General features: G+C 61.2%; 55 protein-coding genes (2 of these 55 only partly in view). 21 read left to right on the top strand and 34 right to left on the bottom strand.

Features of this window, described 5'->3' with window-relative positions; genetic code table 11:
- Both FFM81_RS04695 and ftrA read right to left on the bottom strand, forming a co-directional pair.
- A protein-coding gene (locus FFM81_RS04695) for an RNA ligase RtcB family protein (protein ID WP_003565936.1) crosses the window boundary here: on the bottom strand, positions 1-761 show its 5' portion. Its footprint begins 430 nt before the window's first position; only the first 761 of its 1,191 coding nucleotides appear in the window; it begins with the start codon at positions 759-761; its stop codon lies off the left edge, out of view.
- 115 nt (positions 762-876) lie between these two features.
- Positions 877-1,998, bottom strand: a complete 1,122-nt coding sequence (gene ftrA, locus FFM81_RS04690) for a transcriptional regulator FtrA (protein WP_003565938.1) — start codon at positions 1,996-1,998, stop codon at positions 877-879.
- Positions 1,999-2,068: 70 nt separating this feature from the next.
- Here ftrA and FFM81_RS04685 point away from each other — a divergent pair, with 70 nt between their 5' ends.
- On the top strand, positions 2,069-2,479 hold the full coding sequence (locus FFM81_RS04685; RefSeq protein WP_003565940.1) for a rhodanese-like domain-containing protein: 411 nt from the start codon (positions 2,069-2,071) through the stop codon (positions 2,477-2,479).
- A gap of 68 nt (positions 2,480-2,547) precedes the next feature.
- Here FFM81_RS04685 and FFM81_RS04680 read toward each other — a convergent pair whose 3' ends face one another.
- Positions 2,548-3,570 (bottom strand): zinc-dependent alcohol dehydrogenase family protein, encoded by a 1,023-nt coding sequence (locus FFM81_RS04680; RefSeq protein WP_138384915.1) that lies wholly within the window; start codon positions 3,568-3,570, stop codon positions 2,548-2,550.
- 101 nt (positions 3,571-3,671) lie between these two features.
- Between FFM81_RS04680 and FFM81_RS04675 the strand changes: the two genes are divergently transcribed.
- From FFM81_RS04675 to FFM81_RS04665, 3 genes are all read left to right on the top strand, one after another.
- Positions 3,672-4,571 (top strand): LysR family transcriptional regulator, encoded by a 900-nt coding sequence (locus tag FFM81_RS04675; RefSeq protein WP_138384914.1) that lies wholly within the window; start codon positions 3,672-3,674, stop codon positions 4,569-4,571.
- Between the two features lie 155 nt (positions 4,572-4,726).
- Complete coding sequence (locus tag FFM81_RS04670; protein ID WP_003565946.1) at positions 4,727-5,263, top strand: biliverdin-producing heme oxygenase; 537 nt, start codon at positions 4,727-4,729, stop codon at positions 5,261-5,263.
- Positions 5,260-7,830, top strand: coding sequence for an HWE histidine kinase domain-containing protein (locus tag FFM81_RS04665; protein WP_003565948.1), 2,571 nt, complete (start codon positions 5,260-5,262; stop codon positions 7,828-7,830). Before FFM81_RS04670 ends, FFM81_RS04665 begins: the two co-directional genes overlap by 4 nt.
- Before the next feature lie 3 nt (positions 7,831-7,833).
- On the opposite strand, the gene FFM81_RS04660 is transcribed toward FFM81_RS04665, so the two are convergent.
- Positions 7,834-8,484 carry a TetR family transcriptional regulator C-terminal domain-containing protein gene (locus FFM81_RS04660; RefSeq protein WP_003565950.1) on the bottom strand — a complete coding sequence of 217 codons (651 nt, stop codon included), beginning with the start codon at positions 8,482-8,484 and terminating at the stop codon, positions 7,834-7,836.
- Between the two features lie 298 nt (positions 8,485-8,782).
- On the opposite strand from FFM81_RS04660, the gene FFM81_RS04655 reads away from it, so the two are divergent.
- Genes FFM81_RS04655 through hydA form a run of 3 tightly spaced genes read left to right on the top strand, consistent with a single transcriptional unit; the run spans position 8,783 to position 11,765 of the window.
- Positions 8,783-10,036, top strand: a complete 1,254-nt coding sequence (locus FFM81_RS04655) for a Zn-dependent hydrolase (RefSeq protein ID WP_003565953.1) — start codon at positions 8,783-8,785, stop codon at positions 10,034-10,036.
- Complete coding sequence (locus tag FFM81_RS04650; protein ID WP_003565955.1) at positions 10,033-10,314, top strand: hypothetical protein; 282 nt, start codon at positions 10,033-10,035, stop codon at positions 10,312-10,314. Before FFM81_RS04655 ends, FFM81_RS04650 begins: the two co-directional genes overlap by 4 nt.
- Complete coding sequence (hydA, locus tag FFM81_RS04645) at positions 10,311-11,765, top strand: dihydropyrimidinase (RefSeq protein WP_003565957.1); 1,455 nt, start codon at positions 10,311-10,313, stop codon at positions 11,763-11,765. The genes FFM81_RS04650 and hydA overlap by 4 nt, the downstream gene beginning before the upstream one ends.
- Before the next feature lie 58 nt (positions 11,766-11,823).
- Here hydA and FFM81_RS04640 read toward each other — a convergent pair whose 3' ends face one another.
- Positions 11,824-12,237 carry a cupin domain-containing protein gene (locus FFM81_RS04640; protein WP_003565959.1) on the bottom strand — a complete coding sequence of 138 codons (414 nt, stop codon included), beginning with the start codon at positions 12,235-12,237 and terminating at the stop codon, positions 11,824-11,826.
- 94 nt (positions 12,238-12,331) lie between these two features.
- Here FFM81_RS04640 and FFM81_RS04635 point away from each other — a divergent pair, with 94 nt between their 5' ends.
- From FFM81_RS04635 to FFM81_RS04610, 6 genes are all read left to right on the top strand, one after another.
- On the top strand, positions 12,332-13,117 hold the full coding sequence (locus FFM81_RS04635) for an ABC transporter ATP-binding protein (RefSeq protein WP_003565961.1): 786 nt from the start codon (positions 12,332-12,334) through the stop codon (positions 13,115-13,117).
- Between the two features lie 234 nt (positions 13,118-13,351).
- Positions 13,352-14,281 carry an ABC transporter permease gene (locus tag FFM81_RS04630; protein WP_003565963.1) on the top strand — a complete coding sequence of 310 codons (930 nt, stop codon included), beginning with the start codon at positions 13,352-13,354 and terminating at the stop codon, positions 14,279-14,281.
- On the top strand, positions 14,278-15,405 hold the full coding sequence (locus FFM81_RS04625) for an ABC transporter permease (protein ID WP_003565965.1): 1,128 nt from the start codon (positions 14,278-14,280) through the stop codon (positions 15,403-15,405). Before FFM81_RS04630 ends, FFM81_RS04625 begins: the two co-directional genes overlap by 4 nt.
- Before the next feature lie 58 nt (positions 15,406-15,463).
- Entirely contained in the window at positions 15,464-16,435 is a 972-nt protein-coding gene (locus FFM81_RS04620) for an ABC transporter substrate-binding protein (protein WP_003565968.1), read from the top strand.
- Positions 16,436-16,829: 394 nt separating this feature from the next.
- Positions 16,830-18,020, top strand: a complete 1,191-nt coding sequence (locus FFM81_RS04615; RefSeq protein ID WP_003565969.1) for an efflux RND transporter periplasmic adaptor subunit — start codon at positions 16,830-16,832, stop codon at positions 18,018-18,020.
- Positions 18,021-18,032: 12 nt separating this feature from the next.
- Entirely contained in the window at positions 18,033-21,353 is a 3,321-nt protein-coding gene (locus FFM81_RS04610; RefSeq protein ID WP_025416890.1) for an efflux RND transporter permease subunit, read from the top strand.
- Positions 21,354-21,458: 105 nt separating this feature from the next.
- Here FFM81_RS04610 and ureG read toward each other — a convergent pair whose 3' ends face one another.
- The 19 genes from ureG to FFM81_RS04515 form a co-directional block, all read right to left on the bottom strand.
- Positions 21,459-22,070, bottom strand: a complete 612-nt coding sequence (gene ureG / locus FFM81_RS04605) for an urease accessory protein UreG (RefSeq protein WP_003565974.1) — start codon at positions 22,068-22,070, stop codon at positions 21,459-21,461.
- Between the two features lie 85 nt (positions 22,071-22,155).
- Complete coding sequence (locus FFM81_RS04600; protein WP_003565976.1) at positions 22,156-22,827, bottom strand: urease accessory protein UreF; 672 nt, start codon at positions 22,825-22,827, stop codon at positions 22,156-22,158.
- Positions 22,828-22,833: 6 nt separating this feature from the next.
- A complete protein-coding gene (gene ureE, locus FFM81_RS04595) occupies positions 22,834-23,448 on the bottom strand; it encodes an urease accessory protein UreE (protein WP_003565979.1) in 615 nt (204 codons plus the stop codon).
- Between the two features lie 87 nt (positions 23,449-23,535).
- Positions 23,536-24,399 (bottom strand): GGDEF domain-containing protein, encoded by an 864-nt coding sequence (locus FFM81_RS04590; RefSeq protein ID WP_003565980.1) that lies wholly within the window; start codon positions 24,397-24,399, stop codon positions 23,536-23,538.
- 329 nt (positions 24,400-24,728) lie between these two features.
- A complete protein-coding gene (locus tag FFM81_RS04585; RefSeq protein WP_003565982.1) occupies positions 24,729-25,400 on the bottom strand; it encodes a TIGR02117 family protein in 672 nt (223 codons plus the stop codon).
- A gap of 34 nt (positions 25,401-25,434) precedes the next feature.
- On the bottom strand, positions 25,435-27,147 hold the full coding sequence (ureC, locus tag FFM81_RS04580; protein ID WP_003565983.1) for an urease subunit alpha: 1,713 nt from the start codon (positions 27,145-27,147) through the stop codon (positions 25,435-25,437).
- A gap of 3 nt (positions 27,148-27,150) precedes the next feature.
- Entirely contained in the window at positions 27,151-27,774 is a 624-nt protein-coding gene (locus FFM81_RS04575) for a glycosyltransferase family 29 protein (protein WP_003565985.1), read from the bottom strand.
- Between the two features lie 10 nt (positions 27,775-27,784).
- Positions 27,785-28,192 carry a lysozyme inhibitor LprI family protein gene (locus tag FFM81_RS04570; RefSeq protein ID WP_003565987.1) on the bottom strand — a complete coding sequence of 136 codons (408 nt, stop codon included), beginning with the start codon at positions 28,190-28,192 and terminating at the stop codon, positions 27,785-27,787.
- A 17-nt stretch (positions 28,193-28,209) separates the two neighbouring features.
- A complete protein-coding gene (locus FFM81_RS04565; RefSeq protein ID WP_138384913.1) occupies positions 28,210-28,515 on the bottom strand; it encodes an urease subunit beta in 306 nt (101 codons plus the stop codon).
- A 10-nt stretch (positions 28,516-28,525) separates the two neighbouring features.
- Positions 28,526-28,777: a DUF1272 domain-containing protein gene (locus FFM81_RS04560; RefSeq protein ID WP_003565989.1), complete on the bottom strand. Its 252-nt coding sequence runs from the start codon at positions 28,775-28,777 to the stop codon at positions 28,526-28,528.
- Positions 28,778-28,786: 9 nt separating this feature from the next.
- Positions 28,787-29,089, bottom strand: a complete 303-nt coding sequence (locus FFM81_RS04555) for an urease subunit gamma (RefSeq protein ID WP_003561955.1) — start codon at positions 29,087-29,089, stop codon at positions 28,787-28,789.
- A gap of 20 nt (positions 29,090-29,109) precedes the next feature.
- Positions 29,110-29,931: an urease accessory protein UreD gene (locus tag FFM81_RS04550; RefSeq protein WP_003565991.1), complete on the bottom strand. Its 822-nt coding sequence runs from the start codon at positions 29,929-29,931 to the stop codon at positions 29,110-29,112.
- Between the two features lie 152 nt (positions 29,932-30,083).
- Positions 30,084-30,779: an urea ABC transporter ATP-binding subunit UrtE gene (gene urtE / locus FFM81_RS04545; protein WP_025416896.1), complete on the bottom strand. Its 696-nt coding sequence runs from the start codon at positions 30,777-30,779 to the stop codon at positions 30,084-30,086.
- A 17-nt stretch (positions 30,780-30,796) separates the two neighbouring features.
- A complete protein-coding gene (locus tag FFM81_RS04540; RefSeq protein WP_003565994.1) occupies positions 30,797-31,315 on the bottom strand; it encodes a hypothetical protein in 519 nt (172 codons plus the stop codon).
- Positions 31,316-31,391: 76 nt separating this feature from the next.
- Positions 31,392-32,147 (bottom strand): urea ABC transporter ATP-binding protein UrtD, encoded by a 756-nt coding sequence (gene urtD / locus FFM81_RS04535; RefSeq protein WP_003565995.1) that lies wholly within the window; start codon positions 32,145-32,147, stop codon positions 31,392-31,394.
- A gap of 5 nt (positions 32,148-32,152) precedes the next feature.
- Positions 32,153-33,316, bottom strand: coding sequence for an urea ABC transporter permease subunit UrtC (urtC, locus tag FFM81_RS04530; RefSeq protein WP_003565996.1), 1,164 nt, complete (start codon positions 33,314-33,316; stop codon positions 32,153-32,155).
- On the bottom strand, positions 33,313-34,950 hold the full coding sequence (gene urtB / locus FFM81_RS04525) for an urea ABC transporter permease subunit UrtB (protein WP_003565998.1): 1,638 nt from the start codon (positions 34,948-34,950) through the stop codon (positions 33,313-33,315). Before urtB ends, urtC begins: the two co-directional genes overlap by 4 nt.
- Positions 34,951-35,064: 114 nt before the next feature.
- Entirely contained in the window at positions 35,065-36,357 is a 1,293-nt protein-coding gene (urtA, locus tag FFM81_RS04520; protein WP_003566000.1) for an urea ABC transporter substrate-binding protein, read from the bottom strand.
- A gap of 184 nt (positions 36,358-36,541) precedes the next feature.
- Positions 36,542-38,446, bottom strand: coding sequence for an acid phosphatase (locus tag FFM81_RS04515; protein ID WP_003566001.1), 1,905 nt, complete (start codon positions 38,444-38,446; stop codon positions 36,542-36,544).
- Positions 38,447-38,623: 177 nt separating this feature from the next.
- Between FFM81_RS04515 and FFM81_RS04510 the strand changes: the two genes are divergently transcribed.
- Both FFM81_RS04510 and FFM81_RS04505 read left to right on the top strand, forming a co-directional pair.
- On the top strand, positions 38,624-42,010 hold the full coding sequence (locus FFM81_RS04510; RefSeq protein WP_003566002.1) for a hybrid sensor histidine kinase/response regulator: 3,387 nt from the start codon (positions 38,624-38,626) through the stop codon (positions 42,008-42,010).
- A complete protein-coding gene (locus FFM81_RS04505; protein ID WP_003566003.1) occupies positions 42,003-42,920 on the top strand; it encodes a response regulator transcription factor in 918 nt (305 codons plus the stop codon). The genes FFM81_RS04510 and FFM81_RS04505 overlap by 8 nt, the downstream gene beginning before the upstream one ends.
- A 183-nt stretch (positions 42,921-43,103) precedes the next feature.
- Here the strand turns inward: FFM81_RS04505 and FFM81_RS04500 are convergent, their stop codons facing one another.
- From FFM81_RS04500 to FFM81_RS04475, 6 genes are all read right to left on the bottom strand, one after another.
- Entirely contained in the window at positions 43,104-44,228 is a 1,125-nt protein-coding gene (locus FFM81_RS04500) for a branched-chain amino acid ABC transporter substrate-binding protein (RefSeq protein ID WP_003566004.1), read from the bottom strand.
- 120 nt (positions 44,229-44,348) lie between these two features.
- Positions 44,349-44,702, bottom strand: coding sequence for a DUF6867 family protein (locus tag FFM81_RS04495; RefSeq protein WP_003566005.1), 354 nt, complete (start codon positions 44,700-44,702; stop codon positions 44,349-44,351).
- Between the two features lie 18 nt (positions 44,703-44,720).
- On the bottom strand, positions 44,721-45,464 hold the full coding sequence (locus FFM81_RS04490) for an ABC transporter ATP-binding protein (protein ID WP_003566006.1): 744 nt from the start codon (positions 45,462-45,464) through the stop codon (positions 44,721-44,723).
- Entirely contained in the window at positions 45,464-46,339 is an 876-nt protein-coding gene (locus tag FFM81_RS04485) for an ABC transporter ATP-binding protein (RefSeq protein WP_003566009.1), read from the bottom strand. Before FFM81_RS04485 ends, FFM81_RS04490 begins: the two co-directional genes overlap by 1 nt.
- On the bottom strand, positions 46,339-47,730 hold the full coding sequence (gene livM / locus FFM81_RS04480; RefSeq protein ID WP_003566011.1) for a high-affinity branched-chain amino acid ABC transporter permease LivM: 1,392 nt from the start codon (positions 47,728-47,730) through the stop codon (positions 46,339-46,341). Before livM ends, FFM81_RS04485 begins: the two co-directional genes overlap by 1 nt.
- Positions 47,731-47,734: 4 nt before the next feature.
- Positions 47,735-48,637: a branched-chain amino acid ABC transporter permease gene (locus FFM81_RS04475; RefSeq protein ID WP_003566013.1), complete on the bottom strand. Its 903-nt coding sequence runs from the start codon at positions 48,635-48,637 to the stop codon at positions 47,735-47,737.
- Between the two features lie 537 nt (positions 48,638-49,174).
- On the opposite strand from FFM81_RS04475, the gene cysQ reads away from it, so the two are divergent.
- The 3 genes from cysQ (at position 49,175) to sciP (ending at position 52,546) form a co-directional block, all read left to right on the top strand.
- Positions 49,175-49,972, top strand: coding sequence for a 3'(2'),5'-bisphosphate nucleotidase CysQ (gene cysQ / locus FFM81_RS04470; RefSeq protein ID WP_025416899.1), 798 nt, complete (start codon positions 49,175-49,177; stop codon positions 49,970-49,972).
- A gap of 533 nt (positions 49,973-50,505) precedes the next feature.
- The gene (locus FFM81_RS04465; protein ID WP_003566017.1) at positions 50,506-51,231 is read left to right on the top strand and encodes a sugar transferase; all 726 of its coding nucleotides are present in this window, start codon (positions 50,506-50,508) and stop codon (positions 51,229-51,231) included.
- Positions 51,232-52,270: 1,039 nt separating this feature from the next.
- Positions 52,271-52,546 (top strand): CtrA inhibitor SciP, encoded by a 276-nt coding sequence (gene sciP / locus FFM81_RS04460; RefSeq protein ID WP_007533628.1) that lies wholly within the window; start codon positions 52,271-52,273, stop codon positions 52,544-52,546.
- A gap of 20 nt (positions 52,547-52,566) precedes the next feature.
- On the opposite strand, the gene FFM81_RS04455 is transcribed toward sciP, so the two are convergent.
- Positions 52,567-53,034: a paraquat-inducible protein A gene (locus FFM81_RS04455; RefSeq protein ID WP_003566020.1), complete on the bottom strand. Its 468-nt coding sequence runs from the start codon at positions 53,032-53,034 to the stop codon at positions 52,567-52,569.
- Between the two features lie 139 nt (positions 53,035-53,173).
- Between FFM81_RS04455 and FFM81_RS04450 the strand changes: the two genes are divergently transcribed.
- Positions 53,174-53,452, top strand: coding sequence for a GNAT family N-acetyltransferase (locus FFM81_RS04450; RefSeq protein ID WP_003566022.1), 279 nt, complete (start codon positions 53,174-53,176; stop codon positions 53,450-53,452).
- 142 nt (positions 53,453-53,594) lie between these two features.
- Here FFM81_RS04450 and FFM81_RS04445 read toward each other — a convergent pair whose 3' ends face one another.
- On the bottom strand, positions 53,595-53,945 hold the full coding sequence (locus FFM81_RS04445) for a hypothetical protein (RefSeq protein WP_003566024.1): 351 nt from the start codon (positions 53,943-53,945) through the stop codon (positions 53,595-53,597).
- Between the two features lie 436 nt (positions 53,946-54,381).
- Between FFM81_RS04445 and ctrA the strand changes: the two genes are divergently transcribed.
- The gene (gene ctrA, locus FFM81_RS04440; protein ID WP_003542362.1) at positions 54,382-55,083 is read left to right on the top strand and encodes a response regulator transcription factor CtrA; all 702 of its coding nucleotides are present in this window, start codon (positions 54,382-54,384) and stop codon (positions 55,081-55,083) included.
- 207 nt (positions 55,084-55,290) lie between these two features.
- On the opposite strand, the gene FFM81_RS04435 is transcribed toward ctrA, so the two are convergent.
- Both FFM81_RS04435 and chpT read right to left on the bottom strand, forming a co-directional pair.
- Positions 55,291-55,653, bottom strand: a complete 363-nt coding sequence (locus FFM81_RS04435) for a response regulator (RefSeq protein WP_003566026.1) — start codon at positions 55,651-55,653, stop codon at positions 55,291-55,293.
- 119 nt (positions 55,654-55,772) lie between these two features.
- Positions 55,773-56,420, bottom strand: a complete 648-nt coding sequence (gene chpT / locus FFM81_RS04430) for a histidine phosphotransferase ChpT (RefSeq protein ID WP_003566028.1) — start codon at positions 56,418-56,420, stop codon at positions 55,773-55,775.
- Positions 56,421-56,615: 195 nt separating this feature from the next.
- On the opposite strand from chpT, the gene FFM81_RS04425 reads away from it, so the two are divergent.
- Positions 56,616-56,653, top strand: partial view of a DUF1134 domain-containing protein gene (locus tag FFM81_RS04425; RefSeq protein WP_003566030.1) — the start only. It continues 550 nt past the right edge of the window; the window shows 38 of its 588 coding nt (coding positions 1-38); its start codon is at positions 56,616-56,618; the stop codon falls past the right edge of the window.

Below are 56,653 nucleotides of genomic sequence, written 5' to 3'. Positions count from 1 at the left end.
GCCGCAGCGCCCTTATAATGCACAAACCCGCGATCTGAGCGACGAACGAGATTGTGCGGTATGTCGGCGATGAGGCGTAGATCGGCACGAAGCGCCGCAGCGGCCCGCACTGCGATCAGCCGCCGGTTCAGCGATGCCCAGGCGACACAGTGATCATGGCTCCCGAGCCAGGCGGCCCCCGCCTCCGAACCGGGATCGAGGCCGGCGGCAAGTCCCGAATGAGCGGCCAGGCTCTGCGAGAAGACTGTGGCGCCAAGGGCGCGTGAGCCGGAATGAACGAGCAGGTAAAGACCCTGATCGTCAAGACCGGCAACGTGTCCGCCCTCGGCAACATCTTCAACCGCCTGCAGCTCGCAGAAATGGTTGCCGCCGCCGATCGTGCCCAAGGCATCGGGGGCGAGGTCGGCGGGCAGTCCGGTTTCGGCCAGCCATTCGCGCGCCTCTCCGATTGCCTGCGTTTCAAGCCGGCGAAGCCGCTCCGCCGCCTTATCGATCTTCAGCTTGCGCAGTGGCAGATCGAGACCGAAGAGCGACATTCCGCAGCCGATATCGTTGCCGATCAGCAGCGGGTGCAGCCGCGACGACAGCAGGGCGACGCCAGTCGCACCATATTTTCCGGGGTGCAGATCCGGAAAGGCAGCGATTTCCAGGACGCCCGGCAGGCGCGACATCTCGTCGAGCTGGTCCAAGGCAGCGCCTTCGATCCAGGCGGAACCGGAAAAGAAACGGTTGATGACCGCCGGATCTGATGCCGACGTCATCGGGGAGCTCCCGCTCCCGATAGAATTGCCCATGATAATGAACTCTGGATATGAGTGGCCTTTCATCGCTGCATATGGCGATGTTCAACCGGCATTCATCAGCTCATTGGCCGAGTTAAGCCGAAACCCTCTCGGGGCGTGCGGAGATAGTCGTCATCGTGGCGCTCCCTTTATCCAGAACAATAGAGAGCGCCCCTTTAGGTGAAGTCGGACATAAATGCAAGCACGACGCGCCCCAGCCTCCGAATGACTTCCGATAGGCATGCGGGCTCGTTCCCAGCCGCCGGCGGAAATGGTGGCGCATCGTTGCCAGAGTGCCGAAGCCGCTTGATACCGCGATGTCCTCGAGCGAGACGGCAAGTTCCTTTTCGAGGAGGTCGCGGGCATGGCGCAGCCGCTCCTTCAGCAGCCATTCGCCGACACTGAGACCCGTCGTCGCTTCGAAGCGGCGCTGGAAGGTGCGCATGCTCATGCCCGCCCTCTTGGCGAGCCGGCTGATCGGTTGCTCCTCGGCAAGGCTTTCGCGCATCCATTCGATCAGCGGCCCGAGGCGGATGCCCTCACGCTCTTCAGGAACCGGCGCGCTGATGAACTGCGCCTGTCCGCCTTCGCGGTGCGGCGGCACGACAAGGCGGCGGGCGACGCTGTTGGCCGCCTCCGAACCGAAATCGCCCCGCACCACATGCAGGCAGAGATCGATGCCGGCGGCACTGCCGGCCGCCGTCAGCAGGCTGCCCTCATCGATATAGAGAACGCCGGCATCGAGCGCGATATCGGGATAACGGGCGGCAATCGAGGCGACGTAACGCCAATGCGTCGTCGCTCTGCGGTTGGCAAGCAGTCCGCACCCGGCCAGAACCGCGACACCGGAACAGAGCGACATGATGCGCGCGCCGCGCTGATGCGCTGCTCTCAGCGCTTGGGCGAGCGGCTCGGGCACCGGCGCATCGATCGCCCGCCAGCCGGGTACGACGATCAGATCCGCCTCATCAAGGATCTCCAGTCCCTTGTCGACCCCGACCGTCAGCCCTCCCGCGGCGCGAAGCGGCCCCGGCTCGATGCCGCAGACCGAGAAGCGATACCAGTCCTCGCCCATTTCCGGACGCGACAGACCGAAGACCTCGTAGGCGATGCCGAATTCGAAGGTGCAGAGCCCGTCATAGGCAAGGGCTGCGACCAACGGTCCCTTCGTCTGCTGTGGGAAGTGATTTGGCATGATCTTTACGCTGTCAGTCACGATGGCCAATTTCGCAAAGCTGTAGCATCGGCAATACCAGACGGCAATTACAACATGAAAGGAAAGACCGATGCCAAGCCCCGCCTCCGAAATCCCTGCCGCCGCGCCCGATCTCGCCGTCGCCCATTATGCCGCCAAGCTCGCCTTCGAAACCGACTGCTCGGATGTCCATGCCGCCTTTGCTGGCGCCAAGGTCGATTTCGTACTCCTCGACGTGCGCACGCCGGCGCTATTTGCGCAGTCCCACGTGCCGGGCGCGATCAACCTGCCACACGGCAAAATGACCGCGCACCGTATGTCGGAATGGTCAAAGGACACCCTCTTCGTCGTCTATTGCGCCGGTCCCCACTGCAACGGCGCCGACAAGGCCGCCTTCCGCCTGGCCAAGCTCGGCCTCACGGCCAAGCTGATGATCGGTGGCATGACCGGCTGGGCCGACGAGGGCTTGGCCTTCGAAAGCGCAGCCGTTGCCGCCAAATAAAGCATGTCGCTCGATGCGACACGCTTTGGCAGAATGCTCCCCTCAGCAGTGCGAGGGGAGCGTATGTTTCAGAACTCGACGACCACCTTGCCGAACGGGCCGCGATAGAGATGATCGAGCGCTTGCGGCAATTCCTCGAAAGCATAACGCTTGTCGATTACCGGCTTCAGCCCGGTCTGGTCGACGGCGCGCACCAGGTCCTCAAGCGCTCGGCGATGGCCGACCGAGATGCCCTGCACCACCGGCGCCTTGAGCAGGAGCAGGCCGGCCGGGCCGGAGACTTCGAACCCTTCGAGCACGCCGATGACGGAAATTCGGCCGTTGACCGCGACCGCCTTTAGTGCCTGACCGAAATGCGGGCCGCCGACGATTTCGAGCACGTGATCGGCGCCGTAGCCGCCGGTCAACTGATAGAGCTGCTCAACCCAGTCGCCGTCATGGCGGTTGATCGCATGATCCGCCCCGAGGGCAACGGCGCGCTCGAGCTTCCCGGTGCTGCCCGAGGTGATGAAGACCTCCGCACCATGCGCCTTGGCGATCTGCAAGCCGAAGAGTGCCACGCCGCCGGTGCCTTGCACCAGCACCTTGTCGCCGGCCTTCAGGCAGCCGCGTTCGATCAGCGCGAACCAGGCCGTCAGCCCGGCGCAGGACAAGGTGCTCGCCTCACCCGCATCCAGCGTGTCAGGCGCGCGCACATACCATTCCTCGGAAAGCACGGCGTACTGGGAAAGGACGCCCGGATAAAAGCCGCCGCGTGTCTTGTAAGGCGGGGTGCGCGCATCGCCTAGACCGCGCCCGTCGACCCAGTCCGGCGAAAAGGTCGAGATGACGCGGTCGCCCGGCCTGAAACGGGTGACATCAGGTCCGACCGCCTCCACGATCCCCGCCATATCCGAAGCCGGTACGAAGGGGAATTGCAGCGGCAACCCCATGCCGCTTTCCAGCACCAGCCGGTCGCGGAAATTGAGGGAGACGGCTTCTGTCCGGACCAGAACCTTGTTTCCCGAAAGCGGTTCGAGTGTCCGCTCGCCGATCGTGAGGCGGCGGTCGGGGCCGATCGCGTCAATCTGCCATTGCCGTGTTGTCTGCACTGTCTTGCTCCTTGTCCATTGCAGGGAGCAAAAACATATCGTTGAATATTTCGCGCCAGTTGCGATATTAATTCGCCTGAATGGTTCCATGGAGGAAACAAATGGAGCAGCTGAAGGGTATCTCGATCTTCGTGGAAGCCGTCGAGGCCGGCGGCTTTTCGGCTGCCGCCGACCGGCTCCACCTCACCCGCTCGGCCGTCGCCAAGACCATCGCGCGCCTCGAACAGCGCCTCGGCGTCCGCCTTTTCAACCGTACGACACGCATGCAGAGCCTCACCGAGGAAGGCCGCTTCTTCTACGAGCGTTGCCTGCGGGCGGTCGAGGAAATTCGCCTCGGCGAAGCCATGCTGGAATCCGGCCGGCGTGAGGTTCGGGGAGGGCTGCGCATCTCCATGCCCGTGCTCTTCGGCCGCCACTGCATCGCGCCGATCCTCGCAAGCCTGCTCGATGAACATCCCGATCTGGAACTCGACCTTTCCTTCAACGACCGGATCGTCGATCTGCTCGAGGATGGCTTCGACCTTGCCATTCGCAACGGCCCGCTGAAGGACAATCCCGATCTGATGGCTCGGACGATTGCCCGCCAGCGCATGACCGTCTGCGCGTCACCCACCTATCTGGACAGACATGGCGCCCCGCAAACGATCTGCGATATTCAGCTGCATGAAGGCATCGTCTACAGGCGGGGCGATTATGACAGAGGCTGGATCTTTCCCACGTCGGCCGATCCCTGGCGACGGATAGCGCCCAAGGCGCGACTGCGGCTCGACGATCTGGCTTCGATTTCCGATGCGGCCGTCGCGGGGCGCGGTCTTGCCTGGCTGCCTTGCTGGCTGGTGCGCGTGGAGGTGCTGGCCGGCCGGCTCGTTCAGGTACTCAAGCACGAACCCGCCAATGTCTTCGATGCCCATGCCATCTGGCTGCGCTCCCCCGTCATGCTGCCGAAGGTGAGGCTTGCGATCGATACGCTCGCCGCCAGATTGCCGGCGGTGATGGGCTGAGCGGCCAGCGCTGGTCACCGTTGGCGGGCTGCCGCCGCAAGGTGATGAGAAACGCATGTAATTCCCAGGCGTTTCTCTGGAAATAACCCGATGCCGCAGTATATCCGCTAGTTCGTCATCCCGACGGCAGCCATATCACTCGGAACAAGCTCAGCATGTCACTTCGCAGCGCCCTCCGCGCACAAACTGCAGATTGCCACGCCGCGGTCGACGCTCTCTTCGGCAGTTTCAACCTCTCACGCACACAGGATTACAAGGCGTTCCTGCGCGCGCATGCCCGGGTCGTGCCATCAATCGAACATGCCCTCGAGGAGGCCGGCATAGCTCGGCTGCTGCCCGACTGGCCGGAACGAGGGCGCGCGCAGCTGATATCGGCCGACATCAGGGAACTCGGCGATCAATTGCCCGATTTGCTTCCGCCACCGGCATTGCGTGGCGAAGCGGCAATCTGGGGCGCCGCCTATGTGCTGGAAGGCTCCAAGCTCGGCGGCGCCATGCTCGCCAGATCCGTGCCCGATCACCTGCCCTGCCGATATCTGACGCCGCAGGGCCCCAAGGCCGCCATGCGAACCTTCATGGAGAGCCTCGACGCCAGCGATCCAAAGGATCCCGAGGCCGCCGTCTTGGCAGCCCGCAGCATCTTCGATCTTTTCCTCGAGGCCGGACAGCTCGAACTGGAAGCCGTCGCATGAGCGGCGCACGCGAACCCATCGATCTCACCAATTGCGACCGCGAGCCGATCCACCAGCTCGGAGCGATCCAGCCCTTCGGCTTCCTGCTGGCCATATCTTCGGACTGGATCGTCACCCGCGCCTCGGCCAACCTCGCGGAGTTTCTCGGGGTGGAACAGCCCGACGCGCTGGGCCGTCCCGTTTCCTCCGTGATCACGCCGGAGGCGCTCCACACGATCCGCAACAAGCTGACCACGCTGCGCGGTCCCGATGTCGGCGAACGCATTTTCGACATTGCTCTGATGCCCGATCAGTCGCGCTTCGACCTTGCCGTGCATTTCAATGAAAATCAGGTCATCCTCGAAGGCGAACCCGGCCAGGAAGTCAGGCGCAACGCCCCCTCGCTCTCCATGCGCGGCATGATGTCCCGCCTCGACCAGACGGAAACGATAGAGGCTTTCTTCCGCGAGGGCGCGCGGCAGGCGCGCGCACTCACCGGCTTCGACCGGGTGATGGTCTATCGTTTCGATGAAGGCGGTTCCGGCGAGGTCGTGGCGGAAGCCGCCCGCAGCGGCATTGGCTCGTTCCTCGGTCTGCACTATCCGGCCTCCGACATTCCGGTGCAAGCGCGGGCGCTCTATCTGCGCAACCTGTTCCGCATCATCGCCGATATCGAGGCGGTGCCCGTGCCGGTCCTCCCGCAGCTCGACGAGCACGGACAGCCGCTCGACCTCTCCATGTCGGTTTTACGTTCGGTCTCGCCGATCCACATCGAATATCTGAAAAACATGGGCGTCGGCGCCTCGCTCTCCATATCGATCGTCGTCGACGGCAAGCTCTGGGGTCTGTTTGCCTGCCATCATTACGGCCCCCACCTGCCTTCGGCGCAAAACCGCTCCACCGCCGAACTGTTCGGCCAGATGTTTGCCTCGCGCCTCGAAAGCCGCGAACGGCGGCTGGCGCTCGATTACGAGACCAAGGCCCGCCGCATCGCCGACCGGCTTCTCACATCCGTCGCCGACAATGCCAGCCTGCTCGACGATCCGGCCTGGCTGATCGAGGCGCTTGCCGACGTCATTCCTGCCGACGGCATCGGCGTCTGGATCAACGGCCGGCTGGCGCTTGCCGGCATCGGGCCGGATGAGACAAGCTTCGCGGCCCTTGTCCGCCATCTCAACCGCAATGCCGCCGGCCGCATCTATGCCGTCGACAGGCTCGCCGACACCTATCCGGATCTTGCCGTCGACGACGGCGTCGCAGGCATGCTCGCCATCCCGATCTCGCGTTCGCCGCGCGATTATGTCGTGCTTTTCCGCCAGGAACTGGTGCGCACTGTCCGCTGGGGCGGCGACCCGCACAAGCCGGTGGAATACGGCCCCAATGGTCCCCGGCTAACGCCGCGCAAGAGTTTCGAGGCCTGGTCGGAACTGGTGCGCGGCCGCTCCCGGCCCTTTACTGAGGCTGAGCGCCATGTCGCCGAAACGATCCGGGTCACGCTGATCGAGGTGGTCTTGCGTCTCACCGACGAGGCCAGCATGGCGCGCCAGGCCGCCAACGAGCGCCAGGAACTGCTGATCGCCGAACTGAACCACCGTGTCCGCAACATATTGAGCCTCATCACCGGCATCATTCGGCAATCGCAGACGACGTCGGTCAGCGTTGGCGACTACATCCGCCAGATCGAGGGCCGCGTCCAGTCGCTCGCTCGCGCCCACGACCAGATCACCAGGGATCATTGGGCGCCGGCTTCGCTGCGGCAATTGCTGCTGGCTGAGACGGCCGCCTATTTCGGGAAAAATGCGCAGCGCATCCAAATGCACGGCGAAGACGTGCTCCTGGAACCGCAGGCCTTTTCCACCGCCGCCCTTGTGTTCCACGAGCTGATGACCAATAGCGCCAAATATGGCAGCCTTTCGGCAGCCGGCAGCGGCACCGTCCAGCTCGGCTGGCACCGCGATGACGAAGGCAATCTGCACATCGGCTGGCGCGAAAAGGATGGCCCGCCCGTCGTCGAGCCCATACGTCACGGCTTCGGCTCGACGATTATCCGGCGCTCCATCCCCTATGATCTCGGCGGCAAGGCGGAGATCCGCTACGTCAGGGACGGGCTCGAGGCGGATTTCAATATTCCGGCGCGCTATGTCGTCGAGCCGACAAGCGAACCGCCAAATTCAGCTCCGGTCGGCGCGACTGAGCGCAGGACGATCGCCGACGATCACCAGCCGCTCTCCGGCCTGAACGTTCTGCTGGTCGAAAACAACCTGATCATCGCCATGGATGGAGAGGACATCCTGCGCCGCCTTGGCGGCAAAGTGACAACGGCGCCAAGTGTTGCCGAAACAATGGAGACCCTGGCCAGCCAGTCCTTCGATCTGGCGCTTCTCGATGTCAACCTTGGCGATGAGACGAGTTTCGGCATTGCCGACCGGCTCGCAGCCGAGGGCGTGCCCTTCCTCTTTGCCACAGGTTATGGGGAAGGCATCGCCCAGGCGAATAGCCACTCGGACGCGCCGGTCTTGCAGAAGCCTTATACGATGGAAGGCGTGACGAACATCCTGGGCCGCGTGCCGCTCCCTAAAAGGCAATAGACCTCAGCTCTCGGAGCGATCCAGCCGCAGCCCGCCGATGAAGAGCTGTTCCAGAAACCGCGCCGCATCCTCGAAACGCCCCTCGCCGGCATGCTCCTGCCCCAGCACGGCACGCACCTGGACGTCGAAATCCGCGTAATGCTGCGTCGTCGACCAGATGGAGAAGATAAGATGGTAGGGGTCGCACTCGGCGATCTTGCCTGATTTCGTCCAGGCGCGGATGACCTCCGCCTTCTCGTCGACCAGTTCCTTCAGCGGCCCCTTCAGCTCGTCCTCGATATGCGGCGCGCCTTGCAGCACCTCGTTGGCGAAAAGCCGGCTCTCGCGCGGAAAATCGCGCGCCATCTCCAGCTTGCGCCGGATGTAGCTGCGGATTTCCTCTTCCGGATTGCCGTCGGCATCGAAGGCGCGCAGCGGCTCCAGCCAAGTGTAGAGCACCCGGTCGATCAACGCCCGGTGCATGGCTTCCTTTGTGCGGAAATAATAGAGCAGATTGGGCTTCGACATGCCGGCCACTTCCGCGATCTGATCGATCGTCGAGCCGCGAAAACCGCGTGCCGAAAACACGTCCAGCGCCGCCTCCAGAATTTGCTCTTCCTTCTCCTCCTGGATTCGCGTTCGCCTCAGGGTCTTCGCTGCTCTCGGAATAGCCATCGGCTATTGTTTCCCCTTGAAATTCAACTTCTTCCCTCAAGTTTCAGCAGAGACACCCCTGCCGTTTTCCTGAGCAACTGCCCGCATTTTTATCGGCAATTTTCGTGATTTTCGTCTTGAGCCCGGCGGTGGAAGTTGTAATGTTTACCAATCGGTCAAATATCCGCCAGATGAAAAACAAAGGCAACTGGCGATTTTCCGGCGCTCGACAAAACCAATAAGAGGCGCGGGAACAGACCACGGGAACAGGCGGGCATGCCCCTTGCATGACTGCCGCAAACAGGTGAGGGTTTGAAGAATGGTGGCAGCACCAGGCGAGAACATGCGCGTCAATGGCGACCGTCTTTGGGACAGTCTCATGGACATGGCGAAAATCGGCCCCGGCATTGCAGGCGGCAACAATCGCCAGACGCTGACGGATTCGGATGCCGAGGGCCGCAGCCTTTTCAAGATATGGTGCGACGAAGCCGGCCTCACCATGGGTGTCGATCGCATGGGTACGATGTTCGCCACTCGCCCCGGAACCGATCCCGATGCCCTTCCGGTCTACGTCGGCTCGCATCTCGACACCCAGCCGACCGGCGGCAAATATGACGGCGTGCTCGGCGTGCTTGCGGCGCTTGAAGTCGTGCGCACCATGAACGACCTCGGCATCAAGACCAAGCATCCAATTGTGGTCACCAACTGGACGAACGAGGAAGGCGCACGTTTTGCCCCTGCCATGCTGGCTTCAGGCGTCTTCGCCGGCGTGCACAGCCTGGACTTCGCCTATAACCGCAGGGATCCCGACGGCAATCTCTTCGGCGACGAATTAAAACGCATCGGATGGGTCGGTGAAGAAGAGGTCGGCGCTCGCAAGATGCACGCCTATTTCGAATATCACATCGAACAAGGCCCGATCCTCGAAGCCGAAGACAAGCAGATCGGCGTCGTCACCCACTGTCAAGGCCTGTGGTGGCTGGAATTCACGCTGACCGGCAAGGAGGCCCATACCGGCTCGACGCCGATGAACATGCGCGTCAATGCGGGTCTCGCCATGTCGCGCATCCTGGAAATGGTTCAGGGTGTGGCGATGGGCGAACAGCCGGGCGCCGTCGGCGGCGTCGGCCAGGTCTTCTTCTCGCCGAATTCCCGTAACGTCCTGCCGGGCAAAGTGGTCTTCACCGTCGATATCCGCTCGCCCGACAAGGCCAAGCTCGATCGCATGCGGGCAAAGATCGAGGCCGCAGCGCCTGGCATCTGTGACGCGCTTGGTGTCGGCTGTTCGGTCGAGGCAATCGGCCATTTCGCACCGGTCACCTTCGACGAAAAGCTCGTCACCTCGGTTCGCTCAGCCGCCGAACGGCTCGGCTACAGCCACATGAACCTCATCTCCGGCGCCGGCCACGACGCCTGCTGGGCCGCCAAGGTGGCGCCTGCAACGATGGTCATGTGCCCCTGCGTCGGCGGCCTCAGCCACAACGAGGCAGAAGACATTTCCAAGGAATGGGCGACGGCGGGCGCCGATGTGCTGTTCCATGCGGTGGTTGAGACGGCGGAGATCGTTCCGTGAGCCCTGATCCGGATGCAGATCTGAACAGCATGAGCCATGCCGAGCTGTTGTCGGCAGCACGCGCCATGCGTGATGCGATCCGCAGCCATCGGGACACGTCCGGCCACGGACTCTGTTGGCATCACCCCGATCTTTGGGCACTTCTGCCCGACGCCCCGATCGGCGGTCAAATCGTGCCCGATTGGCCTCAATTCATGCGCGGCTGCATCCGCTACCGCCAGTCATTGGATAACCAGCTCGCGCAGGCACCGCGCAGCGATAGGGAGTTCGGAGAATGAGCACAGTCATCAAGAACGGCACCATCGTCACGGCCGACCTCACCTACAAGGCCGACGTCAAGATTGACGGCGGCAAGATCATCGAGATCGGCCCGAACCTCTCGGGCGACGAAACGCTGGACGCCTCCGGTTGTTACATCATGCCTGGAGGCATCGATCCGCACACCCATCTCGAAATGCCCTTCATGGGCACCTATTCCTCCGACGATTTCGAGAGCGGCACGCGTGCGGCGCTTTCCGGCGGCACGACGATGGTCGTCGACTTCGCCCTTCCTGCCCCCGGCCAGTCGCTGCTCGAAGCGCTGACCATGTGGGACAACAAGTCGACGCGGGCCAATTGCGACTATTCCTTCCACATGGCGGTTACCTGGTGGAGTGAGCAGGTCTTCAAGGAGATGGAGACCATCGTCCGCGACAAGGGTATCAACACCTTCAAACACTTCATGGCTTACAAGGGCGCGCTGATGGTCGATGACGACGAGATGTTCGCATCCTTCCAGCGCTGCGCCGAACTCGGCGCGCTGCCGCTGGTGCATGCCGAAAACGGCGACGTCGTTGCCTCCATGTCGGCAAAGCTGCTGGCTGAGGGAAATAACGGCCCCGAGGCGCATGCCTACTCCCGCCCCGCCGAAGTGGAGGGCGAGGCCACCAACCGCGCCATCATGATCGCCGACATGGCCGGCTGCCCGGTCTATATCGTCCACACCTCCTGCGAGCAGGCACACGAAGCGATCCGCCGCGCCCGCGCCAAGGGCATGCGCGTCTATGGCGAGCCGCTGATCCAGCACCTGACGCTCGACGAGAGCGAATATTCCAACCCAGACTGGGATCACGCCGCCCGCCGCGTCATGTCACCGCCCTTCCGCAACAAGCAGCATCAGGATAGCCTCTGGGCCGGCCTTGCCTCCGGCTCGCTGCAGGTGGTCGCGACCGACCATTGCGCCTTCACGACGGCGCAGAAACGTTCTGGCGTAGGCGACTTCACCAAGATCCCGAATGGCACCGGCGGCCTCGAAGACCGCATGCCGATGCTCTGGACGCATGGCGTCAATACCGGCCGGCTGACGATGAACGAATTCGTCGCGGTCACCTCGACCAACATCGCCAAGATTCTCAACATCTACCCGAAGAAGGGCGCGATCCTGGTCGGCGCCGATGCGGATATCGTCGTCTGGGATCCGAAGCGTTCCAAGATCATCTCGTCCAAGGCACAGCAGTCGGCGATCGACTACAACGTCTTCGAAGGCAAGGAAGTTACCGGCCTGCCGCGCTACACGCTGACGCGCGGTGTGGTCGCAATCGAGGAAAGCACGGTCAAGACCCGCGAGGGCCATGGTGAATTCGTCCGGCGCGAACCGGTGACGGCCGTCAGCAAGGCGCTGTCCACCTGGAAGGAGATTACCTCTCCGCGCAGGGTGGAACGCACGGGCATCCCGGCAAGCGGCGTGTGACGATGGCTCCTGACGATACGGCCATCAACTACGGACCGATGCCCCCATGCGGATGACGTCACGCAGGCACCAGCGCGTCCAAATCAGGCAGAAGCACGACGCTTTCCTGCTCGTGCGGATCGGTGCGGGCGATGACCGCCGTGCATGGAGTGCTGCTGAGGTTCGCCGGCATATGCGGCACGCCGGCCGGGATATAGAACAGTTCGCCGGCATGAGTGATGGCGTGATGCTCCAGCCGGTCGCCATACCATGTATGGGCCTCGCCGGAGAGCACGTAGATCGCCGTTTCGTGCGCCTCGTGCAAATGCGCCTTCGCGCGCACGCCGGGCGGGATCGTCAGGAGGTGCATGCAGATGCCCTTGGCGCCGACCGTCTCGGCCGCGATCCCTTCGAAATAGCTGAGCCCCTGCTTGCCGTTATAGGCGTGATTGGGGCGAACGATGTGGCAGGTGGGCTGTGATGTCGCGTCCATTCTTTTCCTCCATGAATTGTGCCGCCGGCAGGGCCTGCGGCGATGGTAGCACGCAAACCGCCTTCCGGCGGCGAAAACAAGATCGGTCGCATTGATGCAAGCACCCTCCGTCGTATCCGCCAAGGAACTCTGTCTTACCTACCAGGCGAATGACGCCCCGGTGCGTGCACTGAGCGATGTCAATCTCGATGTTCGCAAGGGCGATTTCGTCTCTTTCATCGGCCCGTCCGGCTGCGGCAAGACGACCTTCCTGCGCGTCATCGCCGATCTCGAAAAGAGCACCTCGGGCGAGATCCTGATCAACGGTATGACGCCAGAAGAAGCCCGCAAGGCCCGCGCCTACGGCTATGTCTTCCAGGCGCCGGCGCTCTATCCCTGGCGCACCATCGAAAACAATATCGCCCTGCCGCTGGAGATCATGGGCTATTCCAGCGCCGACCGCACGAGGCGTATCGCCGAAGCCCTCGATCTCGTCAGCCTTTCCGGTTTCGAGAAGAAATTTCCCTGGCAGCTTTCCGGCGGCATGCAGCAGCGCGCCTCGATCGCCCGCGCGCTTGCCTTCGACGCCGACCTGCTGCTGATGGACGAGCCCTTCGGCGCGCTCGACGAGATCGTCCGCGACCATCTGAACGAAGAACTGCTGAAGCTCTGGGCGCGCACCAACAAGACGATCTGTTTCGTCACTCATTCCATCCCGGAAGCGGTCTATCTCTCCACCAAGATCGTGGTCATGTCGCCGCGCCCGGGCCGCGTCACCGACGTGATCGACTCGCCCCTGCCGGCCGAACGCCCGCTCGACATCCGGGACACCCCAGAATTCCTGGAAATCGCCCATCGCGTCCGCGAGGGGCTGAGGACGGGGCATAGTCATGAGGTTTAGGCGGTTGAGTTCCAAGGCCACCCCCCTCTGCGCTGCCGGGCATCTCCCCCACAAAGGGGGAGATCAGCAGGTGGCGAAGGCTCCTGCAAACAAGATCAAGGGAGCAACTCCCTACAGAGACAACTGGGAACGACCCGCCATCCTCTTGCCGATCTCCCCCCTTGTGGGGGAGATGCCCGGCAGGGCAGAGGGGGGTAACCGCCCACTCGGCGCCGATACATGGGAGCAATCCCTTTGAAACCAGACACCTTCAAAGGCAAGATCATCCCCGTTACCACGATCCTGCTGGCCCTTATCGCCATCTGGTATGCCGCCGCCGTCCTGATGAACGCGCCGTTTCAGCGTGACATGGACAGCCGCGCCGGCGTCGCGCCGACAACGATGGAATTCATCGGCAAAACGCTCGCGCAGCCGAAGCCGATCCTGCCGGCGCCGCATCAGGTGGCGCAGAACGTCTATGAGAACACATTTCTGCGCAGCCTTTCGAGCAATCGCAGCCTCGTCTATCACAGCTGGGTGACGCTCTCCTCGACCCTGCTCGGCTTTGGCTTCGGCATGCTGCTCGGCATCCTTCTTGCGGTGCTGATCGTGCACAACCGTGCCATGGACCGCTCGCTGATGCCCTGGCTCGTGGCGAGCCAGACCATACCGATCCTCGCCATCGCCCCGATGATCGTCATTATCTCCTACAATGTGCTGACCGGCGACAATGCGATCGCCCATTTGCTGAACCTCGATTCCGACGCTTCCCGTCTCGTCTCCAAGGCACTGATCTCCACCTACCTCTCCTTCTTTCCCGTTGCCGTCGGCATGGTGAAGGGATTGCGGTCGCCTGAGATCATGCATCTCGACCTGATGCGCACATACTATGCAAGCCCGACGCAGACTTTCTGGAAGCTGCGTGTTCCGGCCTCGATCCCCTTTCTCTTCACCTCGATGAAGGTCGCGATCGCCGCCAGCCTCGTCGGCGCCATCGTTGGCGAGTTGCCGACAGGCGCCGTTGCCGGCATCGGCTCGAAGCTGCTTGCCGGCTCCTATTACAGCCAGACCATCGATATCTGGGCAGCCCTCGTCGCCGGATCGTTGCTGGCGGGCATCCTGGTTGCGATTGTCGGCATTGCCGCAAAGATCGTCGACCGTGCCATGGGCGGGAGGCCGGCATGAGACATCTGAGCTCTTCCTGGCAGGGCCTGACCGCTCTCCTCCTCTGCCTGGCGGCGCGGATCAGCCTGCCGCTGCTGGCCGAGGGGGCTTCACGGCCGCTCACCGACGGCACGGCCAGCCTCGTCTTCATCATCGTCATCGCGGCCGCCCTGCTGTCTTTCGCGCCGCAACCGCCGGCCTACCGCGCCACCGTGCTGTTCATCGGCGCGCATGGCGCCGCTTGGATGCTGCTTTCCGCTCTCTCCGGCAACGAGGGCATGGCGACACGGGCTTTCTTCCTGCTGCTCTTTGCCTGCTGGCTGCTGGCCTGGCGATGCGTGACGGAGCTCTCAAAACTGCAGCCCGTCACTACCTTCGGCAAATCGATACTCCAGCTGCTGATCCCGGCAATCTTCGGTGCCTGGATCCTCATCCTTTGGGAAGCGGTCACGCGCGGCGGCGGCATCCCGTTCATCATCTTGCCGCCGCCGAGCGCCATCGGCACCCGCATCATGGCCTCCCTGCCGATCCTCGGCGCGGACGTCAGGCAGACGATCTTCAAGGCGGTGCTGATCGGTTACATCGTCGGCTGCCTCAGCGGCTTTGTCGTCGCGGTGCTGGCCGACCGCGTCGTCTTCCTGCGCCGAGGCCTGCTGCCGATCGGCAACATGGTGTCGGCCCTGCCGATCATCGGTGTCGCCCCCGTGATGGTCATGTGGTTCGGCTTCGACTGGCCGTCCAAGGCCGCCGTCGTCATCATCATGACCTTCTTCCCGATGCTGGTGAACACCGTCGCCGGCCTTGCCGCCTCCGGCAGCATGGAGCGCGATCTGATGCGCACCTATGCCTCAAGCGACTGGCAGACGCTGCTGAAGCTCAAGCTTCCGGCAGCCATGCCCTTCATCTTCAACGCACTGAAGATCAACTCGACGCTGGCGCTGATTGGTGCCATCGTTGCCGAATTCTTCGGAACGCCGATCGTCGGCATGGGCTTCCGCATCTCTACCGAGATCGGCCGCATGAATGTCGACATGGTCTGGGCGGAAATTGCCGTCGCGGCGCTGGCCGGCTCGATTTTTTATGGCATCATCGCCCTGACCGAACGGGCGGTGACGTTCTGGCATCCGTCTATCCGTGGTGGCTAGGCGCGCACGGGGTTCGGAAATGAGCCCGGGCATAACTTCAGAGGGTAAGGATAAGAAAATGAGAAAGTTGATGGTTGCAATGATGGCAAGCGCGATGTCGCTTGCAGCAGCCCATGCGATGGCCGCCGATAAGGTCGTGCTGCAGCTGAAATGGGTCACGCAGGGCCAGTTCGGCGGTTATTACGTCGCCAAGGACAAGGGCTTCTACAAGGAAGAAGGCCTCGACGTCGACATCAAGCCGGGCGGCCCCGATATCGCTCCCGAGCAGGTGATCGCCGGCGGCGGCGCCGATGTCATCGTCGACTGGATGGGCGGCGCGCTGGTTGCCCGGGAAAAGGGCGTTCCGCTCGTCAACATCGCCCAGCCCTACCAGAAGTCGGGCCTGGAAATGATTTGCCGCAAGGATGGCCCGGTCAAGACCGAAGCCGACTTCAAGGGTCACACGCTCGGCGTCTGGTTCTTCGGCAACGAATATCCTTTCTTCGCCTGGATGAACAAGCTGGGCCTGTCCACTGAAGGCGGCGCCAACGGCGTCACCGTGCTGAAGCAGAGCTTCGACGTGCAGCCGCTCGTTCAGAAGCAGGCCGACTGCATCTCGGTGATGACCTACAATGAATACTGGCAGGCGATCGATGCCGGCTTCAAGCCGGAAGAACTGACGGTCTTCAACTACACCGAGATGGGCAATGACCTTCTCGAAGACGGCCTCTATGCGATGCAAGACAAGCTGAAGGATCCGGCCTTCAAGGAGAAGATGGTCAAATTCGTCCGCGCTTCGATGAAGGGCTGGAAATATGCGACCGAAAACCCCGACGAAGCCGCCGAGATCGTCATGGACAACGGCGGCCAGGACGAGAACCACCAGAAGCGAATGATGGGCGAAGTCGCAAAGCTGGTCGGCGACGGCTCGGGCAAGCTTGATGAGGCGCTCTATGCCCGCACGGCAAAGGCGTTGCTCGACCAGAAGATCATCAGCAAGGAGCCCTCGGGCGCCTGGACGCATGACATCACGGACGCGGCGGCCAAGTAATCGCCGCGATATTCCAAACCGAAACGCGCGGAAGATTTTCCGCGCGTTTCTTTTTTCAAGTCGATGAAAAAAATGCCTTGCAACTGTCGCATTTATCGGGCGTCAAACGTCATTGGGGTAGAAGCGCGATCAATCATCGTCATGTTCGCATAACCTTGCGGTGATTGATTCAGGTTCTGATGGTAATTATTATCGGCTCATGGGGAATTGTTTTCTGCCGGGCTTGCATATCGAGCAATTCGATACCAACTAGAAGCCGATTTGCCGACGAGGGACAAGACGGCAATGATGTGTGGATACCCCTGAGAATGCAGGAAAGGCAGTGGCCTGGTCGCGAGCTGAGTGGCAGACGCGCGAGTTCGGCTAAGCTTGTTACAAGATTGGACGAAAACGCATGGCACGCAAGCCGATTGGAATTCTAGGCGCCTCTACCCTTTTTGCAGCGGCTCTTGCCGCATCCACTGCATTTTCGCAGGAAAAGCCGGTTGAAAAGCCGCAACAGAATCTGCCGGCAATCGTCGTTACCAAGGCTGTCAACCGCACCCTCGTCGACCGTGTCATCGGTACGGGAACGGTCAAGCCCGTCGAGGAAGTCTATATCCAGCCGCAGGTCGAGGGCCTGTCGATCCGCACGCTGAAGGCCGATATCGGCGACAGGGTTCAGGCGGAAAGCACGTTGGCGACGCTCAACGATGATGCGCTGGTGCTGGAGAAAAGCCAGATGATGGCGACCAAAGCCAAGGGCGAGGCAAGCCTGGCCCAGTTGCGCGCCCAGCTCATCGAGGCGCAGGCCAATGCTGAACAGGCCCGGCAGCAGCAGGCCCGCTCCCAGGAAATGGGCAAGAAGGGCACGGTTTCCACTGCCCAGGTCGAACAGGCCGATGCGACCGCCGCCGCCGCCAATGCTCGCGTCGTCTCAGCCGAACAGGCGATCGAGGTCGCCGAAGCGGATCTCAAGGTCTTCGACAGCCAGATCGCCGATGCGGATCTGAAGCTGGCGCGCACCGATGTGAAGACGCCAGTGGCCGGCACGGTCTCGGCAAAGAATGCCAAGGTCGGCGCCATTGCCGCCGGCAACGGCGACCCGCTGTTCACCCTCATCCGCGACGGCGATGTCGAGCTTGTCGCAGAGGTCGCCGAAAGCGACATTGTCAGGGTCATGGCCGGCCAGAAGGCGGCGATTTCGCTTTCCGGCAGCCGCGAGAAGCTTTCCGGCGCCGTGCGCCTGGTATCGCCGACTGTCGATCCCACCACCCGCCTCGGTCTCGTCCATATCTCCATCGACGACGATAGCAAGGCGCGTTCGGGCATGTATGGCAGCGCCGAGATCATCGTCCGCGAGACCGAAGGCGTATCGCTTCCCCTGACCGCCGTGCTGACCGGTAACGAAGGCTCGTCCGCCCGCAAGGTCGAGGATGGCGTGGTGAAATTCGCCAAGGTCGAGACCGGCATCCAGGACGGCGCCTATGTCGAGATCGTCGATGGATTGAAGACCGGCGACGAGGTCGTGGCCAAGGCGGGCGCTTATGTCCGTGATGGCGACCACATCACGCCGGTGCGTGAACAGCCCCCGGCTTCCAACTAAAGAGACCAACCGATGAATTTTTCAGCCTGGTCCATTCGAAACCCAATCGCGCCGCTCCTGGCCTTCTGCCTGTTGATCTTCATCGGCATGCAGTCCTTCAACAAGCTGCCGATCACGCGCTTCCCGAACATCGACGTGCCGCTGGTTTCGATCAGCGTGACGCAGAGCGGTGCTTCGCCGGCCGAACTCGAAATGCAGGTGACCAAGGAGATCGAAGATGCGATCGCCTCCATCACCGGCATCGACGAAATCCAGTCGACGGTGACCGACGGCAGCTCGCAGACCAACGTCATGTTCCGAATGGAAGTGCCGACGGAACAGGCGGTACAGGACGTCAAGGACGCGATCGATCGCATCCGCAGCGATTTGCCGGCAACCGCCGAAGCACCGATTGTCACCAAGGTCGATGTCGAAGGCCAAGCGATCCAGACCTTCGCCGTTTCCTCGCCTGATATGTCGCTGGAAGAGCTTTCCTGGTTTGTCGACGATACGGTCAAGCGGGCGCTCCAGGGCCAGGCCGGCATCGGCCGCGTCGACCGCTACGGCGGCGCGGAACGCGAAGTGCGTATCGAACTCACTCCCGGCAAGCTCGATGCCTATGGCATCACCGCCGCAAGCGTGAACCAGCAGCTGCGCGGCACCAACATCGACCTCGGCTCGGGCCGCGGCCAGGTGGCCGGCAGCGAACAGGCGATCCGCGTTCTGGGCGACGCCCGAAATGTCGCCGAACTCGCCGACACCACGATCGCGCTGCCGAATGGCCGCTTCGTCAAGCTGTCCGATCTCGGTGTCATCAAGGACACCTATGAGGAGCCCAAATCCTTCTCGCGCTTCGACGCCACGCCCGTTGTCACCTTCGGCGTCTTCCGCTCGAAGGGCGCCAGCGAAGTGAGCGTCGCCGAGACCGTGGCTCAGAGTCTGGACAAGGTCCGGACTGAAAACCCGAACGTGAAGATCGAACTCATCGACGATTCGGTCTATTTCACCTATGGCAACTACGAAGCCGCCATCCACACGCTGCTTGAAGGCGCCTTGCTCGCAGTCATCGTCGTCTTCCTGTTCCTGAGGAATTGGCGCGCGACGCTGATTTCGGCAATCGCCCTTCCGCTGTCTGCGATCCCGACCTTCTGGATCATGGACATGATGGGCTTCTCGCTGAACCTCGTCAGCTTCCTTGCCTTGACGCTCGCGACCGGCATCCTCGTCGACGATGCGATCGTCGAAATCGAAAACATCGCCCGTCACATCAAGATGGGCAAGACGCCTTATCGGGCGGCGATCGAGGCGGCGGATGAAATCGGCCTTGCCGTCATCGCCACCACCTTCACCATCATCGCCGTCTTCGTGCCGGTTTCTTTCATGCCGGGCATTCCGGGCCAATACTTCATCCAGTTCGGCCTGACCGTCGCCTTCTCGGTCTTCTTCTCGTTGATGGTCGCGCGCCTCATCACCCCGATGATGGCCGCCTATCTCATGCGTGCAGAAGACGGCGTCGACGATCATCACGACAATGATAGCCTGCTGATGCGTGGATACACACGCCTCATACGCGGCACGACCGGGCGCTGGTACACGCGTTACGCGACGCTGCTTGTCGCGTTCGGCTTTTTGGCCGGCTCCATTATGCTGCTGATGCAGGTTCCGGGCAGCTTCCTGCCGCCCGAAGACGCCTCGCGCATCGTGCTCTCCGTCGAACTGCCGCCGAATGCACGGCTTGACGATACCGAAAAGACGACGGATGCGATCTATGACAGGGTCAAGGATATCAACGGTGTTGAAAGCGTCTTCGTGCTCGGCGGCGCATCGCCGAAGGGCGATCTCGAATTGCGCCGCGCGACCATCACGTTGGCACTTCACAAGCTGGACCAATCACTGATTAAGAAGATGGTCAATGACGGGCTCGGCCGTATCCCGGTCATCGGTCCGATGCTGCCGAAGGTGGAAGTCCACGGACGTGAACGTCCGCAATGGGATATCGAAAAGGAAGTCTTCGCCAAGCTGCGCGACATTCCCGACGTCCGTATCCTGAAGCTCAACGACCGCGGCGAACGCGACCTCGCCTTCAACTTCCTCTCCAAGAACGAGAAGGATCTGAACGACGCTGTCGGCGTTCTGGAATCCAAGCTCCGCGCCGATCCGCTACTGGCCAATGTCAGCGCCGACGGCGCCCTGCCCCGTCCGGAACTGCAGGTTTATCCGCGCAAGGACGAAGCCGCACGCCTCGGCATCACGCCGCAGCAGATCTCCGAGACGATCCGTGTCGCCACTATCGGCGATGTCGATGCGGCACTTGCGAAGATCTCGCTCGACGATCGCCAGATCCCGATCCGCGTGCAGGCGGCGGTCGACATGCGCCGAGATCTCTCAGCCATCCGCGCACTGAAGATCCAAACCGCCAGCGGCGGCACCGTTCCGCTCGCAAGCGTCGCCAATATCGACTATTCGGAAGGCGTAAGCTCGATCAAGCGCAACAACCGTTACCGCGTCGTCTCGATCGGCTCCGACCTGCCGCAGGGCGTGGCGCTCGACACGGCTTCGGCGCGCTTCCGCGAGATCGTCAAGGAGGCCAACATTCCGGCTTCGGTGCACCTTGCCGAAAGCGGCGACACCAAGGTGCAAAGCGAGATGCAGCAGAGCTTCGTCAACGCCATGCTGATGGGCCTGCTGCTGGTGCTGACAGTTCTGATCCTGCTCTTCAAGGACGTGATCCAGCCCTTCACCATCCTGTTCTCGCTGCCGCTCGCCATCGGCGGCGTCGCGGCGGCTCTGATCATCACTAGCAATCCGCTGTCGATGCCTGTGATGATCGGCATCCTGATGCTGATGGGTGTCGTCACCAAGAACGCCATCCTGCTCGTCGATTTCGCCATCGAGATGCGCCACCAGGGCATGGCTCGCGTCGAAGCCATGGTCGAAGCCGGCCGCAAGCGCGCCCGGCCGATCATCATGACCTCGATCGCCATGTCGGCGGGCATGCTGCCCTCGGCGCTCGGCGTCGGCGAAGGCGGCTCGTTCCGCGCGCCGATGGCAATCGCGGTGATCGGCGGCATTATCGTCTCGACGGTACTCTCGCTTGTCGTCGTGCCCTCCTTCTTCCTGATCATGGACGACCTGTCGCGCCTGCTCGGCTGGGCGTTCGGTCGCCTGGTCGGCAAGAAGGACGAGGAGGAACTGCCGCTGTCGCGTGAGGATCTCACCCGCGTTAGCCGCGAAAACCGCAACGATATCGACTCGCTGGACGAGCGCCTGACGGCGATCGAAAAGCCGGCAGACAAACGCAAGAAGGCCAACGACACCAACGTGCTCCGCCTGCCGCCTTTTGCGGCGGAGTGAGCAATGGCTCACGAAATCAAAAGGGCCGGGAGCGATCTCCCGGCCCTTTTTGCTTTACCGATTGTCGCCCAGCCGTGAGCGACTTCAGCTGCGGCGGGCTGCCCCTCAAAGCCCGCCCTGTTCTCTCAGAAAACTGACGATCGAGTTGACGCCGTCGCCGCGTTTCATGTCGGAGAAGACGAAGGGACGTTGGGCGCGCATACGCGTGGCATCCCGGTCCATCACCTCGAGATCGGCGCCGACATAGGGCGCCAGATCCTTCTTGTTGATGACCAGCAGGTCCGACCGGGTGATGCCGGGCCCGCCCTTGCGCGGGATTTCCTCGCCCTGACAGACGGAGATGACATAGATAGTGATATCGGCAAGATCGGGCGAAAAGGTCGCCGCCAGATTGTCGCCGCCAGACTCGATGAAGACCACGTCGAGATCGGGAATCCGCGCGTTGAGGCCGGCGATCGCCTGAAGATTGATGGTCGCATCCTCGCGAATGGCGGTATGCGGGCAGCCGCCGGTCTCCACACCTACGATACGGTCGGAAGGCAGTGCCTGCATGCGCACCAGCGCTTCGGCATCCTCTGTCGTGTAGATGTCGTTGGTAACGACCGCGACAGAATAGTCATCGCGCATCGCCTTGCAGAGCTTTTCGGTCAGCGCCGTTTTGCCCGAGCCGACCGGCCCGCCGATGCCGACGCGCAGAGGTCCGTTTCTTGACTTCATCTGTTTTACTCCAATCGAAGGGCGATGATAGCGACCTGACCGGCGCGCGCCACCGTCAAATGACGCAGTTCCCGCCGATAATTTTTCACGAGCGGAACAGCCGCGTCGCCTGCGTTTCATGACGCAGACTGGCAATATCGGCTTGCACCGTCGCCGAACCCAGATCGTCGAGCGTCGAGGCCGCCGCCCGCCGGGCGACCTCCGTGAGGCGCTGCTCCAGGCCGGCAAGCACGGCAACGCCATCCTTCTGGCCGGCGACACCGAGACGGATGCCGGATGACACCGCTTGCGAGGCATAAGCATGCAGGAAGGCGGCGAGCGCCTTTTCGAGCCCTATGCCATGCGCACCGGTTACTGCCCCGACTGCGATGGGATAGGCGGCCTGCTTAGCCAGCCTCTCGAACACATCGTCCGGCCAGGCCCGCGCCGCGGCCAGGAAGGCCTCGCCGAGCAACATTGTCTCCTGGTGGCGCTCGCGCGATCCGGCAAGTGCAGCGGCAAGTGCAGCGATCTCAGCAAGCTGCGCAGCATCCGCCTGGTGCCTGTAACTTTGAGCCAGAAGCACCGCATCGTTCCAGACCGAACCATCGCCGGTCAGTGTGCCGATCCAGGCCGCAAGCGAACTCGCATCCGTGACGAGCCCGTCGGCCACGGCCCGCTCCAGCCCGCCCGAATAGGCAAAGCTGCCGATCGGAAAGGCCGGCGAGAGCCATGCCGTCAGGCGCAGCAATGCCTGCAGCTCAGGGTCCCCAGTCATCGCGCCTCAGTCGTGCTTGTGGCCGTGATGGCCGTGGTCATGTTCATGATGCGGCCCGTGGTCATGGTTGCATCCTGGCCCATGCACGTGCTCGTGGCCGTGATCATGTTTGTGTCCATGGTCATGATGGTGATCGTGGTCGTGTCCACGGTCGTGAGCCGCATGTCCATGATCATGCGAATGTCCACCATGGGAATGATAGGCTCCGCGCGCCGGCTGGAAGGGCTCGTCGATATCGAGGACGGTGGCGCCGAGCCCCTGCAGCATCGTGCGGATAACGTGATCGCGCAGGATAACGACGCGGTCTTCCTCGATCTGGGCCGCGAGATGACGGTTGCCGAGATGCCAGGCTAGCTCGACCAGATGTGTGCGGTCACGGCCGCGAATCTCGAAGAGCTTCTCATCGGCCGCGAGGATCTCGATCAGTTCGCCGTCGTCGCGCACCAGCAGGTCACCATTGGCGAAAAGCACCGGGTCCTTGAGATCGAGCATGACCATCTCGCCATTTTCCAGATGCAGCAGCTTGCGGCGCAGATGGCGCAGGTCATGCGGCAGCTTGACCTGGGCGGTCGGATGGGAGGAAGGGGTTCCGGCGGGCAGATAGGAGGTAACGCGCTGCATGATATGTCCGTTTTGCTGAGGCGACGACCATGCAAAATAGCCTCTCCCGATGCAAGCACCAATGGCCTTTTGCTCGGAACGGGGCTTTTATATTCCGTATGCCTGCATCACGTTGTCGCTCTCAACTCCCCGGCCCTTAGCATCGAGGCCATTGTCGACGAGCCCGTGCCAGGCGTGATGCAAACCTTCCCGCTCATGTACGACGCGATTGCGCCCGAGTGCCTTGGCTAGATAGAGCGCCCGGTCCGCCGAAGCATAGACCGCCTGCTTGCCGCGCCCGGCGGCGAGATCGGCAACACCGCCGGAAACGGTAATGCGGATATCGTGTTCCTCGGCCGCGATGGCGCCGCTTGCGATCCGGGCCCGGACAGCTTCGATGCGCTCCATCCGCGCTTCCAGCGGCTCGCCGGAGATGATGACGCCGAACTCCTCCCCACCCAGCCGTGCAACGACGGACATTTCGTCGAAGGCGGATGTGAGCATGGCGGAGACCGCGGTGATGACGGCATCGCCGCAGGCATGGCCGAAGCGATCGTTGATCGCCTTGAAGCGGTCGACATCGAATATAACAAGCGAGGCGTTGCCCTCGGTATTCTCGAGCGCCTCTGCGAAGGCACGCCGGTTCAACAGGCCCGAAAGCGTGTCGGTGCGGCTGAGCTTTTCGAACTCCGCTCGCGACAGTGTCAATTCGTGCAGGGCAAAACCGGCTGCCAGCGACAGCATACCGGAAACCGTGCCGCCGACGAGCCAGGAAAAAATGGCGCCGAAACCGATCGCATGCGCAAGCGTCACCGGCAGCAGCCCGAAAAAGCCGAGCGGCGGTATCGTCAGCGCCATGATGACGCCGGAGAAAAGGACTGCAAGAAAGCTCATCTTCAACGCAAAGAGATAGACGTTCCTGCGATATTGAAAATTGCCGAAATCGGCCTGCAGCGACATCCAGCTTCTCATGAGAATCGACCTTCCTGCCCGGCGTTTCAAGGCATTGATAGGAGCCCAATTGCTGCGGGTGTCTTAATCGACTCGTTAAAATTGAACGGTTTCCGACGATTCGATGGACAGATTTTTTCTAGCAGGAGATGCAGCATCGCAATCCCTGAATCGCACACTACAGAGGGACACCTAGGCGATTGATTTAAAACGGCTTTGTCAGACAAGATAGTGGGGCTGTTCCAGAATGGTCTAACTGGAAAAAATACCAGCTTCTCCACTGATTTTTACAACCGAATGGAGAGTGTCGTTCACAATTCACAGGAAGAGCTGCCCGGCGTGCGGCTGCTTCAATTGTAGACACTCATGGACAATCGCAATGATTGTGGAAACGGGTTCCATAAGCCGGTCCGAAGCCCCGCCGAGCGGAGCGCAGCGGCCGTCCAGGTGTTGCAGCCGAAGAGGGCGTTGAAATATCCCTTGGCCTCGAAGAACCGATCGATCTCGCCGTAACCGGCATCGGAAATCGGCGCCACCACGCCCGTGTCGCGAACGAAGCTGTCCGAGATAAAATTGCGCAGCCGCCTCATTTGATCGCCGCCGATATCGAATGCCGCAATGCTGGGCTGCGGCTCGGTGATGTGACCGGCAAGGTCCACATGCATCACCGAACGGTCGATCGTCAGTGCCCGCAGCACCGGCAGCGGCTTCAGTTCCCCCCAGGTCGGAGTTTCCAAATAGAAAGAGCGGCCGCCCCAGCCGACGATGAGCCATTCAGCATTCGGATGGCCGAGCGGAAAACCAGGATCGTCGAGAAACGAAAAAGCAGCCCGCGTCTCCTCGTCCAGCGGAATGGCAATATCGGTATGGATCGGGCCCGACAGCAGGAGAATCCGATGTGTTGCCGCCGCAGACGACGCCTTGACCGGGGCAATCAGCGGCCGGGGAATGAAGGTCCCGAATGCCACTGAAAGCACCAGCAGAACCAAAACCCGCAAGAGCCAGCGGATACCTGTCCTCATCGAAACGACCAGTGACGCATCGAACGAAGCGGGCTTAGAACAGGAAATAGCGCTGCGCCATCGGCAGCACCGTCGCCGGCTCGCATGTCAGTAATTCGCCGTTCGCCCTGACCTCATAGGTTTCCGGGTCGACCTCGATCTCGGGTGTCAGATCGTTGTGGATCATCGACGCCTTGGAGATGCCGCCGCGCGTATTCTTCACCGCCACCAGTTCCTTGGCGACGCCGAGCCGGCCCTTCAGCCCGGCATCGAGCGAAGCCTGGCTGACGAAGGTGACGGAGGAATTGGTGAGGCTCCTGCCATAGGAGGCAAACATCGGCCGGTAATGCACCGGCTGCGGTGTCGGGATCGAGGCATTAGGGTCGCCCATCGGGGCCGCCGCGATCGAGCCGCCGAGCAGCACCATGTCGGGTTTCACGCCGAAGAAGGCCGGGTTCCAGAGCACGAGGTCGGCGCGCTTGCCGATCTCCACCGAGCCGATCTCGTGGCTGAGACCATGAGCGATCGCCGGATTGATCGTGTATTTGGCGATATAGCGGCGGACTCGGAAATTGTCGTTGTCGCCTTTTTCCTCCTTCAGCCGGCCGCGCTGGCGTTTCATCTTGTCGGCCGTCTGCCAGGTGCGGATCGCCACCTCGCCGACGCGGCCCATTGCCTGGCTGTCGGACGAGATGATCGAGAAGGCGCCGATATCGTGCAGAATGTCTTCCGCTGCGATCGTCTCCTTGCGGATGCGACTTTCGGCAAAGGCGATATCCTCGGGGATCGACGGCGACAGGTGATGGCAGACCATCAGCATATCCAGATGCTCGGCGATGGTGTTGACCGTATAGGGCCGCGTCGGATTGGTCGACGACGGGATGACGTTCGGCTGGCCGCAGATCTTGATGATATCGGGCGCATGCCCGCCGCCCGCCCCTTCCGTGTGGAAGGCGTGGATGGTACGGCCCTTGATGGCGCCGATCGTATCCTCGACGAAGCCGCTTTCGTTCAGCGTATCGGTGTGGATCATCACCTGCACGTCGTATTCGTCGGCGACCGACAGGCAGCAGTCGATGGCGCCGGGTGTCGTACCCCAGTCCTCGTGCAGCTTCAGCGAGGTGGCGCCGGCCAGCACCATTTCGGTCAGCGCCCCCGGCAGCGAGGCATTGCCCTTGCCGGCGAAGGCGAGGTTCATCGGGAAGGCATCGGCCGCTTCGATCATGCGCGCGAGATGCCAGGGACCGGGCGTGCAGGTGGTGGCAAGCGTGCCGTGCGCCGGCCCCGTGCCGCCGCCGAGCATGCAGGTCATGCCTGACATCAGCGCCTCTTCGATCTGCTGCGGCGCGATGAAGTGGATATGGCTGTCCATGCCGCCAGCAGTGACGATCTTGCCTTCGGCGGCGATCGCCTCCGTGCCCGGGCCGACGATGATATTGACGCCGGGCTGCATATCGGGGTTACCGGCCTTGCCAATCGCAACGATGCGCCCGTTCTTCAGGCCGATATCGGCCTTGTAGATCCCCGAATGGTCGACGATCACCGCATTGGTGATGACGGTATCGACCGCGCCGTCCGCCCGCGTCACCTGGCTCTGGCCCATGCCGTCGCGGATGACCTTGCCGCCGCCGAACTTCACCTCCTCGCCATAGGTGGTGAAATCCTTCTCGATCTCGATGAAGAGCTCCGTATCGGCAAGGCGTACCTTGTCGCCGGTGGTCGGTCCGAACATGCCGGCATAGGCGGCGCGCGAGATCTTATAGGGCATCCATCAGGCTCCGTGGGAGGAAGAGACAAGTGTTTTTCCGCCGAGCCGCCTGAGGCGGCCGGCGGCAATATAGCGATCGACAAGCTGTCGTTCGGCTGCAAACGGGTGCCATTCCCAGCCGACGTGACCAAAGCCGGCCAGCATCACCTCGGCATCGGCATATGCGTTCAGCACCTTGGCAATGACGATCATACCGCTGCTTGGCACGACATAGGGCGGAGGCGCAAAGGCCGAAAGCGCGGCATCGACCGCCTCATGAATCGACTTGTCGATCACGACATGCGTCTTGCCGGTATCAGCGCAGAAGGCGATGAACGCGTCCGTGTAGTCGTCGCAGAAATCATCGAGATCAGGATGCGAGACGGCAAGCGGCGCCCGCATCGCGGCGAATTTCTCCGGATCGCGCACGCTCCAGATTTCGCCGGCCGAAACGACGCCGGGATGAACGCGCCACTCAGGCGAACCGAGCATCGCCTTTGCCGGCCGGCCGGTGTTGCAAACCGCGACGGCATCCGTCCGGCTGCCGCTGGCGCCATAGGAGCGGCAATCGTTGAAGCGGATGACGAAATCGGCGGCATCGATGATGCCTGCCTCCGCGTCTGCGACCTCGCCATTGCCGACGATCACGATCCTCACCTTAGTTGCTCATCGTGTCTTCGAGCTCTTTCAGCTCTTTGGTGCGTTTGTCGGTGATATTAGCGAGGCACCCGGCGACCAGCATCGGCTCCATCGTGCCGCCACGGGCCTGGAAGCCGAAAGCGTCGCACTCGGCGTCGCGATAATCGATCCAGGCGCGTTGCGCCTTGACCAGCGCCTGCTCCGCGCCCTTCATGTCGCCATCCAAGTCCTTGTCGACCGCCGCAAGAGCCGCGCGAGTCTTCTTATATTGCACATTCAGAGCCTTGTCGGCGGTCTCGTGGCGCGCCGCCTCGCAGGACGTCATATCCGACTGCGTCTTGGGATTGTTGCAATCGACATCCTGAGCGGAGGCAGCACCTGCCGTCAGCAATATCGCCGCCCCGATCAGGGAGACATTCAAACGCATCTATCTCTCCTGTTATTCTAAAGCTTGCCCATCACCAGCTGACGGAAGCCATAAACTTCGCGCTTGCCGGAAAGCGGGATCAGCGTCACCGAGCGCGTCTGCCCCGGCTCGAAGCGCACCGCCGTTCCCGCCGGAATATCGAGCCGCTTGCCATGCGACGCTGCGCGGTCGAAGGAAAGCCCGGCATTGGTCTCGGCGAAATGATAGTGGCTGCCGACCTGCACCGGCCGGTCGCCGGTATTGGACACTTCCAGCGTCACCGTCGGTGCGCCGGCATTCAGTTCGATGTCGCCGCTTGCGGCAATGATTTCGCCCGGAATCATAGAGTTCTCCTTAAGCCGCCCTGGGCGCGCAGCCCTCGGCCTTCAGCACACGTTTCGTCGATGCCGGATTTTTGGTGAGCATGGCGGCTGGCCGGATGGGCCTGGCAACGAGATTACCGCCGCAATTCGGGCAGAGACCTCTCAGCACGCCATCGACGCAATCAGCGCAGAAGGTGCATTCATAGGTGCAGATCCGTGCCTCCGCACTCTCCGGCGGCAGATCCTTGTCGCAGCATTCGCAATTAGGCCTGAGCTCGAGCATGTTCTCTCCTCACCGGATCGGTTCGTGCACGGTGACGAGCTTGGTTCCATCCGGGAAGGTCGCCTCCACCTGCACGTCGTGGATCATCTCGGCAATGCCCTCCATCACCTGGTCCCGGCCGATCACATGGGCGCCGGCTTCCATCAACTCGGCGACCGGACGGCCGTCGCGGGCGCCTTCGACGACGAAATCGCTGATCAGCGCGATCGCCTCGGGATAGTTCAGTTTGACGCCGCGCTCCAACCGCCGCCGCGCCACCATCGCCGCCATCGATATCAGCAGCTTGTCTTTTTCTCTCGGAGTGAGGTTCATCATCTACCTGCTTATTGAACTTATAGATTCCAGACTTTCGGCACGGGCGCACCATTGCGCAAGGCGGAAATGACCGGGATCAGGATTTTTCTGAGTGAGAAGCCGTCGGTCGCCGCAAGGCGAACGACGAGTTTGCCACCCCAGGCGCTGGCACCGCCCATCGAATCTTCGACGAGCGGCCGCACCTTGCCGAGATAGGCTTCCGAAAGCGGCCCGGCATAAAGCAGCGTCGCAAAGGCAACCTGTCCGCCAAGCACCGCCTGGCGCGCCGCCAGCGCCGCCACTCCTTCTGAGAGCCTCAGTTCCTCCGCATGGATTAGCCGGCCCGAGCGGCGGATGCGCCAACGGTCGCGGAAAAGCCCCGTCTCCACCGTCTCGCCCATCGCCTTGCGGCCAAGCAGCACGGCCTCGACGGCCAGGAATTCGGCACTCTCGTCGAGATTGACATCGAGCCGGCGGAAAAGTGAAGCGCGGTCGAAGAGGATCGTTTCCTGCGGCAGCCAGTCGACGCGCGCTCCCGCTCCGACTTCAATGCGCGTCGTCACTTCGGCAGTGCCCGCCGATGCCTTGTAGATCTTCTCGCAGGCCTGGGTGGTGACGTCGATCTTCGTGCCGGCGCCGGCGACGACGCTCCAGTCCATCCGGTCGCCGCCGGTCAGCCCGCCTGCGGTGTTGATGATGACGGCTTCCATCGACGCATCGAAAGTTTCGGGCAGGCGGATCTTCGCCGCACCCTCCTGATAGAGTTCACGCAAACGCGTGCGGCCATCGAACAGCTTTGCCGCCAGATGCCCGCGCCCTTCCGCTCTTTGCGGTCTCGTGCTCGCCGCCGCAATCGTCATATCATGCCTTTCGGTCGCGCCACCGTTTCTCCATGCAATCGCGCGGATGACGGAAGGCAAGCAATTCCCATGCCGTCCAGGGATGCCCGAAGCCGACGCGCGAGATTTGCGAAGTATGACGCCCCCCTGCTGAAAAATGCAGCATTTGCCGGTCAGATGGTCAGATGGCGACGAGCCTCCGGCGTATCCAGGGTTTCGGCAAGGCCCTCATGCACGATCTCGCCGCGGTCCATGATATAGACGTAGTCGGCAAGCTCCCGGCAGAAATCCAGATATTGCTCGACGAGCAGGATCGCCATGCCGGTGGAATCGCGGAGATAACGGATCGCCCGGCCGATGTCCTTGATGATCGACGGCTGGATACCCTCGGTCGGCTCGTCGAGCACGAGAATCCTGGGTCGCGTCACCATGGCGCGTCCGATCGCCAACTGCTGCTGCTGCCCGCCGGAAAGATCGCCGCCGCGACGCGACAGCATCGACTTCAGCACCGGGAAGAGACTGAAGATATCGTCGGGAATGTTGCGGTCTCGGCGGCTAAGCGGGGCAAAACCGGTTTCGAGATTTTCCTTGACGGTGAGTAGCGGAAAGATTTCACGGCCCTGCGGCACATAGCCGATGCCCTGCTTGGCGCGGGCAAAGGGCGGCAGGCCGTTCAGCTTGGTTTCGTTGAAGGTGACGGTGCCGGCCGACAGCGGATGCTGGCCGGTCACGGCGCGCAGAAGCGAACTCTTGCCGACGCCGTTGCGCCCCAGCACGCAGGTAATCTTGCCCATCTCGGCTTTGATCGAGATGCCGCGCAACGCCTGGGCGGCGCCATAATGCAGATTTGCGTTTTCGACTGTCAGCATCCGTTCACCCGTTCCCATCAGTTCATCAGCGAGCGCCTCAGCACCTGCAAGGCGTGCTCCTGTTCTTTCGTTCTTTCGCCGCCGGCCGTGGCCACGTCCTCGGCAATGCCGATCAGTTGCTGCCGCTCTTGCGTGTCGAGCGCCTTTAACCACATATCCCGGAACCGGCGGATCGGGTCTTCGGGACTGGTGACGTTCTTGGACGCCCACTCGCCGAAAACCAGCACCTCTTCCATGTCGGCGGGCCGGATGATGCCTTTCATGCGGCTGCGCACGACCTCCTTTGCAGCGTCTACATACATCGGCTTCTCCTTGGCAAGGCAGAAGAAGAAGGCCACCGCCGCAATCGCCGGATCGGCGATCGAAGCCAGCGGCGCTACTTCCGCCTGCTTGCGGCGCTTTCCACGCTTATAGGCGCCGCGCATGCGCTCGACGGAATCGATGATCTCGCTTCCTGCCTCACGCACCATTTTAAAACGCCAGTACCAGATGACCGCGCCGCTGATCGCCGCGACCAGAATGCCGAGAAAAGCCATGATGAAACCCCACAATAAACCCCGCCCGTTTTAGAGCGTTTTCTTTTGTCAGGTTCAAGCCTATAAGTTGCATCGGTCACCGTCCGAGATAGTTCTCGATCACCTTCGGATCGGAGCTGACAAAATCGATCGATCCCTCAGCCAGCACCGAGCCCTCCGCAAGGCATGTGACTTTGACGCCGAGGTCGCGGATGAAGCCCATGTCGTGCTCGACGACGATGACCGATCGGGTCCTGGCGATATCCTTGAGCAGGATCGCCGTTTCCGCCGTTTCCGCATCGGTCATGCCGGCCACCGGTTCGTCGACGAGCAGCAGCTTCGGCTCCTGCGCCAAGAGCATGCCGATCTCCAGCCACTGCTTCTGCCCGTGCGAGAGGTTGGCGGCCAGTTCATCGCGGCGGTGGGTCAGCCGCACCGTATCGAGGATTTCCTCGATACGTGCCTTGTCTTCGCCCGAAAGCCGATAGAACAGCGTCGAGAATACGCCGCGGCGGCGGTTGAGCGCCAGCTCCAGATTATCCCACACAGTATGGCTTTCGAAGACGGTCGGCTTCTGGAATTTGCGGCCGATGCCGAGCTGGGCAATGTCGGCCTCGTCCTTCTTGGTGAGATCAACAGTGCCGTTGAAGAACACTTCGCCTTCATCGGGCCTGGTCTTGCCGGTGATGATATCCATCATCGTCGTCTTGCCGGCACCGTTCGGACCGATGATGGCGCGAAGCTCGCCGGGCTCGATGACGATCGACAGCGAATTCAACGCCTTGAAGCCGTCGAAGGAAACCGAGACGCCGTTAAGATAAAGCACGCTGCTGGGTTTGACGTCAGGAATCACCGTGTTCACTCCGCTGCCTGGATTTTCGGTTCGATGTCGTCTTCCTGCACGGCGGGCGGAACTGCAGCGGAAACGGCTTTCCGTTTGCCGAGATATCGCGCGACTGTGCCGACGACGCCCTTCGGTAGAAACAGGGTGACGGCAACGAAGAGACCGCCGAGCGCAAACAGCCAGAACTCAGGGAAGAGACCCGTGAAGATCGTCTTGCCGCCGTTGACGAGGATCGCACCGATGATCGGCCCGATCAGCGTCGCGCGCCCGCCGACTGCCGTCCAGATGACGACTTCGATCGAGTTGGCGGGCGCGAATTCGCCGGGATTGATGATGCCGACCTGCGGCACGTAGAGCGCGCCGGCAATGCCCGCCATCATCGCAGAGACGACGAAGGTGAAAAGTTTGAAATGCTCGACACGGTAGCCGAGGAAGCGCGTGCGGCTTTCGGCATCACGTACGCCGACCAGCACCTTGCCGAACTTCGAACGAACGATCGCCGAGGCAAGCAGCAGCGACAGTGCCAGGAGGATCGCGGTTGCCGCAAACAGGGCTGCACGCGTGCCGTCGGCCTGGACGTTGAAGCCGAGAATGTCCTTGAAATCGGTCAGGCCGTTATTGCCGCCAAACCCCATGTCGTTGCGGAAGAAGGCGAGCAGCAGTGCATAGGTCATCGCCTGGGTGATGATCGAGAGATAGACGCCGTTGACGCGTGAGCGGAAGGCGAACCAGCCGAAAACGAAGGCAAGCAGGCCGGGCACGACGAGAACCATCAGCGCCGCAAACCAGAAGTGGTTGAAGCCGTACCAGAACCAGGGCAGATCCTTCCAGTTCAGGAACACCATGAAGTCGGGCAGAACGGGGTTGCCGTAGCTGCCGCGGGTGCCGATCTGGCGCATCAGATACATGCCCATCGCATAACCGCCGAGCGCGAAAAAGGCGCCGTGGCCAAGCGAAAGGATGCCGCAGAAGCCCCAGACGAGATCGAGCGCAAGCGCCAGCAGCGCATAGGTCAGGTACTTGCCGAACAGCGCCATGACATAGGTCGGGATATGCAGCGGGTTGGTCGGCCCCGTCATCAGGTTCAGGACGGGAACGAGAATGGCGACCAGGAGCAACAGGGCGATGGCAATGACGATCTTGCGATCGAGAGACCGGAGAAGGAAGGCCGTAATCATGCTTCCACCGCCCTTCCTTTGAGTGCGAAGAGCCCGCGCGGACGCTTCTGGATGAAGAGGATGATGAGGACAAGCACCAGGATCTTGCCGAGCACGGCGCCAGCGAAGGGCTCGAGGAACTTGTTGACGACGCCGAGCGACAGCGCCCCGACCAGCGTGCCCCAGAGATTGCCGACACCGCCGAACACGACGACCATGAAGCTGTCGATAATGTAGTTCTGGCCGAGGTTCGGCGAGACGTTGTCGATCTGGCTGAGCGCCACGCCGGCAATGCCAGCAATGCCGGAACCGAGCGCGAAGGTGAAGGCATCGACCCAGCCGGTGCGGATCCCCATCGAGGACGCCATCCGCCGGTTCTGCGTCACGGCGCGCATCTGCAAGCCGAAGGCGGACCGCTTGAGCAGCAACAGCAGCGTCACGAAGACGACCATCGAGAAGATGATGATCCACATGCGGTTCCAGGTGATGGAGAGTCCACCGAGATCGAAGACGCCCGACATCCAGCTCGGATTGCGCACTTCGCGGTTGGTCGGGCCGAAATAGCTGCGGATTGCCTGCTGCAAGATCAGCGACACGCCCCAGGTGGCGAGCAGCGTTTCCAGCGGCCGGCCATAGAGATAGCGGATGACGGCGCGCTCGATGATGAGACCGACGAAGCCGGTAAAGACGAAAGCGGCAGGCACCGCGAAGGCCAGGGAATAATCGGCCAGCTCGGGAAAGGCCGCAGCGATGTATTCCTGCACGACATAGGTCGTATAGGCGCCGATCATCACCATTTCGCCATGCGCCATGTTGATGACACCCATGACGCCGAAGGTGATGGCAAGGCCGATTGCCGCCAGCAGCAGCACCGAACCGAGGGACAGGCCATACCAGACGTTCTGAGCGACGTCCCATAGTGCCAGGTCGCGATTGATGGAGCTGATGTTCGACTGGATTGCCGGCTTCAAATCATCGGGAGCGGTTTCGAGCGTGGTCGTCAGAATGGTCAGCGCGTCGCGATTGCCGCGCGCTGCGATCGTATCGATTGCAGCCTTCTTGTCCTCGACGCTCGCATCGGTCTTCAACAGCAGCACAGCGCGCGCCGCTTCCATCGTATTCTTGATCTCCGCGTCCTTTTCGGTCGCAAGCGCCGAATTCAGCAGCTCGAGATTGGCGGGATCGGCGTCCTTCAGCAGGCCCTGTGCGGCTGCAAGCCGCGCGGAACGCTCCGGGCTCATCAGCGTCAGCTGGCTGTTGGCGGCGCCGATGACACCGCGAAGCGCGTTGTTGATCTTGACCTTGCTCATCATGTCAGGATCGACATCGTCAGCGGGTTCACCGGTGATCGGATCGGAATAGGTCGGCTCGTCATCGGTACCGCCCTGGAGGAGAACGGGGCCGCCATCGGAGTTGACGTAGAGCAGGCCGCCGCTCAATTGCTGCAATATCTGGCTGACATGCGGGTCCTTGGAGGCGACCAGCGCCTTGATCGCCGCTTCACGGTCCGAGAAGTCGCCGACGCCGAGTGCGTCGATGAGGACATGGATATCTCCCTCGGCCCGAACTTCGCCCGAAATTGATAGACTTGAAAATGACAGGCCCGAAAACGTCAGGCAGAGCGTAACGAGGAAAATCTTTATGGCGCGATACATCGGCTTTTTCGCCCTTGATATCGTTGGCGTTGCGGCGCAATCGCTGGGACGGAGCTTCCGCCCGGGACCAACCCCGGACGGAAGCCACTCGGCATCGATCGTTCGACGGATCTATCAGGAGCCCTTGCCGCCACACTTGCCGGTTGCAACGTTGAAGTTGCCGCAGGACATCGGCTTGCGCCAATCGGAGATCAGATCCTTGGAGTCCGGCAGATAATCTGACCATTCGTCGCCGACGACGGCAGGTGTCTGCTGGACAATTTCGAACTGGCCGTCGGCCTGGATTTCACCGATCAGCACCGGCTTGGTGATGTGGTGGTTCGGCATGACGGTGGCATAGCCGCCGGAGAGGTTCGGAACGCTGACGCCGATGATGGAGTCGAGAACCTTGTCGGTATCGGTCGTGCCGGCAGCCTGGACGGCCTTAACCCATGCGTTGAAGCCGATATAGGCAGCTTCCATCGGGTCGTTGGTCACGCGCTTGTCGTTCTTGGTGAAGGCGTGCCAATCCTTGATGAACTTCTTGTTGGCCGGGCTTTCCACGGATTCGAAGTAGTTCCAGGCGGCGAGATGGCCGACGAGCGGCTTGGTATCGAGACCGGCAAGCTCTTCTTCACCGACCGAGAAGGCGACGACGGGAATGTCGGTTGCCTTGATGCCCTTGTTGCCCAGTTCCTTGTAGAACGGAACGTTGGCATCGCCGTTGATCGTCGAGACGACGGCGGTCTTCTTGCCGGCCGAACCGAATTCCTTGATCTTGGAAACTTCGGTCTGCCAGTCGGAGAAGCCGAACGGCGTATAGTTGGTCATGATGTCTTCTTTCGGAATACCCTTGGAAATCAGGTATGCCTCGAGAATCTTGTTGGTCGTGCGCGGATAGACGTAGTCGGTACCTTCGAGCACGAAGCGCTTGACGCCTTCTTTTTCCATCAGGTAGTCGACGGCCGGAATTGCCTGCTGGTTCGGCGCCGCACCGGTGTAGAAAATGTTGCGCGAGGATTCTTCGCCTTCGTACTGCACCGGATAGAAGAGCAGCGAATTCAGCTCTTCGAAAACAGGCAGGACGGATTTGCGCGAGGATGAGGTCCAGCAGCCGAAGACGGCGGCGACCTTGTCCTTTTCGATCAGCTCGCGTGCCTTTTCGGCAAACAACGGCCAGTCGGAAGCCGGATCGACAACGACGGCCTCGAGCTTCTTGCCAAGCAGACCGCCCTTCTTGTTCTGCTCGTCGATGAGCATCAACATGGCGTCTTTCAGTGTGGTTTCGGAAATCGCCATCGTGCCCGAGAGCGAATGCAGCACGCCGACCTTGATCGTGTCGTCGGCGGCCACCGCGCCGTGGAAGGCGGCCGAGGCCGCCATGACGGCACCGAGCGCGGCACCGGTGATCGTGGATTTGAGATTCATCTTGGTTGAGCCCCTCTTCTTGTTCCGCAACAGGCCGGAAACGGATTAACTGTTGCCAAGGGACTATCGGGTGCTGCAACGCAAAAACACATACGCAAAATGACGTAGGCGCAGGGGTCAAACGGGTCGGAAACAAAGGGCATCCCCACAGCTGGGGATGCCCTTCTGGTTCGGAGACGGAGGATTAGCCGTCGATCGTCAAGGTCACGACTGTCGGGCCGTAGGAAAGGCTGGCCTTATGGCCGGAAATGGTGATCTTTCCGAAGGCACCGGAAATGGCACTCGCCTTCAGGATTTCGATCTTTGTTCCGGGCGCCGGGGCATAGCCATCGGCAAGGGTCACGTCGAGTTCACCGGCCAGCGCTGCTTTGCCTTCGACGGCCAGCGTGCCTGCGCCGTTCGCACCGAGCGCCAGTTTCGCCGCAGCATCGGCGGACTGCTGATAGTCGCCGCCCACGGTCAGCGGCTTGCCAGCCGCCACAACGAGAAAACCGCCATTGATCGTCAGCCCGCCGGTGCCGAAGGCAGACGGCGAGCCGGCCACCAGCGCACCTTCTTCCAGCACGGTGCCGCCGGCATAGCTGTTGGCGCCTGATAGCCCGAGGATGCCGTCGCCGCGCTTCACCAGCCGGCCCTTGCCGCCGATGTCGTTGCGCCAGCTATCGATCGCATTGAAGCCGCCCTTGGCCGTGTCCATCGTCACGGTGACATCCTGCTCGAAAGCACCGTAACCATCGGCAGCGGCAAACAGGTTGAGACGGCCGTAGCCTTCCGCGTCGTCGATGAGCGGATAGCCCGAGGCGATCGCCGTCGTCTTCAATACGTCGCGGCGCTGCGCGCCGTCGAGATAGGGCAGACGCGTTTCGAGAAGCGCTTCGGCGCCCTGCGGCACGCGCGCCGGCTGGTCGGTCGCATGGATCGTCGGCAGGCCGTAGCTCAGGCGCTGCAGCACGTAAGCGCGATTGGCGTCATGATCGGCAAAGCGGTCCACCGCGATCGGCGCCGCATGCGCAGCGACTTCGAGCGCGCCCGCATCCGCAACGCCGGATTTGGCGATCAGCCACGACTGCGCCTGTGCGAAGGCATCGCTCTTCAGCGCTGCGTTGTCGGCTTTGTTCAGGTTATAGACAACCGTCGCGGTGCCGAGCATACGGCCGCCCATCACGTCGAGAGGGGAATGCATGCCGGCAAGAATACGGTCTTCGCCCAGTTCGCTGGCACGCGTGATCATTTCCTGGAAGCGCTGCGGCACAAGGTAAGCCATCGCGAGTGCATCACGCCAGGCTTCCGCCGTATGGCCGCTCGGGAAACCGCCGTCTTCGACCGGTTTGCCGCTCTTGGCAGGCACCAGCGTCGGTACGACAGATACGTCCTGGCTCCAGCGGTAGGGTCGGCCATATTTGAAATAGCGTTTGGCAGGCTCCGTCGAACCGTCACCGCTTGCAGCGTTGATGAAGTCGATCGCGAAGCCCATATCCGGGTTGGCATCGGTCTTGTTTTCCGTGTCCGGCTTGCTGCCGGCGCCGCGATTGTTGCCCTTGTCGTCATATTTGACCGTCGTTGCATCAGCCGCCACCTCCGTGATCGTGGTGGTCTGCTTGGAGCCGGCCTTCCAGGCAGCAGTCAGCGGACCGAAGCCGTCGACGATGCTGGCATTCTTGCCGCGCCGGTCGTCGAGATAGGCGGCAACAGCCTGATCGGCCGTCCGCGCCTTCGTCGCCCTGACGACATAAGCGATGTTGGCGTCATGCACCGCTTGATTGACGATCTGGCCGTCGGTCTTGCTGGCGGGAATGCCATCCCAATCCGTCTTGGCGACCGCCGGGCAATTGTCCTTGGCCGCGGCTTCGACGCCCGCGTCGACGAAAGGCGTGCGCGGGGTCCAGACGTCGAGGAAGCCGGAGAGAAGGTGAACGGCGGCATTGGTGTCCACCGTCGAGAAGCAGGCGTCACCGCGCTTATTGGTGTTTCCGGTCTCGACATAAGGCGCTTCCGCCACTGTCGCCTGCTCGGCGCCGGCAAGCGATGGCACGATCGAAACAAGGCAGACGAGCGCGGTGCTCAGGCGGAAAAGGCTTGAAACAGACATGGGTGATACCTGAAATAGTTGAACGAACGGCTGAGAGTTAGAAGGCTTTTGTGACAGACCGGCTTCAAAAATATGGCGGTTCCGTGAATCTGCCAGTGCTCCGCCCTTGCCTTTCTCAGCCATCCCGCCAAAACTGTTTCGAGACGTTTAGCCCCACCGGAATGCCGGAAGGAAGACATGGCAGCGCGCCAACGCATCATTCCGGTAAGACGCGAATATAATCGCTGGGTCGCCAACCAGACGCTGGAAGATTATGCGCTGCGTTTCACCGCAAAGAGCGCCCGCCACTTCTCCTCCCAGCGCATCGCCCAGACGGCGATCGGCGCGATCTCCTTCCTGGCGCTCGAGGCGATCGGCGGCGCCATTACCCTGTCCTACGGCACTACCAATGCCTTCTATGCCATTATCGTCGCTTCGCTCGCCATGTTGGCGATTGGTCTACCGATCAGCCGCTATGCCATCCGCCACGGCGTCGACATCGATCTTCTGACCCGCGGCGCCGGCTTCGGTTATATCGGCTCGACCATTACCTCGCTGATCTATGCGAGCTTCACCTTCATGCTGTTTGCGATCGAGGCCTCGATCATGTCCGGGGCGCTGGAGCTCACCCTCGGCATTCCGCTCTGGATCGGCTATATCCTCAGCGCCGTCATGGTCATCCCGCTGGTGACGCACGGCGTGCGGCTGATCAGTAAATTCCAGCTGATGACCCAGCCTTTCTGGATCGTGCTGAATATCCTGCCCTTCATCTTCATCGCCTTCATGGACTGGGAGAAATTCGATCTCTGGCGCGCCTTTGCCGGCATCCGTCATGCCTCAGGCCCGCCCGGCACTGTCGCCGATTTCGATCTGGTCGAGTTCGGCGCAGCCTCTGCCGTCATCCTGGCCCTGATGTCGCAGATCGGCGAACAGGCCGACTTCCTGCGCTTCCTGCCGCCGGAGCCGCGGCGCAAGTGGCGCCATCGCCTTGCCGTATTCCTCGCCGGACCTGGCTGGGTCGTCATCGGCGCACCGAAGCTGCTTGCCGGTTCCTTCCTGGTCGTGCTGACCTTCGCCTCGGGCGTGCCTGTCGATCGCGCCGCCGATCCGGCGCAGATGTATCTGACCGCCTTCGGCTATATGGTCCCCTGGCACAATGCTGCGCTGTTGCTGATGGCGGCCTTCGTCGTCGTCTCGCAGCTGAAGATCAACGTGATGAATGCCTATGCCGGTTCGCTCGCCTGGTCGAACTTCTTTTCGCGGCTGACCCACAGCCATCCCGGCCGCGTCATCTGGCTGGTCTTCAACGTCGCGATCGCCCTGCTGCTTATGGAACTCGGCATCTACCGGCTGCTGGAGGAGACGCTCGGGATATTCTCGATCATCGCCATGGCCTGGCTCTGCACGATCTTCGCCGACCTCTTCATCAACAAGCCGCTGGGGCTCGCTCCCCCCGGCATCGAGTTCAAACGCGCCCACCTCTACGACATCAATCCGGTCGGGCTCGGCGCCATGACGCTGTCGGCAACGGTGTCGCTGATCGCCCATTTCGGCGCCTTCGGCGCGATCGCCGCCTCGCTCGCCCCCTATATCACCCTCGTCGTCACGCTCATCGCCGCGCCGGCGCTCGCCTGGGCGACGAAAGGCAGATTCTATCTCGCCCGCAAACCGCGCCGGAGCTGGAAGAATCTGACGAGCATCACCTGCTCCGTCTGCGAGCATCCCTTCGAGCCGGAGGATATGGCTTGGTGTCCGGCCTATGCCGCGCCGATCTGTTCGCTGTGCTGCTCGCTTGACAGCCGCTGCCACGACATGTGCAAGCCGGCCGCCCGCCTCAACGCCCAGGTCGGCACTGTCGCCAAGGCGCTGCTGCCGGAAACGGTTTTGGGCAAGCTGACGACGCGCCTCGGCCGCTACGGCATCGCCGTCGTGCTGGCCTTGACCGCCATCGGCGCAATCCTGGCGATGATCGCCCATCAGGTCGCCGCCGCCTCGCCCGAGACGGCCGAGGTCGTCAACCGCACCATTCTCATCGTCTTCTTCGCCTTCTCGGTGATATCAGGCGTTGTCTGCTGGTTCTATGTGCTCGCCCATGACAGCCGCGTCGTCGCCGAGGAGGAATCTTCGCGCCAGAACACCCTGCTGCTCAAGGAAATAGCCGCTCACAAGAAGACCGACACTGCCTTGCAGAACGCCAAGGAGACGGCCGAGGCCGCCAATCGTGCCAAGAGCCGCTACGTTGTCGGCCTCAGCCACGAACTGCGCACGCCGCTCAACGCCGTGCTCGGTTATGCCCAGATCCTCGAGCGCGACGAGACCATCCCGCCGCCGCGCCAATCCTCGATCAAGGTCATCCGCCGCAGCGCCGAACATCTCTCCGGGCTGATCGACGGCCTGCTGGATATTTCCAAGATCGAGGCAGGCCGCCTGCAGGTCTATTCCAACGAGATCAACATCCAGGATTTCCTCGACCAGATCGTCGATATGTTCCGCCCGCAGGCGCAGGCCAAAGGGCTCGCCTTCGTCCATCAGCGCTCGTCGGCCCTGCCGCAATTCGTCCGCACCGACGAAAAGCGGCTGCGTCAGATCCTCGTCAACCTGCTCTCCAATGCCATCAAATTCACCGATGAAGGCAGGGTCACCTTCGATGTCGGCTATCGCAACCAAGTGGCGACTTTCACCGTCACTGACACCGGCCGCGGCATCGCCGAGAAAGACCTGAGCCGCATCTACGAGCCCTTCCAGCGCGGCGAGGCCGAAAGCGTCCGGCCAATGCCGGGCCTCGGCCTCGGCCTCACCATCACCCGGCTTCTGACCAACACGCTTGGCGGCGAGATTTCGGTTTCGAGTATCAAGGATGAAGGTTCGACCTTCCGTGTCCGCCTCATGCTGTCCGCCGTCATGCGCGCCGTGGCCGCCGCACCGCAGGAGAAACGCGTTGTCGGTTACGACGGACCGCGCCGCACGATCGTTGTCGTCGACGACAATGAAGACCATCGCGAGATGATGCGTGAAATCCTGGCACCGCTCGATTTCATCGTCCTGACGGCGGCAGGTGGCGCCGAATGCCTGACGCTGATCGATGGAATTATACCAGACCTCTTCCTTGTCGACATCCTGATGCCCGGCATGAACGGCTGGCAGCTCGTCTCGCGCCTGCGCGAGGCCGGCCAGACGGCGCCGATGCTGATGCTTTCTGCCAATATCGGCGATGCGGCGGTTCTCGGCGACAGTGACGACAGCCACAATGATGCGATCGGCAAGCCGGTCGACATCCGCCAGCTCCGCGATAAGCTCGCTTTGCATCTTGGCGTGAAGTGGATCTATGCCGACGTAGCAGCAGCCATTTCTGTCAAGACTGTAACGCCGATGCTGAGCCCCGGTGCTGCGCATGTGCAGGAATTGCTGCGGCTCGGCGAGATCGGCTATATCAGAGGCATCGAAGCCAAGCTTTCCGATCTTGCCAAGGTGGAGGCAAATCAGCCATTCACCGAGAAACTCTACGCCTATGTCGCCGCCTTCGATCTCGCCGGCTTCATGACCTTCCTGCACGACTTCGACGAAAAGGTGGAATCCATTGGCTGAGCCGGCCCTCCCCCGCGACATCGTTCTGCTCGTTGACGACTCGCCCGAAGCATTGGGCTTCCTGACCGACGCACTCGAACAATCCGGCTTTTCCGTGCTGATCGCCACGTCAGGCACTGCAGCACTTGGCATCGTCGAGCGTATCACACCCGATCTCATTCTGCTCGACGCCGTCATGCCCGCCATGGATGGCTTCGAGACCTGCCGCAGGCTGAAGGCCAATGCTGCGGTGGCGCAGGTTCCCGTCATCTTCATGACCGGCCTGACCGAGACCGAGCATGTGGTGCACGCGCTGGAATCCGGCGGCGTCGATTATCTCGCCAAGCCGATCAATATCGACGAATTGCGCGCCCGCATCCGTGTCCATCTGCGCAACGCCCGCTCGGCCCAAAGCGCCCGCGTCGCGCTCGATGCCGCCGGTCGCCATCTGCTGGCGGTCAAAGGTGACGGCGCCATCCACTGGTCGACGCCGCAGGCAACACGGCTGGTCAATGCCGCCATGGGCAGCGATGACGGCATGGAAATCGTCGTCCGCCATATTTCCGGCTGGATGGGCGAGCGCGCAGGCGCAGTGCGAGACGGCATCATCTCGATCGCCCATGCCGGCCAGGCGGCGCTGCAGCTCGCCTTCCTCGGCGCGATCGGCCCGGACGAATACCTCTTCCGCCTCACCGCCGCCAATCAGCGCAGCGACGACGAGATGCTGCGCCAGCGCTTCTCGCTCACCCAGCGCGAATCCGAAGTGTTGCTCTGGATCTCCAAGGGCAAGGCCAACCGCGACATTGGCGAAATACTGGGACTGTCGGCGCGCACCGTGAACAAACACCTCGAACAGATCTATGTGAAGCTCGGCGTCGAGAACCGGGCATCGGCCGCCGTGAAGGCGACGCATGTGCTGCACGAGATGTGAGGGATATTGGGCCGCGTCACCGCCGGGATTTGCCGAGGACCTTCGTGACGGCCGGCAATTGACGGAAATCGTCGGCGGCAGATAAGCGGCACGGAGACGGACGGAAATTCAATTCTCCCCAGAACGAAAGAAGCCCGGCCGGAACCGGGCTTCGATCAGATGTTGCCAATAGGCAAGCTGAACTTACTTCGCGTCCTGCGGGACGTAGGTGTACTTGCCGTCCGCGCCCTTCTTCCATTCGTACATGATGTAGCCAGGGATCTTCGGGTCGCCCTTTTCGTCGAACGAAATGTCGCCGAGAACCGTCGGGAACGGACCCTTTTCCTTCATGGCCGTGGCAACGGCTTCAGGATCCACCGAACCGGCAGCCTTGGCCGCTCCCGCAATCGCCTGCATCGCGGCGTAGGAGTAAAGCGTGTAGGCTTCCGGGTTGAAACCGGCGGCCTTGAACTTTTCGACGAGCTCCTTGTTCGCCGGGTTCAGCGTCGGATCGGGGCCGAAGGTGTTCAGCGTACCGGCGACAGCGTCACCAGCGATCGAGGCGAGTTCGTTCGAAACGATACCGTCGCCCGAAACCAGCGTTGCCTTCAGGCCCTGGTCTGCCGCCTGACGGATGATGAGACCGGCTTCGGTGTGCAGACCGCCCCAATAGATGATCGAGACGCCGGCTTCCTTCATCTTGGCGATGAGGGCGGAGAAGTCCTTGTCGCCGACGTTGATGCCTTCGTACATGACTTCCGTCAGACCGGCGGCATTCATCGCCTTCTTGGTTTCGTCGGCAAGACCCTGACCGTAGGGGGTCTTGTCGTGAACGACGGCGATCTTGGCATCCTTGAAGTGGTCGGCAAGATACTTGCCGGCGATGGCGCCCTGCTGGTCGTCACGGCCGCAGGTGCGGAACGTGTTCCAGAGACCGCGCTCAGTGAACTTCGGGTTGGTAGCGGCCGGGGTGATTTCGAGAATGCCGTTTTCGGCATAGACTTCCGAAGCCGGGATGGAAACGCCCGAGTTGAAGTGGCCGATGACGAACTTGACGCCGTCAGCAACGAATTTGTTGGCGACCGAGATGCCCTGCTTCGGGTCGGAGACGTCGTCGCCGAGCTCAATCTTGATCTGCTCGCCGTTGATGCCGCCAGCAGCGTTGATGTCGGCAGCCGCCTGCTCGGCGCCCTTCTGGAGCTGAGCGCCGAACGCAGCGTTCGGGCCGGTCAGCGGACCAGCGACAGCGATGAGAACGTCGGCCCACGCATTGCCGCTGAAGGCGACCATCGCCGTCAGAGCCACTGCCGACAGAAGAGACTTCTTCATATTGTTACTCCCAATTTTTGGGCGGGTTCCGGTCCAAGGCCCGGCGCACTACCCACCATTGACTGCGCCAGGAAAGCTGTTCCACTCTGAAGGCAATTCATGCCTAGTTTCAACGGACTGTCAATGTTTCTCCTTCCACGAAAACGCGGAAGTTTTTTCGTACAGCCAGTAATAGTTGTTGACCATCTGATTGGTGCGGCGAAAGCGGAAGCCCGCCGTCGAGAAGACCAGCAGCGTCACGAAATCGATGCCGTAGTAGACGGCGTCGAGCATCGGCCCGTTGAACAAGGCGTGGTGCAGAAACTGCATCGCCCAGGCCAGCAGGAAGGTGTAGATCACGGCTAGCGGATAATTGTTCCAGCCGTCAGCAACCGCCTTGCCGGCTCGCCAGGCCGTCCAAAAGCCGATCAGCACGACGAGGACACGAATGACCACTCGGACACCGACATCGCTTTCGAAGAAAAGTCCCTGCATATCAAACTCTCCTTTCGACTAGTGTCTTCCGCCTTCGAGATAGGCGGCGCGGACCTCGGGATTGGCGAGCAGTTCCTTGCCGGAGCCGCTCATCGTCACCTTGCCGTTCACCATCACGTAAGCGCGGTGCGAAAGCCTGAGGGCCGCGAATGCGTTCTGCTCGACGAGGAATACGGTCAGCCCTTCCTGTTCATTGAGCTTGCGGATCGCCTCGAAGATGCCCTTGACGATCAGCGGCGCAAGGCCGAGTGAAGGTTCGTCGAGCAACAGCAGCTTCGGCCGCGCCATCAGCGCCCGGCCAATCGACAGCATCTGCTGCTCGCCGCCCGAAAGCGTGCCGCCGCGCTGGGCGTGACGTTCTTTCAGACGTGGGAAGAGCGCAAAGATCTTCTCGACGTCTTCGGCAAAATATTTGAGATTGTCGAGACCGGCGCCCATCTGGAGATTTTCCAGAACCGTCATGCGCGGAAAGATGCGGCGTCCCTCAGGCGACTGCGCAATGCGCAGGCGAGCGATTTCGTGGGTCGGCATGCGGGTGATGTCGCGGCCCTCGAAGACCACCGAGCCGGTGCGGGCTTGCGGGCTGCCGCAGATCGTCATCATCAGCGTCGACTTGCCGGCGCCGTTGGCGCCGATCAGGCTGACGATTTCACCTTTGTTGACATTGACGTCGACGCCGGCCAGCGCACGGATATTGCCATAATAGGTTTCTACGCCGTTGACCTGAAGGAGCGGTTGACCCGTCATTACTTCGTCGCCCATCAGTTTGCGCCTCCTTCGAGCTGCTCGACGGTTGCGATCACCTCTTCCACTTCTTCATCCTCGACGCCGAGATAGGCTGCGATGACCTTCGGATCGTTCTTCACGTGCTCAGGCGTGCCATCGGAAATCTTCTGGCCGTATTCGAGCACCACGACGTGGTCGGAGATTTCCATGACCACCGACATGTCGTGCTCGATGAGCAGGATAGATGTTCCGGTTTCGGCGCGGATGCTCTGCAGCAGCGCATTGAGCGTTGCCGACTCCCGCGGGTTCAGGCCTGCGGCCGGTTCGTCCAGGCAAAGCAGCTCGGGGCCGGTACACATGGCGCGGGCGATCTCGAGACGCCGCTGAGCGCCATAGGGCAGATCGCCCGCCGGATCGTCGGCACGGTCGATCAGATCGGCCTTCTCAAGCCAATGGCGCGCCAGCTCGATCGATGCGGCCGCCTCTCGCTTGTAGGGACCGATGCCGATGAGGCCGAGGATCGTATAACCCGACGCCTTCATCAGCTTGTTGTGCTGGGCGACGAGCAGGTTTTCGAGAACCGTCAGGCCGGAGAACAGCCGGATGTTCTGGAAGGTTCGCGCCACCTTGGCTTCTTTGGTGATGCGAAAGTCCGGGAGACGCTCCAGCAGATACTGCTTGCCGCTTCTCTGGTTGAGCGTGATCATCCCCATCGTCGGCTTATAGAAGCCGGTGATGCAGTTGAAGACGGTGGTCTTGCCGGCGCCGTTCGGCCCGATCAGCGCGGTGATGTCGCCGCGCTTGGCTTCGAAAGAGAAGTCGTTGATGGCCATCAGGCCGCCGAACTTCATCGACAGGTGCTCGACCTTGAGCAGCGTATCGCTTGATATTGTGTTGGTAACGGGGCTCATCAACCGTGGCCCTCCTTGGTAAAGCTTCCGGATATTGCCTTACTTTCTTTAAGAAAGGCAGTCGGCTGACGTGAGCCCACGAAACCGCGCGGTTTGAACAGCATGACGACGACCATGGCGAGGCCGAAGAGCAGCATGCGGTACAGTTCCGGCGTGAAATCAGGCCCGAAGACCGCTTTCAGGAAGTCCATTTCGCGCAGCGCTTCGGTACCGCCGACCATGACGATCGCAGCGATCGCGATGCCGGTCAGCGAGCCCATGCCGCCGAGAACGACAATGGCAAGAACGACCGCCGATTCCAGGAAGATGAAGGATTCCGGCGAGACAAAACCCTGGCGCGCCGCAAAGAACGAGCCTGCGAAGCCCCCGAACATCGCACCCGTTGCAAAGGCCGTAAGTTTGGTCGTCACCGTGTTGATCCCCAGCGAACGGCAGGCGATCTCGTCTTCGCGCAGCGCTTCCCAGGCACGCCCGATCGGCATACGGCGCAGCCGGATGGTGACGTAGGCGGTCAGCATGCAGAGCATCAGGATGAGATAGAAGAGAAAGATCTTGTAGTAGGCGGAAGACATCGGCAGATGGAAGAGCTTGGCAAAGCCGCCGGCCGTCGCATCGAAGGGAATGCCGAAGAGGGTCGCCTTCGGAATGCTCGAGATACCGAACGTTCCTCTGGTCACGTCGGTCCAGTTGATGAGGACCAGGCGGATGATTTCACCGAAGGCGAGCGTTACGATGGCGAGGTAATCGCCCCGCAGGCGCAGCACCGGGAAGCCGAGGATGACGCCCCAGAGTGCGGCGAAGATGCCGGAAAGCGGCAGCAGCACCCAGAAGGACAGGCCGAAATAACTCGACAGTAGCGCGTAGGAATAAGCACCGACCGCGTAGAAGGCGACGTAGCCGAGATCGAGCAGGCCGGCGAGCCCGACGACGATGTTCAGCCCCCAGGCAAGCATCACGTAGATCAGGATCTGGATGCCAAAATTGTCGACCCATTTCAGTGAGCCCTGAGCGCCGACAAGCGCCACGACCACCACCGGATAGAGCACCAGCGCAAGCAACGCGATCTTCAGGAAATGCCGATGGAAGAAGCTCTTTTCCGTCGAGATGTCGAGATCGCCCTGGCGCGCCTTGCTGAGCTTGCGGCGGTCGATATTCGGCTTGATGAAAACGACCATCGCGAAGCGGCCGATCGCGGCAACCGCGACGAAGATCGCAAGCAGTCCCCAGCGCTGGACGATGATCAGCTCGTTGTTGATGTTCTGGTCGGTCTTCAGGCCGACATAGAGAACGAACATGCCGAACGACAGGACGGCGGCGAAAAGGGCTTCGGTAAGGCCTTTGCGGACAAGTCCGGCATCGGGCTTGCCTGCAGAATTTTCAATGTTTGCCATGACGTTATACCTTCTCGACTTCCGGCCGTCCGAGGATACCCGTCGGCTTGAAGATCAGCACGAAAGCGAGGATGGCGAAGGTCGCGACATCCTTGTACGCGATGGTGAAATAGGCCGACCACAGCGATTCGATCAGGCCGATCATCAGCCCGCCGAGAACGGCTCCCGGCAATGAGCCGATGCCGCCGAGAACGGCTGCGGTAAAGGCCTTCACACCCGGCGTGAAGCCGTCGGCGAACGAAGCGACGCCATAATACATCAGATACATCGTGCCGGCGACGGCAGCCAGCGCCGCGCCCATGACGAAGGTGATCGAAATCGTCTGGTCGACATTGACGCCGAGTAGCGCCGCCATCTTGCGGTCCTGCTCCGTCGCGCGCTGGGCGCGGCCAAGCGCCGTATGATTGACGATGTACCAAAAGATCGTCAGCAGCACCGCCGTGATCACGATAATGATGATCTGCTTCAGCGACACCGAGATGTTGCCGAACTGATAGACCGTGCTGACCATCGGCGGGATCGGCTTGTTGCGCGGACCCTGCGTCACCTGGATGAAGTTGGACAGCACGATCGACATGCCGATCGCCGTGATCAACGGCGCCAGGCGGAAGGAACCACGTAGCGGCCGATAGGCGACGCGCTCGATCGTCCAATTCCACAAACTCGTCATCAGCATCGCAACGACAAGCATCGCCAGCAGCAGAACTGCCACCGGAAGACCTGCGAAGATCGATGTGAGAACGAGAAAGACGATAAGAGCGGCAAAACCACCGAGCATGAAGATATCGCCATGGGCGAAATTGATCATGCCGATAATGCCGTAAACCATCGTATAGCCAATAGCCACAAGGCCATAGATGGATCCGAGCGTCAGCCCATTGAAGAGCTGCTGGACGAAATACTCCATATGTCGTTTTCCCCTGGATGCGAACCGAGTAGGCTGCATCTCTTTTTGGTTCTTTGGTTCCCCGTTTCAGAGAACCTCATAGGCCGAATGCATACCGGTTTCGTTGGAAATGTGAAGACAAAAAGGATTTACTCCGACAAATTCTTGTCCGAACAGGCCTAAGTGGCGCATTTTGAACCAAAATCCACAGAAAATCGGCAAAGAACGGCCTGTTTTTAGTCAGAAACCGCCACTGCTTTAACGATTCGCAGATATCGCCGGCGATTTCCCTCTTCCGCTTGTGGCGCAAGCTATTCCATAGAATTGGAAGATGGCGCAAATTCAGACCCTAAGCTATCGACTTTCGCGAATACCATTTCACGCCCGGACGCCCTTCTTCGTCTGACAAGGCTGAAAACTTATGGTAGCCTCGTGGAACTGCGTTAGGGGGATGCAGAGCGCGATGGGTAACACCATATCAAGTATCTGGTGATAGGGATGGTTTGCGGATGAGCGACAGTGGGGTGCTCGGTCCGCGTGGCGAACGGCAAAAGGACAATGCTGAGGACATTTGAAAGGGCGGCCCTCGAAGCCGGCAAGGCCATTATCACGGTCCTGCGCGAAGGCTTCCCGGTCGCCATGAAAGCGGATGCAAGTCCGGTCACGGTCGCCGACGAGGAGGCCGAACGCATCATCCTCGCTCATCTCGCCAAGGATTATCCCGATATACCCGTCGTGGCGGAAGAATCGGTCGCCGCCGGAAAAGTTCCCGACATCGCCGGCCGCGGCTTCTTCCTGGTCGATCCTCTCGACGGCACGCGCGAATTCGTCGACGGCCGACAGGAATTCACCGTCAACATCGCTTATATCGAGAACGGCGTGCCGGTGGCCGGCATTGTCTACGCCCCGGCGCTCGGGCTTGCCTTCTCGGGCGAACGCGGCCACGCCGAACGGCTCGTCGTCACCGACAATTTTACGGTCGGCGCGCGCAGCGCAATTACCGTGCGCGAACAGCCGGACGACAGGCTGGCGCTCGCCAGCCTTCGCCACAACAGCCCCGAGACCGGAAGCTTCCTTGCCCACCACGCCATCTCCAAATGCACCAATATCGGCTCCTCGCTGAAATTCTGCCTGCTGGCCGAAGGCAAGGCCGACGTCTATCCGCGCTTCACCCGCACGATGGAATGGGACACGGCGGCCGGTGATGCGGTGCTGCGCGCCGCTGGCGGTTCGACGGTGACACTCGACGGAGCGCTGCTGACCTACGGCAAAACGGGCGCTGCCGCCGATTTCGACTTCGCGAACCCGAACTTCATCTCCTGGGGCGGCACGAAACGCGTCCTCGAACCGGCATAGCCGCAGCAAACCCCTGAGACAGCTATCCAGCGATCGGGCCTCGTCAGAACCCAAGAGTGATTCGCAAACGGCCGGCCGGATCGGGTGATTCTCGGTTTGAACCCCGTTTTTTCCATATTCCCGTGCCGGATCTCCACCGATCGCGCCTTGATTTTGTCATATTGTGACACAGTTTGGGAACGATCGGGCGTCCTCGCTCGAAAAATTTCGTGCTGGAATTCGTTAAAAATACCGGCTGACGAGTGTTGGTCGCGTGCCGAAACAACACGTCGGATCACCCCCGGAAGCCCTCGTCAAAGGCCTAAAAACCTTGATGAAATTCCAATTATTAACGAAATATCATGAGGTTGCCTCAACTTAACGCACCTGCGAAAGATTTATTGCGATGCGATATTTCTCTGGACACCATTACACAATTGTCGCATTTTTCCGTTTTAGTAGGGTTACCAAGACCTGAGTGCAGCCCTGGTGACAGGGTAAACCATTGATCGCCTATTGCCGCCGCACCCCTCGAAGACAACAGAGTACGATCCTTGAGCATCACGGAACTAAACAACAGCATTTCGACTGAGTCCTTCCGGCCGAACCGGCGCCAGCAGCCGAGCCTGAAGATTCAGACCCCTGTGATTCATAGCGATGCGCCGCAGGCGCCGTGGATGGATCTTGTCCTGAAGCGGGCGTTCGACATCGTTTCGTCGTTGAGCGCCCTCCTCGTCCTTGCCCCATTCCTTCTGTTCGTCGCCTTGCTGATCAAGCTCGACAGCCCGGGACCGGTGCTCTTCAAGCAGACCCGCTGGGGCAAGAACTGCAAGACCATCAAGGTCTACAAGTTCCGCTCGATGCGCACCGATCTCTGCGATGTCTCCGGCGTTGCCCAGACGGTGAAGAACGACCCGCGCGTTACCCGCGTCGGCGCTATCCTGCGCCGCACGAACGTCGATGAGCTACCGCAGTTGCTGAACGTGCTGATGGGCCATATGTCCGTGGTCGGTCCGCGCTGCCATGCAATCGGCATGCGCGCCGGCGGCATGCTCTACGAAGAACTCGTCCCGGAATACCATCAGCGCCACGCCATGCGTCCCGGCATGACCGGTCTTGCCCAGATGCGCGGCCTGCGCGGCCCGACCGATCGTCCGGCCAAGGCGCGTGCCCGCATCGTCAGCGATCTCTATTACGTCGCAAATTTCTCGATCGGCATGGATATCCGCATCATTGCTGGCACCGTCGTTTCCGAGCTGACCCGCGGAAAAGGATTCTAAGCTTCTGAGAGGGGCCGGCAGCTTAAGCAGCCGGCACCCGAGCGTTCCGGCGACCGCAACCTCCGGCTGACCGAATCGAGCTTGCGCATCGCGCCCCCTCAACACCCCAACGCCATATGCGACGAGAAACCGAGAGTGCTCGCAATCTCGTCGCTGCTTTGCTGGCCACAGGCCAGCGGAGGATTCGCACCGGGCGCCCTATCGCCTGCGCCCTTGGGAAGTCGGCCCGTGAAGGCGAAGATGTATTGTTTCAGGTCAGGGTCGCGCGGGCGCGAAGGCGAAAAATTTCTTCAGCACGTGCATCTGAAAAATGGGGAAGGTTGCTTTTTTGGCGCCGCCGCCCGCCTCGCTAAACGTCTGCCCCGATCCTCCGCTTCCTCGCGGTCACATCTGCCGCAAGAAAAGAAAACTCGACTGCCCGGTTAAAAGTCGAGAAGGCTTTCCGAACAGTCAGCTGGTTTTCCGTGAAAGCCATGCGGCAGCCTCTAGGGAAAGCTGAGAGCAGATAAAAATTGAAGTCCCGCAAACTTTGCCATCTTGCCTCGCCGCTCCTTTCCGACGCTCGGCGAAATCTCATCGCCGCCTGTCTGCGAAGGCGAAAAATCCAGCATCCTCAATGCAATCGTCGCGCGCATGCTCGGTTGTTTTCATCTTCATATGACGTATGGCTTGCTCAGCCGAGCCCCGCCGCCGGCAGCGAGAGGCTCGCTCGTCAGACACGGCTTTGCCCCCAATCACGAGGACGCCAAGCATCAAAAGCGCGAGTTGGACTAAGACATTGGCAGGAACCAAGACGGTGTCTGGCGCCTATGCCTATGCCCGGCGCTACAAAGTTCATCCTGGAAAATCAGTCCTGTCTATTCACCGGGCTCCCATTGCAGGTCGCTCCAAGCAGCCGTGGCGGCAGATGGCCGCCCCGGATCGCATACCGGCCTGGAGCGGCTAAATTTGTTATCAAAGTCTTACGATGGGCTTAGGCAATTTTTAAATGTGGCAGGCTAGAGTGGCGTCCGTGGTCTTGCGTTGTGTAGAGAGTCCAATGACCGAAATGATACGTCCCCGAGTAAAATATGTCATCGGCCCGGATGGCAGCCCCCTGACGATCGCGGATCTTCCGCCGCCCAATACGCGGCGCTGGGTGATCCGTCGGAAGGCAGAGGTTGTCGCGGCTGTTCGCGGTGGCCTGTTAAGCTTGGAAGAGGCCTGCGAGCGTTACACGCTCACGGTCGAAGAGTTCCTCTCCTGGCAATCGTCGATCAACAGCCACGGTCTCGCCGGCCTGCGCACCACGCGCATCCAGCAATATCGCCACTGATCGCACGACATCACGGATATTTATTTCGGGCCGGACGCATTTCCCATAAGGGAATGAAGAAGGCCCGAAATCATTGACGAGGCCGCGTAGCACCAAAGGCCCGGCTGTGTGAAGGCATCCGCCAACCCCGTTGTCTTCGCCGCAGCAATGACGATCGCGACCAGCAGCACGTCCATCATTGACCACTTGGACAGATGCGGCACGACGCGACGATAGAACAGGCTGCCGGCCCCGCCCCCGGCAGCCGTCGCTTCCGCAGCGATCCCGATCATCTTCAGAAACGGCAGCACGATCGAAACCAGCGCGACGATCGCTGCCAGCAGCCCATCGCCGCCTTGCCAGAGCGAGACGACGATTTCGATGAGCGACGGCGTCTGATCGAAGAAATAAAGCGTTTCGAACCGGACCAGCGGCAGGATGAGGCCGAGCGCCAGGAGGAACGGCGCTGCCACGAGAAGAGCGGGGCGGATGATCGAAAGCGCGCTCATTGCTGCGAAGCTCGCGCCGATCCGACATTATTCATGAACACTCCGTCTCCTCCAGCAATTGCCTCGCGGCTTGGCATGATCGCGTCCGCATGTCACGGTCGCCGACGACAATATCCCCATCTGCTGCGAGGAAAGACAAATGGACATTCGAAACGAGGAAGGCGCTTCCGGCGGCCGTTATGCGGCCGAGGTCGAAGGGCATGAGGCCGAGATGACCTATTCGCGCACATCGGCGAAACTCGTCATCGTCGATCACACCGCGGTTCCCGATGCGCTGCGCGGCAAGGGCGTCGGCCAGGCACTGGCGCTGCACGCGGTGGAGGCGGCCCGCACCGGCGGCTGGAAGATCATCCCGCTCTGCCCTTTTTTCAAGGCGCAAGCGCAGCGCCATCCGGAATGGCAGGATGTCGTGAATTGATTGTTGTCGCTGTAAGCGGCGCGCCGTTGAGTGGCGCCAAGAGGCGAAAACACCAAAAGCCATGTATGACGGACAGCGTGCCCATCATACATGGCTTCTCAGTGGCGATCCCAGGGCGCCGTAGCCGGCGCCCGCCGTTTCTCTACGCCCTTGCGCGGGCGCTGGTGTCACGTTCTTCCAGCGCCGTCGCCCTTGCATATTCCGCCTGCATCTCCTCGAGCGCCATTTCCAGCGACTCTTCCTGCATCTTCAGTTCCTTGATCGAAACCTGCAGGTTGTCGGCCCGCTGACGCGCGGCCTTGGCGAAGGTCGGATACGCAAAGTGATTCGGATCTGAGATACCGGACTTCTTTTCCTCGACGACGATCTGGCTCTCCAGATCCTTCGTCATCCGTTCGAATTCGGACATCATCATCTGCAATTGCTGCAACTGACGTCGTTTTTCGTTCACCTGAAACTCTTTCAGGCGAACGAGACTCTCTCGCGACTTCATACGCACTACTCCCGTGATGCGAGACCCCGGCTCAACTTTGAAACCGCCCTGCGCGCCGCTTTGACACGGTTTGCTAAAAAATTTCCTGCGATATTAACAAATACCTACCGCTGGTAACCTTTCGTTTACGGGCATCGTTAATGATAGGCCCGATGATTTAAGGGTCGGTAAATGCCGCGGCATTAAGTTCGAACCTTTTCATTGGCGAGTCGGATGAATCACTTAGCGCTTTTTCCTAATGTTGAATATTAAGAGCGCCATTTGAGATTCCTATTGGAAAACAGAGAAATGGAAAAAATATTTAATAAATTCGATACTCCTTGCCAGAGTGAATTAGAATTTGTTAACCATTTCGTGGCAGCTTCCAAATCACGTAGCGTGTTCGGTATCGTGTAGGGGGCCAGACCACCTTTCGGCGGCGGTAAAGGGGATAATTATGCGGGTACTTCTCATCGAGGATGATAGCGCGACGGCGCAGAGCATCGAGTTGATGCTCAAATCAGAAAGTTTTAATGTTTATACCACCGATCTCGGTGAAGAAGGCGTCGATCTGGGCAAGCTGTATGATTATGATATCATCCTTCTCGATCTGAACCTGCCGGACATGTCCGGATATGAAGTGCTTCGCACGCTCCGGCTGTCCAAGGTCAAGACACCGATCCTCATCCTGTCGGGCATGGCCGGCATCGAAGACAAGGTTCGCGGCCTCGGCTTCGGCGCAGACGACTACATGACCAAGCCCTTCCACAAGGACGAGCTCGTCGCCCGCATCCATGCCATCGTCCGCCGCTCCAAGGGCCACGCCCAGTCGGTCATCATGACCGGCGAACTGATCGTCAACCTCGACGCCAAGACTGTCGAAGTCGGCGGCCAGCGTGTCCACCTGACGGGCAAGGAATACCAGATGCTGGAGCTGCTTTCGCTCCGCAAGGGCACAACGCTCACCAAGGAAATGTTCCTGAACCACCTTTACGGCGGCATGGACGAACCGGAACTGAAGATCATCGACGTCTTCATCTGCAAGCTCCGCAAGAAGCTCGCCAACGCTGCCGGCGGCGCCAACTATATCGAGACCGTCTGGGGCCGTGGCTACGTTCTGCGCGAGCCGGATGGCGCCGAATACGCCGAAACCGCCTGATTTTTCCGATCCCCCTTATCGGATGACGAAGATCCCGCCCTTCCGGCGGGATTTTTCGTTTCTGCCCGGCATTCAGAAGCCGTCCCGACGTGAGGATCTCTGGCTGGATCGGTTCAAAATCCTCTCCATCTCGATCAAGGAAACAAGGTGTCGGCGGCCGAAAGCGCTTGCACTCTCGGCATCATGCTGCAGGGAGGAGGTCTGCCGTCAGGCAGCGATCGCGCGGTTTCCGAAGACGGCGGTCAGGATCTTGCGATCGAACGGCTTCAGCAGGAAATCGGTGGCGCCGGCGCGCTTGCCCGCCATCAGTTTTTTCAGATCCGCCTCGACGACGCAGTAATAGATCTTGACCTCTTTGCCACCGTCCATGGCACGGATGGCGGCGATGAGGTCGAGGGCGCCTTCCATACCGGAATCGACGATCAGATATTCCGGCAGCTCCGTTTGGCAGCGCTGTAGCGCCTCGCCGGCGTTGGAGGCCTCGCTGACGAGAAAATCGAGTTCGGAGAGAATGCGCTTGCCGACCTTGCGGACGATATCCGAATTATCGGTGATCATGAACCTTTGCATGGGCGCTCCTTTGCCCCCGCATTCGTCGCAGCAAGAGGCCTCTTACAACCCTGGAGGATAGGTCCATCAGGCTAAGGAATCGTTACCGGACGGACACCGACACCCGCCCAAGCTCGAAATCAGGCAGCCGCTGCCACTGCCGTGAACACCAGTTCTTCGGCGCTGGCGCTGTGATCAAGCGTCATTCCGCACTCCTGAGCCAGAAGCACGGCGTAATAGGGCTGGATCGAATGCGCGTCGATTGCTTCCTCGATCGTGCCGGTCGAGATCTCGACGAATTTCGGCGGCAGGCGCATCAATTTGCCTTTGGCCGTGAGCTTGAACTTTGCATCGAACTCGGGATTCTCAAGCGTTACCTCGAGCACGCCGCCGCGCGGGATAGCGGAATAGGCGACGAGAAACAGGTTGAGCAGCAACTTGACGCGATTCTTGGCGACGATGGCGCGCGGCCCGTTCCAGATCACCTCGGTCTTCTTTTCGGCGATGGCGAAATCCTTGGCGGCACGCTCGGCCTCGCCGGTATCGATCGAAGCGCCGACGGAACCCGACGCGCCGAAGGCGAGGCGTGCGAATTTCAGTCGGACGGAAGCGTTGAGCGCGCTGGTGCGGATCAGATCCATCGCATCGGCGTCGGCACCACCCTCATCCAGGAGTTCCAGCCCGTTATTGATCGCGCCGACCGGTGAGATGACATCGTGGCAAACGCGGCTGCAAAGAAGCGCGGCCAGATCCGGGCCGGACAAGGTGAGATTGGGGTTCTTGGACATCAGCGTCTCCTGAGGGGCGGCAATTTTATCGCGCCCGGCAATATGCTTCATCAAAATTGCGCGAAGTTTGCGATCGTACTTGGTGCCATAATGACACCATATTTGGTAAACCGATTGTTAAGATCATCGGCGCAAAATGCACCAATCGCCGCGAGCGCTTGCCCGCTCCCAGCCAAACGACGAACGGATGACACCATGCGCACTCGATTTCCGCACCGATTCATCGGCTTCTG

Origin of the sequence: Rhizobium hidalgonense (assembly GCF_005862185.2) — a bacterium.
GTDB lineage: Bacteria > Pseudomonadota > Alphaproteobacteria > Rhizobiales > Rhizobiaceae > Rhizobium > Rhizobium hidalgonense.
This window is presented reverse-complemented; position numbering and strand designations above follow the sequence as displayed.

Bases quoted from the DNA above. Each gene is read 5' to 3' on its own strand.
- FFM81_RS04685 (WP_003565940.1), top strand. From the start codon at position 2,069: ATGCCAAGCCCCGCCTCCGAAATCCCTGCCGCCGCGCCCGATCTCGCC.
- FFM81_RS04675 (WP_138384914.1), top strand. From the start codon at position 3,672: ATGGAGCAGCTGAAGGGTATCTCGATCTTCGTGGAAGCCGTCGAGGCC.
- FFM81_RS04670 (WP_003565946.1), top strand. From the start codon at position 4,727: ATGTCACTTCGCAGCGCCCTCCGCGCACAAACTGCAGATTGCCACGCC.
- FFM81_RS04665 (WP_003565948.1), top strand. From the start codon at position 5,260: ATGAGCGGCGCACGCGAACCCATCGATCTCACCAATTGCGACCGCGAG.
- FFM81_RS04660 (WP_003565950.1), bottom strand. From the start codon at position 8,484: ATGGCTATTCCGAGAGCAGCGAAGACCCTGAGGCGAACGCGAATCCAG.
- FFM81_RS04655 (WP_003565953.1), top strand. From the start codon at position 8,783: ATGGTGGCAGCACCAGGCGAGAACATGCGCGTCAATGGCGACCGTCTT.
- hydA (WP_003565957.1), top strand. From the start codon at position 10,311: ATGAGCACAGTCATCAAGAACGGCACCATCGTCACGGCCGACCTCACC.
- FFM81_RS04640 (WP_003565959.1), bottom strand. From the start codon at position 12,237: ATGGACGCGACATCACAGCCCACCTGCCACATCGTTCGCCCCAATCAC.
- FFM81_RS04635 (WP_003565961.1), top strand. From the start codon at position 12,332: ATGCAAGCACCCTCCGTCGTATCCGCCAAGGAACTCTGTCTTACCTAC.
- FFM81_RS04625 (WP_003565965.1), top strand. From the start codon at position 14,278: ATGAGACATCTGAGCTCTTCCTGGCAGGGCCTGACCGCTCTCCTCCTC.
- FFM81_RS04620 (WP_003565968.1), top strand. From the start codon at position 15,464: ATGAGAAAGTTGATGGTTGCAATGATGGCAAGCGCGATGTCGCTTGCA.
- FFM81_RS04615 (WP_003565969.1), top strand. From the start codon at position 16,830: ATGGCACGCAAGCCGATTGGAATTCTAGGCGCCTCTACCCTTTTTGCA.
- FFM81_RS04610 (WP_025416890.1), top strand. From the start codon at position 18,033: ATGAATTTTTCAGCCTGGTCCATTCGAAACCCAATCGCGCCGCTCCTG.
- ureG (WP_003565974.1), bottom strand. From the start codon at position 22,070: ATGAAGTCAAGAAACGGACCTCTGCGCGTCGGCATCGGCGGGCCGGTC.
- FFM81_RS04600 (WP_003565976.1), bottom strand. From the start codon at position 22,827: ATGACTGGGGACCCTGAGCTGCAGGCATTGCTGCGCCTGACGGCATGG.
- ureE (WP_003565979.1), bottom strand. From the start codon at position 23,448: ATGCAGCGCGTTACCTCCTATCTGCCCGCCGGAACCCCTTCCTCCCAT.
- FFM81_RS04590 (WP_003565980.1), bottom strand. From the start codon at position 24,399: ATGAGAAGCTGGATGTCGCTGCAGGCCGATTTCGGCAATTTTCAATAT.
- FFM81_RS04585 (WP_003565982.1), bottom strand. From the start codon at position 25,400: ATGAGGACAGGTATCCGCTGGCTCTTGCGGGTTTTGGTTCTGCTGGTG.
- ureC (WP_003565983.1), bottom strand. From the start codon at position 27,147: ATGCCCTATAAGATCTCGCGCGCCGCCTATGCCGGCATGTTCGGACCG.
- FFM81_RS04570 (WP_003565987.1), bottom strand. From the start codon at position 28,192: ATGCGTTTGAATGTCTCCCTGATCGGGGCGGCGATATTGCTGACGGCA.
- FFM81_RS04565 (WP_138384913.1), bottom strand. From the start codon at position 28,515: ATGATTCCGGGCGAAATCATTGCCGCAAGCGGCGACATCGAACTGAAT.
- FFM81_RS04560 (WP_003565989.1), bottom strand. From the start codon at position 28,777: ATGCTCGAGCTCAGGCCTAATTGCGAATGCTGCGACAAGGATCTGCCG.
- FFM81_RS04555 (WP_003561955.1), bottom strand. From the start codon at position 29,089: ATGAACCTCACTCCGAGAGAAAAAGACAAGCTGCTGATATCGATGGCG.
- FFM81_RS04550 (WP_003565991.1), bottom strand. From the start codon at position 29,931: ATGACGATTGCGGCGGCGAGCACGAGACCGCAAAGAGCGGAAGGGCGC.
- urtE (WP_025416896.1), bottom strand. From the start codon at position 30,779: ATGCTGACAGTCGAAAACGCAAATCTGCATTATGGCGCCGCCCAGGCG.
- FFM81_RS04540 (WP_003565994.1), bottom strand. From the start codon at position 31,315: ATGGCTTTTCTCGGCATTCTGGTCGCGGCGATCAGCGGCGCGGTCATC.
- urtC (WP_003565996.1), bottom strand. From the start codon at position 33,316: ATGATTACGGCCTTCCTTCTCCGGTCTCTCGATCGCAAGATCGTCATT.
- urtB (WP_003565998.1), bottom strand. From the start codon at position 34,950: ATGTATCGCGCCATAAAGATTTTCCTCGTTACGCTCTGCCTGACGTTT.
- urtA (WP_003566000.1), bottom strand. From the start codon at position 36,357: ATGAATCTCAAATCCACGATCACCGGTGCCGCGCTCGGTGCCGTCATG.
- FFM81_RS04515 (WP_003566001.1), bottom strand. From the start codon at position 38,446: ATGTCTGTTTCAAGCCTTTTCCGCCTGAGCACCGCGCTCGTCTGCCTT.
- FFM81_RS04510 (WP_003566002.1), top strand. From the start codon at position 38,624: ATGGCAGCGCGCCAACGCATCATTCCGGTAAGACGCGAATATAATCGC.
- FFM81_RS04500 (WP_003566004.1), bottom strand. From the start codon at position 44,228: ATGAAGAAGTCTCTTCTGTCGGCAGTGGCTCTGACGGCGATGGTCGCC.
- FFM81_RS04495 (WP_003566005.1), bottom strand. From the start codon at position 44,702: ATGCAGGGACTTTTCTTCGAAAGCGATGTCGGTGTCCGAGTGGTCATT.
- FFM81_RS04490 (WP_003566006.1), bottom strand. From the start codon at position 45,464: ATGGGCGACGAAGTAATGACGGGTCAACCGCTCCTTCAGGTCAACGGC.
- FFM81_RS04485 (WP_003566009.1), bottom strand. From the start codon at position 46,339: ATGAGCCCCGTTACCAACACAATATCAAGCGATACGCTGCTCAAGGTC.
- livM (WP_003566011.1), bottom strand. From the start codon at position 47,730: ATGGCAAACATTGAAAATTCTGCAGGCAAGCCCGATGCCGGACTTGTC.
- FFM81_RS04475 (WP_003566013.1), bottom strand. From the start codon at position 48,637: ATGGAGTATTTCGTCCAGCAGCTCTTCAATGGGCTGACGCTCGGATCC.
- cysQ (WP_025416899.1), top strand. From the start codon at position 49,175: ATGCTGAGGACATTTGAAAGGGCGGCCCTCGAAGCCGGCAAGGCCATT.
- sciP (WP_007533628.1), top strand. From the start codon at position 52,271: ATGACCGAAATGATACGTCCCCGAGTAAAATATGTCATCGGCCCGGAT.
- FFM81_RS04455 (WP_003566020.1), bottom strand. From the start codon at position 53,034: ATGAGCGCGCTTTCGATCATCCGCCCCGCTCTTCTCGTGGCAGCGCCG.
- FFM81_RS04450 (WP_003566022.1), top strand. From the start codon at position 53,174: ATGGACATTCGAAACGAGGAAGGCGCTTCCGGCGGCCGTTATGCGGCC.
- FFM81_RS04445 (WP_003566024.1), bottom strand. From the start codon at position 53,945: ATGAAGTCGCGAGAGAGTCTCGTTCGCCTGAAAGAGTTTCAGGTGAAC.
- ctrA (WP_003542362.1), top strand. From the start codon at position 54,382: ATGCGGGTACTTCTCATCGAGGATGATAGCGCGACGGCGCAGAGCATC.
- FFM81_RS04435 (WP_003566026.1), bottom strand. From the start codon at position 55,653: ATGCAAAGGTTCATGATCACCGATAATTCGGATATCGTCCGCAAGGTC.
- chpT (WP_003566028.1), bottom strand. From the start codon at position 56,420: ATGTCCAAGAACCCCAATCTCACCTTGTCCGGCCCGGATCTGGCCGCG.